This window comes from Cedecea sp. VD22, from assembly GCF_037150195.1.
Classification (GTDB): Bacteria; Pseudomonadota; Gammaproteobacteria; order Enterobacterales; family Enterobacteriaceae; genus Cedecea.
In genome coordinates, this window is sequence record NZ_JBBCPX010000008.1 from 111,519 (window position 1) to 168,360 (window position 56,842).

Annotated in this window: 52 protein-coding genes (2 of these 52 only partly in view); 19 read left to right on the forward strand and 33 right to left on the reverse strand. The window is 56.0% G+C overall.

Translation table 11 applies throughout. From position 1 onward, the window contains the following. Positions 1–394, forward strand: partial view of a 50S ribosomal protein L9 gene (gene rplI / locus WFK85_RS15480; RefSeq protein WP_008460412.1) — the 3' portion only. The gene continues 56 nt to the left of window position 1, outside the view; 394 of the gene's 450 nt are visible here — the last part of the coding sequence; its start codon lies beyond the left edge, outside the window; its stop codon occupies positions 392–394. A gap of 68 nt (positions 395–462) precedes the next feature. Here the strand turns inward: rplI and WFK85_RS15485 are convergent, their stop codons facing one another. Next, positions 463–1,056 (reverse strand): OapA family protein, encoded by a 594-nt coding sequence (locus tag WFK85_RS15485; RefSeq protein WP_166993332.1) that lies wholly within the window; start codon positions 1,054–1,056, stop codon positions 463–465. A 271-nt stretch (positions 1,057–1,327) separates the two neighbouring features. Here WFK85_RS15485 and fklB point away from each other — a divergent pair, with 271 nt between their 5' ends. After that, positions 1,328–1,948 carry an FKBP-type peptidyl-prolyl cis-trans isomerase gene (gene fklB, locus WFK85_RS15490; RefSeq protein WP_008460415.1) on the forward strand — a complete coding sequence of 207 codons (621 nt, stop codon included), beginning with the start codon at positions 1,328–1,330 and terminating at the stop codon, positions 1,946–1,948. A gap of 278 nt (positions 1,949–2,226) precedes the next feature. Continuing rightward, positions 2,227–3,639: a D-serine/D-alanine/glycine transporter gene (cycA, locus tag WFK85_RS15495; RefSeq protein WP_039289735.1), complete on the forward strand. Its 1,413-nt coding sequence runs from the start codon at positions 2,227–2,229 to the stop codon at positions 3,637–3,639. A gap of 65 nt (positions 3,640–3,704) precedes the next feature. Here the strand turns inward: cycA and ytfE are convergent, their stop codons facing one another. Next, entirely contained in the window at positions 3,705–4,370 is a 666-nt protein-coding gene (gene ytfE / locus WFK85_RS15500; RefSeq protein ID WP_008460417.1) for an iron-sulfur cluster repair protein YtfE, read from the reverse strand. Positions 4,371–4,615: 245 nt separating this feature from the next. On the opposite strand from ytfE, the gene WFK85_RS15505 reads away from it, so the two are divergent. Continuing rightward, positions 4,616–6,271: a methyl-accepting chemotaxis protein gene (locus WFK85_RS15505; RefSeq protein WP_166993335.1), complete on the forward strand. Its 1,656-nt coding sequence runs from the start codon at positions 4,616–4,618 to the stop codon at positions 6,269–6,271. Between the two features lie 62 nt (positions 6,272–6,333). Here the strand turns inward: WFK85_RS15505 and WFK85_RS15510 are convergent, their stop codons facing one another. The 3 genes from WFK85_RS15510 to WFK85_RS15520 all read right to left on the reverse strand — a co-directional run bounded on the left by WFK85_RS15510 (position 6,334) and on the right by WFK85_RS15520 (position 9,128). Then, positions 6,334–7,299, reverse strand: a complete 966-nt coding sequence (locus tag WFK85_RS15510) for a DMT family transporter (RefSeq protein WP_008460419.1) — start codon at positions 7,297–7,299, stop codon at positions 6,334–6,336. Positions 7,300–7,379: 80 nt separating this feature from the next. Beyond that, the gene (locus WFK85_RS15515; RefSeq protein ID WP_166993338.1) at positions 7,380–8,201 is read right to left on the reverse strand and encodes an AraC family ligand binding domain-containing protein; all 822 of its coding nucleotides are present in this window, start codon (positions 8,199–8,201) and stop codon (positions 7,380–7,382) included. A gap of 78 nt (positions 8,202–8,279) precedes the next feature. Beyond that, positions 8,280–9,128, reverse strand: a complete 849-nt coding sequence (locus tag WFK85_RS15520; protein ID WP_336708835.1) for an SDR family oxidoreductase — start codon at positions 9,126–9,128, stop codon at positions 8,280–8,282. Between the two features lie 92 nt (positions 9,129–9,220). Between WFK85_RS15520 and WFK85_RS15525 the strand changes: the two genes are divergently transcribed. Continuing rightward, positions 9,221–9,616, forward strand: a complete 396-nt coding sequence (locus WFK85_RS15525) for a winged helix-turn-helix transcriptional regulator (RefSeq protein WP_008460422.1) — start codon at positions 9,221–9,223, stop codon at positions 9,614–9,616. Positions 9,617–9,621: 5 nt separating this feature from the next. Here the strand turns inward: WFK85_RS15525 and WFK85_RS15530 are convergent, their stop codons facing one another. Next, positions 9,622–11,553, reverse strand: a complete 1,932-nt coding sequence (locus tag WFK85_RS15530; protein WP_336708836.1) for a bifunctional 2',3'-cyclic-nucleotide 2'-phosphodiesterase/3'-nucleotidase — start codon at positions 11,551–11,553, stop codon at positions 9,622–9,624. 201 nt (positions 11,554–11,754) lie between these two features. Between WFK85_RS15530 and cysQ the strand changes: the two genes are divergently transcribed. Continuing rightward, positions 11,755–12,501: a 3'(2'),5'-bisphosphate nucleotidase CysQ gene (gene cysQ, locus WFK85_RS15535; RefSeq protein ID WP_008460426.1), complete on the forward strand. Its 747-nt coding sequence runs from the start codon at positions 11,755–11,757 to the stop codon at positions 12,499–12,501. On the opposite strand, the gene WFK85_RS15540 is transcribed toward cysQ, so the two are convergent. Continuing rightward, entirely contained in the window at positions 12,491–13,048 is a 558-nt protein-coding gene (locus WFK85_RS15540) for a YtfJ family protein (RefSeq protein WP_008460428.1), read from the reverse strand. The genes cysQ and WFK85_RS15540 overlap by 11 nt on opposite strands. 325 nt (positions 13,049–13,373) lie before the next feature. Between WFK85_RS15540 and WFK85_RS15545 the strand changes: the two genes are divergently transcribed. After that, a complete protein-coding gene (locus WFK85_RS15545; RefSeq protein WP_008460430.1) occupies positions 13,374–13,580 on the forward strand; it encodes a DUF1107 domain-containing protein in 207 nt (68 codons plus the stop codon). A gap of 221 nt (positions 13,581–13,801) precedes the next feature. On the opposite strand, the gene WFK85_RS15550 is transcribed toward WFK85_RS15545, so the two are convergent. Beyond that, the gene (locus WFK85_RS15550) at positions 13,802–15,139 is read right to left on the reverse strand and encodes a hemolysin family protein (RefSeq protein ID WP_039299843.1); all 1,338 of its coding nucleotides are present in this window, start codon (positions 15,137–15,139) and stop codon (positions 13,802–13,804) included. A gap of 317 nt (positions 15,140–15,456) precedes the next feature. On the opposite strand from WFK85_RS15550, the gene WFK85_RS15555 reads away from it, so the two are divergent. Together WFK85_RS15555 and WFK85_RS15560 are read left to right on the forward strand one after the other, a co-directional pair. Continuing rightward, positions 15,457–16,791, forward strand: a complete 1,335-nt coding sequence (locus tag WFK85_RS15555; RefSeq protein WP_336708839.1) for a hypothetical protein — start codon at positions 15,457–15,459, stop codon at positions 16,789–16,791. A 249-nt stretch (positions 16,792–17,040) separates the two neighbouring features. Beyond that, the gene (locus WFK85_RS15560; protein WP_336708841.1) at positions 17,041–17,697 is read left to right on the forward strand and encodes a leucine-rich repeat domain-containing protein; all 657 of its coding nucleotides are present in this window, start codon (positions 17,041–17,043) and stop codon (positions 17,695–17,697) included. 47 nt (positions 17,698–17,744) lie between these two features. On the opposite strand, the gene msrA is transcribed toward WFK85_RS15560, so the two are convergent. Continuing rightward, entirely contained in the window at positions 17,745–18,380 is a 636-nt protein-coding gene (gene msrA / locus WFK85_RS15565; protein WP_008460438.1) for a peptide-methionine (S)-S-oxide reductase MsrA, read from the reverse strand. 214 nt (positions 18,381–18,594) lie between these two features. Between msrA and tamA the strand changes: the two genes are divergently transcribed. From tamA to WFK85_RS15580, 3 genes are read left to right on the forward strand one after another with little or no spacing between them, the layout of a single operon-like run. Next, the gene (gene tamA, locus WFK85_RS15570; protein WP_336708843.1) at positions 18,595–20,331 is read left to right on the forward strand and encodes an autotransporter assembly complex protein TamA; all 1,737 of its coding nucleotides are present in this window, start codon (positions 18,595–18,597) and stop codon (positions 20,329–20,331) included. Further along, positions 20,328–24,104 carry an autotransporter assembly complex protein TamB gene (gene tamB / locus WFK85_RS15575; RefSeq protein WP_336708845.1) on the forward strand — a complete coding sequence of 1,259 codons (3,777 nt, stop codon included), beginning with the start codon at positions 20,328–20,330 and terminating at the stop codon, positions 24,102–24,104. Before tamA ends, tamB begins: the two co-directional genes overlap by 4 nt. A 2-nt stretch (positions 24,105–24,106) precedes the next feature. Further along, positions 24,107–24,451: a gamma-glutamylcyclotransferase family protein gene (locus WFK85_RS15580; RefSeq protein ID WP_008460443.1), complete on the forward strand. Its 345-nt coding sequence runs from the start codon at positions 24,107–24,109 to the stop codon at positions 24,449–24,451. A gap of 118 nt (positions 24,452–24,569) precedes the next feature. Here the strand turns inward: WFK85_RS15580 and ppa are convergent, their stop codons facing one another. Continuing rightward, on the reverse strand, positions 24,570–25,100 hold the full coding sequence (gene ppa, locus WFK85_RS15585) for an inorganic diphosphatase (protein WP_008460444.1): 531 nt from the start codon (positions 25,098–25,100) through the stop codon (positions 24,570–24,572). A gap of 283 nt (positions 25,101–25,383) precedes the next feature. Here ppa and WFK85_RS15590 point away from each other — a divergent pair, with 283 nt between their 5' ends. Continuing rightward, on the forward strand, positions 25,384–26,937 hold the full coding sequence (locus WFK85_RS15590) for a methyl-accepting chemotaxis protein (RefSeq protein ID WP_336708847.1): 1,554 nt from the start codon (positions 25,384–25,386) through the stop codon (positions 26,935–26,937). Positions 26,938–26,984: 47 nt separating this feature from the next. Here the strand turns inward: WFK85_RS15590 and fbp are convergent, their stop codons facing one another. Further along, positions 26,985–27,983 (reverse strand): class 1 fructose-bisphosphatase, encoded by a 999-nt coding sequence (fbp, locus tag WFK85_RS15595; RefSeq protein WP_008460446.1) that lies wholly within the window; start codon positions 27,981–27,983, stop codon positions 26,985–26,987. A 175-nt stretch (positions 27,984–28,158) separates the two neighbouring features. On the opposite strand from fbp, the gene mpl reads away from it, so the two are divergent. Next, the gene (mpl, locus tag WFK85_RS15600) at positions 28,159–29,544 is read left to right on the forward strand and encodes a UDP-N-acetylmuramate:L-alanyl-gamma-D-glutamyl-meso-diaminopimelate ligase (protein ID WP_008460447.1); all 1,386 of its coding nucleotides are present in this window, start codon (positions 28,159–28,161) and stop codon (positions 29,542–29,544) included. A 51-nt stretch (positions 29,545–29,595) separates the two neighbouring features. On the opposite strand, the gene WFK85_RS15605 is transcribed toward mpl, so the two are convergent. From WFK85_RS15605 to WFK85_RS15655, 11 genes are all read right to left on the reverse strand, one after another. After that, the gene (locus WFK85_RS15605) at positions 29,596–29,967 is read right to left on the reverse strand and encodes a DUF805 domain-containing protein (protein ID WP_008460449.1); all 372 of its coding nucleotides are present in this window, start codon (positions 29,965–29,967) and stop codon (positions 29,596–29,598) included. Positions 29,968–30,071: 104 nt separating this feature from the next. Beyond that, on the reverse strand, positions 30,072–31,064 hold the full coding sequence (locus WFK85_RS15610) for a glutathione S-transferase family protein (protein WP_336708849.1): 993 nt from the start codon (positions 31,062–31,064) through the stop codon (positions 30,072–30,074). Between the two features lie 73 nt (positions 31,065–31,137). Further along, the gene (locus tag WFK85_RS15615) at positions 31,138–31,530 is read right to left on the reverse strand and encodes a DoxX family protein (RefSeq protein ID WP_038476076.1); all 393 of its coding nucleotides are present in this window, start codon (positions 31,528–31,530) and stop codon (positions 31,138–31,140) included. Between the two features lie 247 nt (positions 31,531–31,777). Further along, positions 31,778–32,068, reverse strand: coding sequence for a YqjK-like family protein (locus tag WFK85_RS15620; protein ID WP_008460455.1), 291 nt, complete (start codon positions 32,066–32,068; stop codon positions 31,778–31,780). Continuing rightward, positions 32,065–32,463 carry a phage holin family protein gene (locus WFK85_RS15625; protein WP_008460458.1) on the reverse strand — a complete coding sequence of 133 codons (399 nt, stop codon included), beginning with the start codon at positions 32,461–32,463 and terminating at the stop codon, positions 32,065–32,067. Before WFK85_RS15625 ends, WFK85_RS15620 begins: the two co-directional genes overlap by 4 nt. A gap of 1 nt (position 32,464) precedes the next feature. Then, a complete protein-coding gene (locus WFK85_RS15630; protein WP_008460461.1) occupies positions 32,465–32,770 on the reverse strand; it encodes a DUF883 family protein in 306 nt (101 codons plus the stop codon). A 50-nt stretch (positions 32,771–32,820) separates the two neighbouring features. Beyond that, positions 32,821–33,189 (reverse strand): DUF1090 domain-containing protein, encoded by a 369-nt coding sequence (locus WFK85_RS15635; protein ID WP_008460462.1) that lies wholly within the window; start codon positions 33,187–33,189, stop codon positions 32,821–32,823. A gap of 173 nt (positions 33,190–33,362) precedes the next feature. Then, on the reverse strand, positions 33,363–33,740 hold the full coding sequence (mzrA, locus tag WFK85_RS15640) for an EnvZ/OmpR regulon moderator MzrA (RefSeq protein ID WP_166867124.1): 378 nt from the start codon (positions 33,738–33,740) through the stop codon (positions 33,363–33,365). Between the two features lie 9 nt (positions 33,741–33,749). Continuing rightward, positions 33,750–34,412 (reverse strand): DedA family general envelope maintenance protein YqjA, encoded by a 663-nt coding sequence (yqjA, locus tag WFK85_RS15645; RefSeq protein ID WP_008460467.1) that lies wholly within the window; start codon positions 34,410–34,412, stop codon positions 33,750–33,752. Positions 34,413–34,731: 319 nt separating this feature from the next. Next, entirely contained in the window at positions 34,732–35,508 is a 777-nt protein-coding gene (gene exuR / locus WFK85_RS15650; protein WP_039299895.1) for a transcriptional regulator ExuR, read from the reverse strand. 110 nt (positions 35,509–35,618) lie between these two features. After that, positions 35,619–36,920: an MFS transporter gene (locus tag WFK85_RS15655; protein WP_336708853.1), complete on the reverse strand. Its 1,302-nt coding sequence runs from the start codon at positions 36,918–36,920 to the stop codon at positions 35,619–35,621. 375 nt (positions 36,921–37,295) lie between these two features. On the opposite strand from WFK85_RS15655, the gene uxaC reads away from it, so the two are divergent. Next, the gene (gene uxaC / locus WFK85_RS15660) at positions 37,296–38,708 is read left to right on the forward strand and encodes a glucuronate isomerase (RefSeq protein WP_166993363.1); all 1,413 of its coding nucleotides are present in this window, start codon (positions 37,296–37,298) and stop codon (positions 38,706–38,708) included. A gap of 7 nt (positions 38,709–38,715) precedes the next feature. After that, positions 38,716–40,203, forward strand: coding sequence for a UxaA family hydrolase (locus WFK85_RS15665; RefSeq protein WP_336708855.1), 1,488 nt, complete (start codon positions 38,716–38,718; stop codon positions 40,201–40,203). A gap of 194 nt (positions 40,204–40,397) precedes the next feature. On the opposite strand, the gene sstT is transcribed toward WFK85_RS15665, so the two are convergent. The 4 genes from sstT to WFK85_RS15685 all read right to left on the reverse strand — a co-directional run bounded on the left by sstT (position 40,398) and on the right by WFK85_RS15685 (position 44,667). After that, the gene (sstT, locus tag WFK85_RS15670) at positions 40,398–41,642 is read right to left on the reverse strand and encodes a serine/threonine transporter SstT (RefSeq protein ID WP_166993365.1); all 1,245 of its coding nucleotides are present in this window, start codon (positions 41,640–41,642) and stop codon (positions 40,398–40,400) included. A gap of 266 nt (positions 41,643–41,908) precedes the next feature. Next, complete coding sequence (locus WFK85_RS15675; protein WP_166993367.1) at positions 41,909–42,877, reverse strand: TerC/Alx family metal homeostasis membrane protein; 969 nt, start codon at positions 42,875–42,877, stop codon at positions 41,909–41,911. 242 nt (positions 42,878–43,119) lie between these two features. Further along, positions 43,120–44,118, reverse strand: a complete 999-nt coding sequence (locus WFK85_RS15680; RefSeq protein WP_336708858.1) for a Gfo/Idh/MocA family protein — start codon at positions 44,116–44,118, stop codon at positions 43,120–43,122. 48 nt (positions 44,119–44,166) lie between these two features. Next, entirely contained in the window at positions 44,167–44,667 is a 501-nt protein-coding gene (locus tag WFK85_RS15685; RefSeq protein ID WP_008460485.1) for a M48 metallopeptidase family protein, read from the reverse strand. 84 nt (positions 44,668–44,751) lie between these two features. Here WFK85_RS15685 and rlmG point away from each other — a divergent pair, with 84 nt between their 5' ends. Further along, positions 44,752–45,888, forward strand: coding sequence for a 23S rRNA (guanine(1835)-N(2))-methyltransferase RlmG (gene rlmG, locus WFK85_RS15690; protein WP_008460487.1), 1,137 nt, complete (start codon positions 44,752–44,754; stop codon positions 45,886–45,888). On the opposite strand, the gene WFK85_RS15695 is transcribed toward rlmG, so the two are convergent. From WFK85_RS15695 to lsrK, 6 genes are all read right to left on the reverse strand, one after another. Further along, the gene (locus tag WFK85_RS15695; protein WP_336708861.1) at positions 45,885–47,903 is read right to left on the reverse strand and encodes an NADPH-dependent 2,4-dienoyl-CoA reductase; all 2,019 of its coding nucleotides are present in this window, start codon (positions 47,901–47,903) and stop codon (positions 45,885–45,887) included. The genes rlmG and WFK85_RS15695 overlap by 4 nt on opposite strands. A 132-nt stretch (positions 47,904–48,035) precedes the next feature. Then, entirely contained in the window at positions 48,036–49,226 is a 1,191-nt protein-coding gene (locus tag WFK85_RS15700) for a cytochrome c biogenesis protein DipZ (protein WP_336708863.1), read from the reverse strand. Between the two features lie 128 nt (positions 49,227–49,354). Beyond that, positions 49,355–50,656, reverse strand: a complete 1,302-nt coding sequence (locus tag WFK85_RS15705; RefSeq protein ID WP_336708865.1) for a sensor histidine kinase — start codon at positions 50,654–50,656, stop codon at positions 49,355–49,357. Beyond that, complete coding sequence (locus WFK85_RS15710) at positions 50,653–51,393, reverse strand: response regulator (protein ID WP_008460492.1); 741 nt, start codon at positions 51,391–51,393, stop codon at positions 50,653–50,655. The genes WFK85_RS15705 and WFK85_RS15710 overlap by 4 nt, the downstream gene beginning before the upstream one ends. Positions 51,394–51,473: 80 nt before the next feature. Further along, on the reverse strand, positions 51,474–52,457 hold the full coding sequence (locus WFK85_RS15715; RefSeq protein ID WP_336708867.1) for an alpha/beta fold hydrolase: 984 nt from the start codon (positions 52,455–52,457) through the stop codon (positions 51,474–51,476). Between the two features lie 243 nt (positions 52,458–52,700). After that, positions 52,701–54,281, reverse strand: a complete 1,581-nt coding sequence (lsrK, locus tag WFK85_RS15720) for an autoinducer-2 kinase (protein WP_336708869.1) — start codon at positions 54,279–54,281, stop codon at positions 52,701–52,703. A gap of 169 nt (positions 54,282–54,450) precedes the next feature. Between lsrK and lsrF the strand changes: the two genes are divergently transcribed. Then, positions 54,451–55,341, forward strand: coding sequence for a 3-hydroxy-5-phosphonooxypentane-2,4-dione thiolase (gene lsrF / locus WFK85_RS15725; RefSeq protein WP_336708870.1), 891 nt, complete (start codon positions 54,451–54,453; stop codon positions 55,339–55,341). Beyond that, entirely contained in the window at positions 55,338–55,628 is a 291-nt protein-coding gene (gene lsrG / locus WFK85_RS15730; protein WP_008460496.1) for a (4S)-4-hydroxy-5-phosphonooxypentane-2,3-dione isomerase, read from the forward strand. The genes lsrF and lsrG overlap by 4 nt, the downstream gene beginning before the upstream one ends. Before the next feature lie 106 nt (positions 55,629–55,734). Here the strand turns inward: lsrG and ygjG are convergent, their stop codons facing one another. Then, positions 55,735–56,842 carry the 3' portion of a putrescine aminotransferase gene (gene ygjG, locus WFK85_RS15735; RefSeq protein ID WP_336708872.1) on the reverse strand. The gene runs 290 nt beyond the window's last position, so only the last 1,108 of its 1,398 coding nucleotides appear in the window; its start codon lies beyond the right edge, outside the window; its stop codon occupies positions 55,735–55,737.

Here is a 56,842-nt window from a genome sequence, read left to right on the forward strand (position 1 = left end):
TAACGTTAAAGCGGGCTATGCTCGTAACTTCCTGGTACCACAGGGTAAAGCTGTTCCTGCTACCAAGAAAAACGTTGAGTTCTTCGAAGCACGCCGTGCAGAACTGGAAGCTAAACTGGCTGACGTTCTGGCTGCTGCTGCAGCTCGCGCTGAGAAAATCAACGCACTGGAAACCGTAACCATCGCGTCCAAAGCTGGCGACGAAGGTAAACTGTTCGGTTCCATCGGTACTCGCGACATCGCTGACGCTGTAACTGCAGCTGGCGTTGCTGTTGCTAAGAGCGAAGTTCGCCTGCCGAACGGCGTTCTGCGCACCACCGGTGAGCACGAAGTGGACTTCCAGGTTCACAGCGAAGTATTCGCTAAACTGACTGTAAACGTTGTAGCTGAATAAGTTTTTATTCACTGCTCGTAAAAACGCCAGCCTCGTGCTGGCGTTTTGCTTTTCTGCGGCCGCAACATTTACTGCGCGCGAATAAAGCTGCCGTTCGGCTGGCGGGTAAACAGCACCTGCTGATCGTTGCCGATATCGATGGTTAAGCCCGTCACCACACCGTTGGCATTCTGCCTGATCTGCACCATTTGCCCGGTCTGTAGGTTGCTCAGCGGCTTGCTGTCACCTTCTACCTGCGCCATCGCGTAAACGTCCGCTGGCGGTAAATTATGATCGCGGAACAGCTGGGCCATCGTCTGGCCGGCCGCTACGCGATAGGAGCGCCACTGCTGCTCAATATCATTGTTGTCATGGGGAACGGGAGCCTGGGGTTGCTCCTCCACGCGTGGAGGCTCAACCGGTGTCGCTGGAACATTGCTATTGGTTGAAGGCGTCAGTTCAGCCTGCATCGGTGACTGAGATTGTACGGAGAGCTGTGCATCGCGTGAGACCGGGCGACTATCATTATCTGCCCCTGGCAGGAGAAAGCCGAGAATGACGCACGCGAAGCCAAGGATAATGCCTCGGCGGTGCAGGGGAGGTAACGGATCCAACAAGCGGATATGCTCAGGTGCATGCCAAATCCGCGTAAGCCATGGTTTAACAGCGAATTGCATGGGCAACCCTCCTCAAAAGAATACTTTCCAGTATAGACTCGTCCTGCTTCAAGCTGCCGGTATTGGCTGCAACTCGAATTATTTAGAGTGTAAACGCTAACTGTTTGATGCCTGTGGCAATCCCGGTTTCCGTGACGGTGAACCGCAGTTTTGCGCCCGCTTAAGCTATTGTTCCCGTTTCGTTTGCATTTGTCACCTTTCCTCCAATGTCATTTACCCTGCGGATTGACGCTGTTATGCTTCGGGCTTGCTTTTAAACATCATGAAAGGAAAATCCATGACAACCCCTTCTTTTGACAGCGTCGAAGCGCAAGCAAGTTACGGTATTGGTCTGCAGGTAGGCCAGCAGCTGAGCGAGTCCGGCCTGCAAGGTTTACTGCCAGAAGCGCTGGTCGCTGGCCTCCGTGACGCGCTGGAAGGGAATGCCCCTGCCGTGCCTGTTGACGTTGTACACCGCGCTCTGCGTGAAGTTCACGAACGTGCGGACGAAGTGCGTCGCGAACGTCAGAAAGAGCTGGCGGTAGAAGGCCAGAAATACCTGGCTGAGAACGCAGAGAAAGAAGGCGTGAGCAGCACCGAATCTGGCCTGCAGTTCCGCGTTATCACTCAGGGTACTGGCCCAATTCCTGCCCGGAAAGATCACGTGCGCGTGCATTACACCGGTAAGCTGATCGACGGCACCGTTTTCGATAGCTCCGTCCAGCGTGGCGAACCGGCAGAGTTCCCGGTAAGCGGCGTTATTGCTGGCTGGATCGAAGCGCTGACCCTGATGCCGGTTGGCTCCAAATGGGAACTGACCATTCCGCACAACCTCGCTTACGGTGAGCGCGGTGCCGGTGCTTCTATCCCACCATTCAGCACCCTGGTGTTTGAAGTCGAGCTGCTGGAAATTCTGTAAAGCGCTCAGAACCCCGCCAGGTGCGGGGTTTTGCATTGCCTAATAATAAACTAGCGTGATTTTATCTTGCATTAACCTGTTTTACGGGTATTTTTGTGAGCCATATCGCGCAGTGAATGCGATTTCACACTCAAATTAAACAAAAAATTAACATTACCCTTGTGCTTATTATTTATCCCACCGATTCTTACCTCGTATCACACAAAACAACATCACGTAAAAACAGTTCACGGGCCAGTAGAGCCTGAAAAAACAGACAGGTACAGGAAAATACAAACATGGTAGATCAGGTCAAAGTCGCGGATGACGCTCAGGCGCCGACCGAGCAGTCGCTGCGGCGTAATTTAACAAACCGCCATATTCAGCTTATTGCCATTGGGGGTGCCATCGGCACCGGCTTGTTCATGGGGTCAGGGAAAACCATCAGCCTTGCGGGGCCGTCCATCATCTTCGTCTACATGATCATCGGCTTTATGCTGTTCTTCGTGATGCGTGCGATGGGCGAGCTGCTGCTATCGAATCTGGAATATAAATCGTTCAGCGATTTTGCCGCAGATTTGCTGGGGCCGTGGGCGGGATATTTCACCGGTTGGACGTATTGGTTCTGCTGGGTGGTGACCGGTATGGCGGACGTCGTGGCGATAACCGCCTACGCCCAGTTCTGGTTCCCCGGGCTTTCCGACTGGGTCGCCTCGCTGGCCGTTGTGCTGGTGCTGCTGAGCCTGAACCTGGCCACCGTGAAAATGTTCGGTGAGATGGAGTTCTGGTTCGCGATGATCAAAATCGTCGCTATTGTGGCGCTGATCGTCATCGGCCTGGTGATGGTGTTGACTAGCTTCCATTCCCCGTCCGGCGTTGAGGCCTCCTTCAACAACCTCTGGAACGATGGCGGCTGGTTCCCGAAAGGCATCAGCGGCTTCTTTGCCGGGTTCCAGATAGCGGTCTTTGCCTTCGTGGGCATTGAGCTGGTGGGCACCACGGCCGCGGAAACCAAAGATCCTGAAAAATCACTGCCGCGGGCGATTAACTCGATCCCGGTGCGTATCATTATGTTCTACGTCTTCTCGCTGATCATCATCATGTCGGTGACGCCGTGGAGCTCCGTGGTGCCGAACAAGAGCCCGTTCGTTGAGCTCTTCATGCTGGTCGGCCTGCCGGCTGCGGCAAGTATCATCAACTTTGTGGTGCTGACTTCTGCGGCTTCCTCCGCGAACAGCGGCGTGTTCTCCACCAGCCGTATGCTGTTCGGCCTGGCGCAGGACGGCGTGGCGCCTAAAGCGTTCGCTAAGCTTTCCAAACGTGCGGTACCGGCGAAAGGGTTAACCTTCTCCTGTATCTGTCTGCTGGGCGGCGTGGTAATGCTTTACGTGAACCCGAACGTGATTGCGGCTTTTACTATGATCACCACGGTTTCCGCGATTCTGTTCATGTTCGTCTGGACCATCATTCTTTGCTCGTATCTGGTGTACCGCAAACAGCGTCCTCATCTGCACGAGAAGTCCATCTATAAGATGCCGCTGGGCAAGCTGATGTGCTGGGTGTGCATGGCGTTCTTCGTCTTTGTGATTGTCCTGCTGACGCTGGAAGATGATACCCGTCAGGCGCTGATCGTGACGCCGCTGTGGTTCATTGTGCTGGGGGCTGGTTGGCTGTTCATCGGTAAGAAACGTCTGGCAAATATCGGTAAGTAAGCGCGCAGTATAAATGTTAAAAAACCTCTCCTTTTCTGGAGAGGTTTTTTTGTAAGGCGAACTACTTATTTTTCCCCGCTCAACGCGCGTGGAAACAGGACGTTATTCTCCAGACTGATGTGGTTCATCAGGTCTTCAATCAGTTCATTAATCCCGTTATACATCGCTTTCCACGTCGTGCAGGCTTCCGGCGGAGGCGTGACGTTATTGGTGGTGTGCTTAATCACCTCCAGCAGTTCGCCCGCATCATCATGCTCGCTTTCCATCACGCTAATCGGGCCGCCGGCCTGAGTGCCCATGCCCTGCTTAATCATTGGGAACAGGATTTGTTCCTCTTTCATCATGTGGCTGCTCAGTTCCTGATGCAGCATGGTGAGGTATTTCGCCAGCCCTTTCGGCACGTTGGGCTTATCGGCATGGACACGCTCGACTTTGGTTGCCTGCAGAATCAGCTCCGGCAACTGCTCACGGTGGCGGTCGTGGAAGCGCACAATAATGTGGTCGATGATTTCTGCCAGCGGCGCAGCGCGCCAGTCTTTTTCTACCGGCTCTTCGGATAATGCGGTCAGCTGAGCTTCGATAGCGTCCAGATCCAATTCCTTACGCGTTGCCGCGCGCAGCAGCGTCTGTTTCCCGCCGCAGCAAAAATCCAAATCCAGTTTACGAAACAGCGCGGAAGCGCGTGGAATAGTCAGCGCCAGTTCACCTAAAGGTTGATCGCGGTAGGCCATAGCTTGATTCCTCATCATGAAATATAAGATGCATTTTAAATGCATCTTTATGTGGGCACTATAACCCTTTCGGGGCAGCGATCATAGCGAGATGTGGATCACAAAAAATGTTTTCTGCTTAACATACTGAATGATTACAAAAAATCCCCAAAAATGGTGGTTTGTTGATGGACGAAGCATAAATAACCATGAGGTACTGCCGATAGTTAGACGTCGGACAATATCTGCATAAGAAAAGGCTATACATGTTTAAAAGAATGAAAGTTATCACCTTACTGGTTACCGTGTTAATTGTGCTGGGGCTCATGCAGCTGCTGTCAGCCACGGTTTTCATCAATGCCCTCAATAACGATAAGAACAACTTCACTGTCTCCCAACTCTCCAGCCAGAACGTGGCTGAATTTACCGATGCCTGGATCGGCCTCAACCAGGCTCGCGTCACGCTGAACCGCGGCATGCTGCGTATTCAGGGCAGCATGGCGAATCAGATCAACGGCGGGCAGCTCCAGGAGTTAGTCGCCACGGCTAATTCACTGCTGGCGGAAGCGCAAAGCCATTTCGAAAAGTATCAGGCGTTACCCGATACCCCAGGTTTACGTCCACACCTGAGCGATGAGCTGGAAGCGCAATACCATAACTACGCTTCAACGCTTGCCAAAATGAACACCTTCCTGGCCGAGGGCAACCTCGAGCAAATGTTCAAGCAGAATGCGGAACAAAAGCAGGTGGTGATGCAGAAGGTCTACCGCGAATGGCGCGATGAGCAGGCCGAGCTGTCCAGCCAGGGCGTGCGCGATAATCAGGCCGACTACCAGCGGATTCTGTGGATCCTCAGCGTCGTCATGCTTGGCGTCATCGGCGTGATTGTGGTGAGCTGGGTCGCGATGCGTCGCGTCCTGCTGATGCCGCTGCGTGAAGTGATGGATCATATTCGTGCCATTGCCGCAGGTGACCTGACCCGGCCTATTGAGGCCGAAGGCAAAAACGAAATGGCCCTGCTGGCTAATAGCGTGAAAGAGATGCAAACCGCCCTGGCAAATACCGTCAGCGTAGTGCGCGACGGGGCCGACACCATTTATACCGGCGCCGGTGAAATCTCTGCCGGCAGCAACGATCTCTCTTCCCGTACCGAACAGCAGGCGGCTTCGCTGGAAGAAACGGCGGCCAGCATGGAACAGCTGACGGCGACGGTGAAGCAAAACGCCGACAACGCACGGCAGGCTTCTCGTCTTGCGCTGGACGCTTCCACGACCGCGAAAAAAGGCGGCAATGTGGTCGAAGGCGTGGTGCGGACGATGGATGAAATTGCCACCAGCTCAAGCAAAATCGCCCAAATCACCAGCGTGATTGACGGTATTGCTTTCCAGACTAACATCCTGGCGCTTAACGCTGCGGTAGAAGCGGCCAGAGCGGGTGAGCAGGGGCGTGGGTTCGCCGTGGTCGCGGGTGAAGTGCGGACGCTTGCCCAGCGCAGTGCCCAGGCGGCAAAAGAGATTAAAGCGCTGATCGATGATTCCGGCGAGCGCGTTAACGCAGGCTCAGATCTGGTGAATGAAGCCGGTAAAACGATGGCGGAAATCGTCAGCGCCGTAACCCGGGTTACCGATATTATGGGTGAAATTGCGTCCGCGTCGGACGAGCAAAGCCGGGGTATCGACCAGGTTGGGCAGGCCGTGGCGGAGATGGACCGCGTGACCCAGCAGAATGCCTCGCTGGTCGAAGAGTCCGCGGCCGCAGCGGCTGCGCTTGAAGAGCAGGCTTCGCGCCTTAATGAAGCGGTAGCGGTGTTTAAAATCAGCCGTCGTGCGCCGAGTCTCGTAAAAGCAGCTCACGTAAAAACGCCGCAATTAAAAGCCAAACAGGTGATGCCGGTTTCGGATGCGAACTGGGAAACCTTCTAAAAAAACCCCGGCGATATTTAGCCGGGACCTTCTTCTTAAGGCCGGGGTAAATCCCGGCTTTTTTATGCCTCGGAAACCTGAACCACCGTTGCTTTCTCCGGTTTGGATCGCACCGCGAGCACCACGCCAATCGTCAGGCACAGCACCCCGCCGAGCGTCAGCAGCGGCGGCCAGCTCTGGCGAATCATAAAGGTGTAAGCCAGGCCGGCTAAGGTCTCAAAGACGATCAGCGGGCCGACAATGACCGTCGGCAGGCGCTGGCAGGCGATGTTCCAGCACAGATTACCCAGCCACGAACAAAGAACGGCAATCGCCAGCATCAGGGTGATAAAGACTTCCGGGCGCGGGCCGAAAGGCAGGGTAAAGCCTGAATCATGACTGCCCATCCAAATGCACACGGCGACATAACCGATAAGCGAGAAGGGCAGCGTGGAAAGCCCCTGAACCGTGGCCCACATCATTGGGTTTTTATCCGGATTTTCCCGAAGCCAGCGGGCATTGCGCAGGGCATACCAGGCCCAACAGGCCACCGAAACAAAGGCCAGCAGAATACCGCTGGCGTAGCGCCACCAGCTGAAATCGGCCTGCTCTCCGCGAAGCTCGGCGGTATTTACCATAATTAACCCGGCGGCAATCACCACCAGCGCCGGGGCAAGGCGTCGCCACGGCAGCTTGCCGTCTCTTTTGCTGTATAGCAGGTTAGCAAAAATGGGGATCACCACCGGCAGCGTGCCGATGATCATCGTCGCGATAGGCGCCCCGGTACGCTGAATGGCGCTTGCCAGGCAGACGTAATAAATCAGGTTCCCGACGCTCGAGAGCTTCAGGGCGGTAAACCAGTCCTGGCGGCTCAGCTCGCGCAGGCGCTTACGCCCAAGCCAGGCAATGGGAATCGCAATCAGCCCAAGGGCCAGATAGCGCCCGGTCGACTGCAGGGCAGCCGGATAGTCCGGGACGATAATTGGCCCTACAAAAATTAATCCCCACATCAGCCCCGCCAGCAGGGCGTACAGCACACCACTTAACATCTTTATTTCCTGCAACAACACAATTTAGCGGCAGTGTAGGGGGATCGTACTGTGGCGTATTGTACCAGGTTGCTGTCTTGTTAGCGGGTGACCTGCTTTTGGTAACGCCCGGGAGTAATGCCATAGCGCTGGGCAAAGGCGCGGGTCAGGTGCGCCTGGTCCGTCAGGCCGCTGGCGGCGGCAACCTGGGCCGCGGGCATGCCGTTAGTGAGGAATTGTTTGGCGTGCCACAGGCGAATCGCCATCAGCATCTGATGCGGAGTGACGTGATAACAGGCTTTGAACTGCCTTTGAAAATGGTAAGGACTAAGGGACACCAGCCCCGATAAATCTTCAAGGGTGATGGTGTGCATATAGTTGTCGTAAAGGTATTCGCGGACGAGGGCGAAGCGGTTCGCCGCCTCGTGAGGCCCTGGAAGATGGCGGGCATAGGGGCGAAATGCCTCAACAAGATTCAGCAACAGCCCCTGCTGAGTGAGCGTATCCTCGGCCTGCCAAAGGCCCGCAATAAATTGCGAAACCTGGCGGGCGCGGGCGGGATCGTGATTCACGGCGGCGTTAAACCACCAGCTTCTCTCCCCGGTCAGCGACTCCAGCAGGTTAGGATCCAGGTAAATCATGCGGTACTGCCAGCCGTCTTCGCTGGCGGCTTCGCCAGTATGCAGCTCATCCGGGTTCATGAGCACCAGCGAGTCCGTGGGGGCAACCAGTTGCTCGCCCCGGTAGCGGAAACGCTCTGCACCCCAGGTGATGGCCCCGATGCCGAAGGCTTCGTGGGTGTGTGGCTCAAAGGCGTACTTCGCAATATGGGCATGATAAAGCTCAACGCCCGGCAACTGCGGCAAATGCCGAAACTGGGCGCTGTCTCTCTCATCGCTAAACTGCTCGGGAACTCCCTGCACGCTTTCTCTCCACGCGGATTCTCCCGTTATTATAGAGATGTCCGCGTACAGGGCTAGTTATTAACCACTTTTTAACAATTAAAGGGCGCTTTTCACGCTGTCGCGAAGCGATGTGGTTGGGCGACCGAGCAGTTTGCTGAGCTGGTGGCTGTCGTCAAAAAGACCACCTTTTTCCGCTCCAGCATCGGAGTTGGCCAGCAGCGCGGCAAAGCCTTCCGGCAGGCCAGCGCCCTGCAGCGCAGCTTTAAAATCGGCCTCATTCAGGTTCTGATAAACCACGGGCTTGCCGCTTTGCTGGCTGACTTCCGCCGCCAGTTCGGTCAGCGTCCAGCCGCGATCTCCCGCCAGCTCATAAACTTTGCCTGCCTGGTTATCCAGCGTCATCACTTTAGCAGCCGCTGCCGCGTAATCAGCCCGCGTTGCAGAGGCGATTTTGCCTTCCCCGGCGCTGCCGATAAACACGCCGTGCTGAATCGCAGGCGGTACGCTGGCCAGGTAGTTTTCGGTATACCAGCCGTTACGCAGCAGCACGAATGGAACGCCGGAGGCTTTGAGCTGCTGCTCCGTGACAATGTGTTCTTCGGCGAGGGCCAGTGGCGATTTGTCGGCATGCAGCAGGCTGGTATAGGCGATGAGTTTCACGCCTGCCTGTTTAGCTGCGGCAATAATATTGTTGTGCTGAGCGGCGCGCTGGCCAACCTCGCTGGAGGAGATCAGCAGCACTTTTTCCACACCTGAGAACGCTTTTGCCAGGGCTGACACATCCCCGTAATCTGCCTCGCGAACCTGTACGCCACGGCTGGCAAAATCGTCAACTTTGGCCGGGTTACGCACAACGGCCACGATCTCTTCGGCTTTCACGGTTTTCAACAAATCTTCAATAACAAGGCGGCCCAACTGGCCGGATGCGCCGGTAATCGCAATCATGATCAATCTCCTGAGTGATGTTTCGAACAAGTTGTGCCACACTAGCACCCTAACTAACTTTTAGTAAGTACGTACAAAAAGGTAAGTGTTAAATGAGTGAAATCATCGAAGCGCCCATGACGCTGAGCGAGCAGCTGCGCAACGGCAATCTGTTTAGCGACAAATGCCCCTCGCGGGATGTGCTGAAACACGTGACCAGCCGCTGGGGTGTCTTAATTTTAGTGGCATTACAGGACGGCACTCATCGTTTTAGCGATTTAAGGCGCAAGATGGGCGGCGTGAGCGAGAAAATGCTGGCGCAGACGCTGCAGTGGCTGGAGGCGGACGGTTTTGTGGATCGCAAATCTTACCCGGTTGTACCGCCGCACGTAGAGTACACGCTGACGCCGATGGGCCACGAAATTGCCGAGAAAGTGGCCGCGCTGGCCGACTGGATCGAGGGGAATTTGCCGCAGGTAATGGCGTCCCGGGAGAAACGGGACGCCTGAGGCACTTACTTGCTTAAATCAAGCTGATAGACAGCAAAACCAATGTCGTCGTTAGCGACTTTTTTCATTGGGTATTGGCCTTTTTCTTTGATAAAGGCGGCGGCTTTGTCGGTCGGCGAGGTTTCAAAGCGGATGTCCAGCGGCTGCTTGCTGGCTATAGGCGCCAGACGCCAGTTGTTGTCCGCCGCAGGATGAATTTCGCCCTGAGCACCGATCCAGTTAGCCAGCACCGAGCGGTTCTCATCCGGGGAAGCAAACGCGATGTGGCTGTCGCCGGTTCCGGCAAACTTGCCGCCGTAAGCGCGGTAGTTATTGGTTGCCACCAGGAAGACGGCATTCGGGTCGATAGGTTTACCCTTGAAGGTGAGGTCTTTGATGCGCTCGGCCTTCGGGTTCACCATCTGGCATTCACCGTCGTAGCGAGCCGGCTGGCTGACGTCTATCTGGTAGTTCACGCCGTCGATGACGTCGAAGTTGTAGGTACGGAAGCCGTCCCAGTTGATCAGTTCCTGAGGCTTAGTGCTGTTCACGTCGATCTGGTTGAACTGCCCGGCGGAACACTCCAGCCACTCTTTAACTTCTTTCCCGGTCGCTTTCACCACCACCAGCGTGTTCGGGTAAAGGTAGAGATCGGCGGCGTTGCGGAAGGTCAGCTGGCCTTTTTCAACTTCAACAAAGCTCGCCGGATCGTTTTTACGCCCGCCCACTTTGAACGGCGCGGCGGCGGAAAGCACCGGCAGATTCGCAAGATCCGGGTCGCCCTGAATGTATTTCTCGACGTAGGCCTTCTGCGCGTTATTCACCACCTGAACGGTGGGATCGTCCTGCACCAGCGCCAGATAGCTGTACATGTTGTCAGCCGATTTACCCACCGGCTTGCTGACAAACTCGCGGGTTGCAGTGTGATCGTGCTCAAGCACTTTCTTCAGGTTCTGATCTTCTGCCGCCAGCGATTTTTTGGCTACGCTGTCATAAATTGGCCGCGCTTCCGCCTTGCTGCTGGTGACCTTCCAACTGCCAGAATCGTTGTTCAGCACCAGATCTACCACGCCGAGGTGGTCGCCCCACATGCCCGGCATCACGGCAGGCACGCCGTTCAGGGTGCCTTTTTCGATATCGGCCCCTTTAATATTGGCAAAGTCTTTTCCAGGGAATACGGCATGGGCATGGCCGAACATAATGGCGTCCACGCCTGGTACCTGGCTGAGGTAATAAACGGAGTTTTCTGCCATCGCCTGATAAGGCTCGCTGGACAGCCCCGAGTGGGCAATCACGACGACTACATCAGCGCCCTGTTGGCGCATTTCCGGCACGTATTTTTTGGCGGTTTCGGTAATGTCGTTCACCGTCACTTTGCCGCTCAGGTTGGCTTTATCCCAGGTCATGATTTGCGGCGGCACGAAGCCGATGTAGCCGATGCGCAGCGTCTGGGTTTTACCGTCTTTGTCTTTGACTTCTGTTTCTTTAATCAGGTACGGCGTGAACATTGGCTTCTGGGTTTTCACGTCGATGATATTGGCGTTCACATACGGGAATTTCGCGCCAGCGAGGGCTTTGTGCAGGAAGTCGAGGCCGTAGTTGAATTCGTGGTTGCCCAGGTTGCCGACCGTATAGTCGAGCGTATTCAGCGCTTTATAAACCGGATGAATTTCCCCGGCTTTAAGCCCTTTTGCGGCCGCGTAATCACCGAGCGGGCTGCCCTGAATAATATCGCCGTTATCCACCAGCACGCTGTTAGTGACTTCACCGCGCGCGGCATTGATCAAACTTGCTGTGCGTACCAGACCGAACTTCTCTGTCGGCGTATCTTTGTAGTAATCGAAGTCCATCATGTTGCTGTGCAGATCGGTCGTTTCCATGATCCGCAGGTCAACGGTGGCCGCATTGACGCTGGCGGCTATCAGCGTCGCCAGAAGCGTTGCGCTAAACTTAATCATGTTTAAATGTCCTTTTTAGAGGTACGCCACAGAGGGCAATGTATATACAGACTGTTGCTTACAATTTTGTGAAGTCTGCCAGAATTTAAGCCCGGTAAACCAGAAATGCTTCACAGATAGCGCATCGTGGTGCAATGAGATATAAGTAAAACAATAAGTTATTCGCTCGATGTAGCGCAGAGACACAACGCGAGGTGGAGAATGTTAGAACAAATTTGCCAGCTGGCCCGCGAGGCCGGGGCCGCTATCATGCAAGTTTATGAGGGAGAGAAACCGCTTCAGGCGACACATAAGCTTGATGACTCTCCGGTAACGGCGGCGGATCTTGCTGCCCACGACATTATTCTGAAAGGGCTGAAAGCGTTGACGCCGGACATCCCTGTGCTGTCAGAAGAAGATCCCCAGTCGTGGGATACCCGCCAAAGCTGGCAGCGCTACTGGCTGGTTGATCCGCTGGACGGTACAAAAGAGTTTCTTAAGCGTAACGGCGAGTTCACCGTGAATATCGCGCTTATTGAAGGTGGAAAAGCGGTGATGGGCGTTGTCTACGCGCCGGTGCTGAAGATTATGTACAGCGCCGCAGAGGGGAAGGCCTGGAAAGAAGAGTGCGGCGTACGCAATCAGATTCATGTGCGGGATGCCCGCCCACCGCGCGTGGTGGTCAGCCGGTCTCATGCCGCCAACGATAGCGAGCTAAAAGAGTATCTCCAGCAGATGGGTGAGCACCAAACCACGGCCATTGGCTCGTCGCTGAAGTTCTGCCTGGTGGCAGACGGTCAGGCCCAGCTCTATCCTCGCTTTGGGCCAACCAATATCTGGGACACCGCAGCAGGGCACGCCGTGGCGGTCGCTGCCGGGGCGCACGTTCATGACTGGCAGGGTAAGCCGCTGGACTATACCCCGCGCGAGTCGTTCCTGAACCCCGGTTTCCGTGTTTCTATTTACTGAGTAACCCTTGCAGCAGGCTAATCACCTGCTGCACTTCCTGCTGGGTTAACGGGCCATCTTTGGCGAACTGAATTCTGCCTTCTTTATCCAGTACCACGATAGCTGAGCCGCCCTGTTGCAGCTGCCACGCTTTCGCCGCTACGCCGTTGCTGTCGACGATAAACTGCGACCACGGAAACTCTTTCTTATTACTTTCGATGCTGCTGCGCACAAACATGCTGGTGCCAACAATTGCGTCGTCGGTGTTCACAATGGTGGTGGTCTGGTACTTATCATGCGGGAATTTTGCCGCTTTGATGGCTTCGACCATGGCCGCATTTTCTTCTTTGGCGCTCGAACGGCCGGCAATATGCTGCAGGACTCTCACTTTCCCAGGCAGCTGCGCGCTATTCCAGTTTTTATAACTAAACTTATTGTTATCCAGCACCAGTTCGCCCTTATCGGTAATGCCAATAGGGGAAACTCGCTGATTATTTTCAAAGTTGTGGGCTGAGGCCATGAGCGGCAGCAGCAGAAGAGACAGCGCCAGCGTTTTGCGCAGGGTCATCGGTGACTCCTTATTGTTGTTAGCAGGTGATCCGACCACTTGGGCCGATGTTTTAAGCATATGTGCTGAATAAGCATCTGTCCCGCAAGCAAAGTGCCAGTTTGCGGGCTGACGCACATAACCCTGAAATTTGAAGGCTTACGCTGCCGTTTTTTACATTTAAAAATATTGTTCTGCAACTTTGTAATCTTTTAGTAAAAAAACTTCTACACACTAGGTGACCTTCGATATCTGGACTATAGTTTTCGAGCACCAAACTTTTTCGCCTCATTTTGTCGGGCCAAATGTAGCTCGCAGAGGCGTTAACATGCAGGAGTAAAGAACAATGAAAATTTTCCAACGTTACAACCCCCTTCAGGTGGCGAAGTACGTGAAGATCCTGTTCCGTGGACGGTTGTATATCAAGGACGTTGGCGCTTTCGAATTTGATAAGGGCAAAATCCTTGTCCCGAAAGTTAAGGATAAGCAGCACTACTCGGTCATGTCCGAGGTCAACCGCCAGGTGATGCGCTTACAGGCGGATATGGGTTAGGCCCAAAAGTTGTAAAAAAAACGGCCCCGAAGGGGCCGTTAGTGTTTATAGACAAAGAGGGAAAAAGCGTGGTTTTTCCCTCTTTGTGGCTATCAGCCGAAAACCAATGCAATGGTTTTCCTGGTTTATGTAGAAACTGCGGCTGACAATGCTTCTTTCTGGTTCTGCTGCTCGTTGCCTGAAGCGGCCCCGAAGGGGCCGTTAGTGTTTGTAGAGCTTGCTTACTGCTCCTGAGGCGCTTCGCCATCAGGCAGCTTTGGCGACAGCGCGACAGGCTTATTGTCGATACGCGTTACCAGCAGCTGGTCGATGCGGTAGTTATCAATATCCACCACCTCAAACTTGTAGCCGGAGAACTTCACCGAGTCGGTGCGTTTCGGGATCTTACGCAGCATAAACATCATGAACCCGCCGATGGTTTCGTAGTTACCGGACTGCGGGAACTCATCGATATCCAGCACGCGCATCACGTCGTCAATTGGCGTGCCGCCTTCCACCAGCCATGAGTTTTCATCGCGGGCAACGATTTGCTCTTCCATCCCCTGGCCGACCAGGTCGCCCATCAGCGTCGTCATCACGTCGTTCAGGGTAATGATACCCACCACCAGCGCGTATTCGTTCATGATAACCGCGAAGTCTTCCCCGGCGGTTTTAAAGCTTTCCAGCGCTTCGGAGAGCGTCAGGGTGTCCGGCACAATCAGGGCGTTACGCAGATGCACGCCGCTGTTCAGCGCCATGCTTTGGTTGCCCAGCACGCGGTTCAGCAGCTCTTTGGAATCAACATAGCCAACGACGTGGTCGATATCGCCGTTACACACCAGGAACTTGGAATGCGGATGTTCAGCGATGGTGGACTTCAGGCTTTGCTCGTCGGCGTGCAGGTCGAACCAAATCACGTTTTCGCGCGAGGTCATGGAAGACGGCACGGTACGCGATTCCAGCTCAAAGACGTTTTCAATCAGTTCGTGTTCCTGCTTTCGCAGCACGCCTGCCAGCGCACCGGCTTCAAACACCGCGTAAACGTCGTCAGAAGTAATGTCGTCTTTACGCACCATTGGCAGCTTGAAGATGCGGAAAATAACGTTAGCCAGGCCGTTGAAGAACCACACTAAAGGTCTGAAAACAAACAGACAGAAGCGCATCGGGTTGATAATACGTAAAGCAACCGTTTCGGGAGAAATCATACCGATGCGTTTCGGGGTGAGGTCTGCGAACAGAATGAACAGGCTGGTGACGAGGGTGAATGAGATAATAAAGCTGAGCTGGTCGGCGAGTTCTGGAGCCAGAAAACGCTCCAACAGAATTTTAAACGCCGGTGAGAAAGCCGCATCGCCGACGATACCGCCGAGAATTGCCACGGCGTTAAGGCCAATTTGTACGACGGTAAAGAACATGCCCGGCGTTTCTTGCATCTTTAGCACGCGCTGGGCATTGACGTTGCCTTCATCGGCCAGCAGCTTAAGTTTGATTTTACGAGAGGCGGCAAGCGAGATCTCAGAGATTGAGAAAAAGGCACTAATAGCAATAAGGATAAGTATTATCAAAATACTGTTTAACATAATTTATCTGGCTGTTGTGGCCAGGTCCTCGGAAGGGAAAAGTGGATAAATCTCAGGGGTCAAACACAAGAAATGCTGGCCGCTTTTGTGAACGAGCCAGCAAATTCAAGGGGTAGTATAGCGTAAGGATGGGATGTGCTACCAGAGGCTGTAATTTAACCGGCGGAAAGCCGCGTTTTTATTGAACTGTTTTTTGATTAATGGGATTAACGTTTGGCGCATTGTATAAGCTGCTGTTCTTCTTTTTATCCCCGGAACTTTTCTTCTATTTTTGCCACTCACCTGACCGGTTAGCCCACTATCAGGAGAGCGTTCACATGGTCAATTCCGTTACTTCCGTGCACAGACAGGCGGCGGAGCTTCCTCCCTTACCGGAACACAGCGGCCAGCGACCGGCGTCGATCGCTTCGGGTTCATCTGTGGCCACTTCTGCTGCCGTAAGCGCGCATGAAAGCCTGCATTTCGTGGGTAACAGCGTTTATGGCTCGGCCAATGAAGCCGCGATCCATCACCAGCTTGGCACGCTGTTTGGCAAACATATTAACGGCGATAACCATGCTGAAATGCATGCTCTGATTGAGTCGAGAACCCGTGAATTACACAAAATGGGGGAAACGCCCGCCTCTGTTGAAGCCGTGCTGACTAAAGGGCACCAACTGGACAGGCTAGGGCAAGTTGCGCGAGGTGCTGTGCGAGCTATCCCGTTTGCCGCCGCGTCTGTTGCCTACGATAAAGTTCCGCTGCTGAGCGCTTTTGCCCACACTGCGGCGGAAATTGGCCTCCATGCTGGCCTGCAGTCCAGCATCGCCGACACCATTGGCACCACGCTGCTTAACCGCGCCACGGCAACAAATCCGTGGCTGTCTGCCAAAGACAGCGACCTGCATCCGGTCATGCGTGAAGCGGTAAAAGAGGCAAAAGCGAGCTTGCTGACGACGGTGGCAGAAACCGGGTTAGCCATTCAGACCTATTCGGCACGTAACCTGGCGCGCCTGGCGACGGCGGCCACCTTGACGCATTTTGCCGGGGCGAAAGTGGCCGGTGAAGCCGATACGTGGCTGTCCGCAGCGGGCGGCGTGGTGGCGGGTGGTGCGATGAGCGCCATTCTGCATGCGGTGGACGAAAACAAAGGCCGAACCGGGCCCGAGTATTTGCTGGGGCGCAACGACTGGCAGCAGCGGTTCACTGACTTGAAAAATACGCATGTGGTGAGCGATACGCTTAAAAACGCCGCTCAGCGCGTGGCGAAGCTGCCCCTGGACATTGCCACGGATAGCCTGAAAGCGACGGCAAGCGTTCTTTCTGCACCGAGCCTTGGGAAAACGGCGATGCTGGCCGGGGGCTTTGCCGGTGTGATTAGCCTGCGTAGCGCGATTGGCGCAGCTGTCGCCCACGCCTTCCCCAGAGTGAATGCCGCTTCGCTGAGCGCCATCAGCCATTCGACCAACGTCGTGGCCTCTGCCCCGGTGTTCTTCGCCGTACCTGCGGCTGAGATCCTCGCTGACGCCGTGGCGGACAAAATGACACAAACGCTGCAGGAAAAGGTCCCGGCTGCCGTGAACTCGGCGGCAGGCTGGATCGGGCATCAGCTGCAGACGGCCTTAAATCGCCAGCCAGCAACTTCCCTTAATGCCGCAGAGCAGCAGGTGTAAAGGAACCGATGGGGGAGTTACGTCCACACACAGGCAGTCTATTTTCGGAGCCTGATTATGCATATTAATTCTACGGCAGCGCGACCTTCAGGTCTGCCACCATTCTCCACCACATCCTCAACGGCAGCGGTGAAGGCCGCTTCCTCTGGCCTGCACGCGAGTGATTTACACGGCGATCTCAAGAATTGGACCGCTGCGGCTCCTACAGCGGAAGAAGGCAAAGCCAGAGCGGCGGCGTGTAGCGAAATAATGAATAACTTTCAGTGCCGTGGGGAAACATTAGATCTGAGCGAGCGAGGTCTGACGGCGCTACCTGACTCCCTGGGCGCGCTGACGCACCTTAAACATTTGAATTTGTCCGGCAACCCGCTGCAGACCTTTCCGGCCAAAGCGCTTTTACAGTTGGGCTCCCTGCAAACGCTGCAACTGGCGATGAATCAGCACAACCAGGGCGTACCGTTTCGTCGCTCGCATGAACGTTTTGCGGATGAAGGTTACAAACTGCAGTTTTTTGCCCAGGGCAATAACCGCGCGCAGGTAATTCATCAGCCTCCCCGGCAGAAAACGGCCTTATTCACCACCGACCTGGCACCTTGTCTGGCGGCGATGATTGTTCAGGATGGGAAAAGCCTGGCGCTGCATATGGATAATCCGCAGCGCAGTGGCTCAGGTGGGATCCCTCTGGATGATATGCTGTCCCGGCATTTGCATCCGTCGGCGCGCAAAACCGAGGTGTTCCTGGTCGGGGCTAACGATCAGGGATCGGCGGGTAACGTGCGGGCGATGCTGGCGGCGCTGAATAAGCATGGCGTGGCAAATAACATCAGCATGGCCAGCCTCGGGAATGGGCATACTTCCGCTACGCTGGATGTGAATAATCAAAAGGCCTGGGTTGGCTTTGGCTAACGACGTTAAAGAAAAAGCCAGTCGGTTGACTGGCTTTATCGCGAAGCTTACTGAGGCGGCAGACAAACGCCGATGCCGCCAATGCCGCAGTAGCCGTGCGGATTCTTGTACAGATATTGCTGGTGGTCGTCTTCCGCGTAGTAGAACGGACCTGCGTTGGCGATTTCAGTGGTGACCTGGCGTTTATCGCCGGCGGCATTCATCGCGGCCTGGAAACGTTCAAGGCTGGCGTGGGCGGCTTTGTCCTGTTCCGGCGTGAGCGGGTATATGGCCGAACGGTACTGGGTGCCGACGTCCCCGCCCTGGCGCATCCCCTGAGCCGGATCGTGATTTTCCCAAAACACCTGTAAAAGCTGCTCGTAGCTCACGACTTTCGGATCATAAACCACTCGCACCGCTTCAGCATGGCCGGTCTGGCCGCTGCAAACTTCGCGATAGGTTGGGTTGGGCGTGTAGCCGCCGCTGTAGCCGGCCGCCGTACTGTAGACGCCAGGAATCTCCCAATACAGGCGCTCTACGCCCCAAAAACATCCCATCGCAAACAGCGCGATTTCCATCCCGTCTGGTACATTTGTCATCGAGTGTTCGTTAACCGCGTGAAGCGTGGCGACCGGCATCGGCGTGTTGCGGCCCGGCAGGGCATCGGCCTGCGTCACATTGTGAGTTTTGTCGAAGAATGACATGGTGTTGGATCTCCCGAAAATCGGCAAAAAAGCGAGCGGTTGTCATCAGACCTGCAATTGCAGACAATACATCCGAGTTACAGACTACATTACATATAAGAAAGATTTAGGCTAGTGAGTTATTTTCAACCCTCGATGTTAGGGTTTTGTTAATCCGCGGAGCGGGAATGACGTTTCCTTCCAGGGGTGGGAACAAGGATATTCAGGAGAAAACGTGCCAGTAATCCGTACTTTATGTATTACAAGCCTGTGTGTGGCGAGCGCATGGGCAAACGCCGCGAGCGTGCGTTTGCAGGTTGAGGGACTCAGCGGTGAACTGCAAAAAAACGTCCGCGCTCAGCTTTCAACCATCCAAAGCGATGAAGTGACGCCGGATCGTCGCTTCCAGGCACGCGTCGACGACGCCATTCGCGCAGGGCTAAAGGCGTTGGGCTACTACGAGCCCACCATCAATTTCACGCTTAAACCACCGCCGCAGAACGGGGGGCGTCAGGTTTTGCTGGCACAGGTTGACGCCGGGCAGCCCGTGTTAATCGGCGGCACTGATGTGATTTTGCGCGGCGGTGCGCGGACAGATAAAGACTATCTGGCATTGCTGCCCAAGCGGCCAAAAATAGGTACCGTGCTCGATCACGCTGACTACGATAACTTCAAAAAAAGCCTCTCCAGTATCGCGCTGCGTAAGGGCTACTTCGACAGCGATTTCCGTAAGAGCCAGCTAGGTGTATCTCTCGAAAGGCATCAGGCATTCTGGGATATCGACTACGACAGCGGCGAGCGCTATCGCTTTGGGGCGGTGGCCTTTCAGGGCTCCCAGATTCGCGAAGAGTATTTGCAAAATCTTGTGCCCTTCAAGCAAGGGGACTATTACCAGTCGAGCGATCTGGCCGAGCTTAACCGCCGCCTGTCCGCCACCGGCTGGTTTAACTCCGTAGTGGTGGCGCCCGAATTTGACAAATCACGCCAGACTAAAGTGCTGCCATTGCAGGGCGTGGTGACGCCGCGCACTGAAAACACAATTGAAACCGGGGTAGGTTACTCCACGGACGTAGGGCCGCGCGTGAAGGCCAGCTGGAAAAAACCGTGGATGAACTCCTACGGCCACAGCCTGACAACCAGCACCAGCCTTTCCGGGCCGGAGCAAACGCTCGATTTCAGCTACAAAGTTCCGCTGTTAAAAAGCCCGCTGGAGCAGTACTACCTGGTCCAGGGCGGTTTTAAGCGAACCGATCTCAACGACACAAAATCGGACTCCACCACCGTAGCGCTGTCCCGCTACTGGGATATGTCCAGCGGCTGGCAACGCGCCGTTAACCTGCGCTGGAGCCTCGACCACTTTACGCAGGCAGATGTCACCAACACGACCATGCTGCTTTACCCCGGCGTCAGCCTGAACCGTACCCGCTCACGTGGGGGCCTGATGCCTACGTGGGGTGACTCACAGCGTTACTCGATCGATGTCTCTAATACGGCCTGGGGTTCTGGCGTCGATTTCGGCGTGTTCCAGGCACAAAACGTTTGGATACGTTCGCTGTATGAAAAACATCGTTTTGTCGTGCGCGGCAACGTGGGGTGGATCGAAACCAACGACTTCAAAAAAGTGCCGCCTGATCTGCGTTTCTTCGCCGGGGGCGACCGCAGTATTCGTGGCTATAAATACAAATCGATATCGCCAGAAGATAGCAACGGCAAGTTAACGGGGGCCTCCAAGCTGGCAACCGGCTCGCTGGAGTACCAGTACAACGTGACCGGCAAATGGTGGGGCGCGGCGTTCGTTGACTCCGGTGAAGCGGTGAATGACATCAAACGCAGCAACTTCAAAACCGGCGCGGGCGTTGGCGTGCGCTGGCAGTCCCCGGTTGGGCCTATCAAGCTCGACTTCGCCGTACCGGTGGGTGACAAGGAAGAGCACGGTTTACAGTTTTACATCGGTTTGGGGCCTGAACTATGAGTCGCTGGAAGAAAATAAGCCTCGCGGTGCTGGCTGTGATTGTGCTGCTGATCGCAGCAGTCGGTTTCCTGGTGGGGACTACGCCAGGCCTGCATTTGCTGTTTAAAGGCGCTAATCGCTGGGTGCCGGGGCTGAATATCGCTCAGGTTGACGGCGGCTGGCGTAATCTGACGTTAAAGAACCTGCGCTATGAGCAGCCCGGGGTCGCGGTGCGTGCGGGCGAGGTTCACCTTGCGGTGAAGCTAAACTGCCTGTGGCACAGCAGCCTGTGCGTAAATGATTTCTCGCTGAAAGATGTGGATGTTGCGGTCGACACGAAAAAAATGCCGCCGTCTGCCCCGGTGCAGGAAGAGGACAGCGGCCCGCTGAACCTCTCCACGCCGTACCCGATTACCCTGAGCCGCGTGGCGTTGAATAACGTTAACGTGAAAATCGACGACACCACCGTCTCGGTGATGGACTTCACCAGCGGCCTGACCTGGGAGCAGCGCAACCTGACGCTGACCCCGACATCGCTTGAAGGCTTGCTGATTGCGTTGCCGAAGGCCGCGCAGGTGGCAAAAGAAGAGATTGTTGAGCCGAAAATTCAACACCCTCAGCCGGAAGAAGCGCCGCTCGGGGAAACGCTGAAGCAACTGTTTGAGAAGCCGCTGCTGCCGGAAATGACGGATGTGAATTTGCCGGTAAATCTGAATATTCAGGAGTTTCGCGGCGCACGCCTGCGACTGACCGGCGATACGGATTTGCTGGTCAACTCGCTGCTGCTGAAAGTGAGCAGCATCGACGGCAATCTCAAGCTGGATGCGTTGGATGTGGACTCCTCTCAGGGGCTGGTGAATGCCACCGGCAGCGCGCAGCTACGCGACAACTGGCCGGTTGACTTAACGCTCAACAGCACGCTGAACATCGACCCGCTGAAAGGCGAAAAGGTGAAGATGACCGTGGGCGGCGCCCTGCGCGACGAGCTCAAAGTGGGCGTCAACCTTTCAGGGCCGGTGGGGATGCAGTTGAATGCCAAAACCCGACTTGCCGAAGCCGGGCTGCCGCTCAACGTTGAACTGGACAGCAAGCAGCTTGCCTGGCCGCTGACCGGCGAGAAGCAGTACCAGGCCGACGACCTTAAACTGCGTCTGACCGGTAAAATGACCGACTACAAGCTGGCCTTTAGTACCGCCGTGAAGGGCGATCAGGTTCCACCTGCCACCATCACGCTGGACGGCAAAGGCAACGAACAGCAGTTTAGCCTCGATAAGCTGCGCGTGGCTGCGCTACAGGGGAGTACGGATCTGAAAGCGCTGGTGGACTGGAGCAAAGCCATCAGCTGGCAGGGGGAGTTAACGCTGGCCGGCATCAACACGGCGAAGCAGTTCCCGGACTGGCCCGCGAAGCTGGACGGTAAGATCAAAACCCGGGGCAGCCTGTATGGCGGCAGCTGGCAGCTGGATATTCCCGAGCTGAAGCTTGCCGGCAATGTGAAGCAGAATAAGGTCAACGTGGAAGGCACTCTGCAGGGTAACAGCTACATGCAGTGGAAGGTGCCGGGCCTGCATGTGGCGCTGGGCCGCAATACGGTGGATGTGAAAGGCGAACTGGGCGAAAAAGATCTCAACCTGGACGCAAATATCAATGCCCCAAATCTGGATAACGCCTTGCCTGGTTTAGGCGGAACGGCGAAAGGGATCGTGAAAGTTCGCGGCGACGTGAAAGCGCCACAATTGCTGGCTGACCTGACCGCTAACGGCCTGCGCTGGCAGGAGTTGACGATTGCCCGTGTTCTGCTGAAAGGCGATGTAAAATCGAGCGACCAAATTGCCGGGAACCTCAACCTGCGCGTAGAACGTGTTGCTCAGCCGGGCGTGAAGGTTGATCTGGTCACGCTGGACGCGAAGGGTGATGAGAAGCAGCACCAGCTTCAACTGCGCGTTCAGGGAGAGCCTGTTTCCGGGCGCCTCAACCTGAGCGGCAGCTTCGACCGTAACGAAGAGCGCTGGCGCGGCAAGTTAACGGATACGCGTTTTGATACGCCGGTAGGACCGTGGGCGCTCAACCGCGAGCTGACGCTGGACTTCCGCAATAAAGAACAGAAAATCGCCATTGGCCCGCACTGCTGGGTTAACCCGAATGCCGAACTGTGTGTGCCGCAAACTATCGACGCCGGGGCGAAGGGGCGGGCGCTGGTAAACCTCAACCGCTTCGATCTTGCCATGCTTAAACCAGTGATGCCGGCGGATACTCAGGCCAGCGGCATGTTTACCGGTAAGGCAGACGTGAGCTGGGACAGCGAAGCTGGTGGCCTGCCGCAGGGCCAGGTGACGCTCAGCGGGCGCGGCGTGAAAGTGGCGCAGGTCGTGAACGGCAATACTTTGCCGGTTGCCTTCGACACGCTAAACCTCAACGCCGAACTGAAGAATAACCGCGCCCAGCTTGGCTGGCTGGTGAAGGTGGCGAATAACGGGCAGTTCGACGGCCAGGTTCAAATCACCGACCCACAGGGGCGGCGTAACCTTGGCGGCAACGTCAATATTCGCAACTTCTCCCTGGCGATTGCTAACGCCATCTTCTCGAAAGGCGAAAAGGCGGACGGTACGCTGAACGCGAACTTACGCCTCGGCGGCAACCTTGAGCGGCCGCAGATGTTCGGACAAATGCAGCTTAATGGCGTCGATGTCGAAGGCAACTTTATGCCGTTCGAGATGCAGCCTAGCCAGATTGCCATGAACTTTAACGGGATGAACTCCACGCTGCAGGGCGTGGTGCGCACGAAGCAGGGGCAGATTGTGTTAAGCGGTGACGCCGACTGGACGCAAATCGACAACTGGCGGGCGCGCATAGCCGCGAAGGGCAGCAAAGTGCGCATTACCGTGCCGCCGATGGTGCGCCTGGACGTTTCCCCGGATATTGAATTTGTGGCCACGCCAAGCCTGTTTACCCTCAACGGTAACGTTGATGTGCCGTGGGCGCGAATCGTGGTGCATGATGTGCCGGACAGCGCCGTGGGCGTCTCCAGCGATGAAGTGATGCTGGATAAAGATCTGAAGCCGATTAACCCTAAATCTGCCGGGATCCCGATCAACAGCAACCTGACGATTCACGTCGGCAACAACGTGCGGCTGGACGCTTTCGGCCTGAAAGCACGTCTGACCGGCGACCTGAAAATGGTGCAGGACAAGCAGGGACTCGGCCTCAACGGCCAGATCAACATTCCTCAGGGCCGATTCCATGCTTACGGGCAGGATCTTATCGTCCGCAAAGGCGAGCTGTTGTTCTCCGGCCCGCCGGACAACCCGTACCTGAATATTGAAGCCATCCGTAACCCGGACTCGACCGAAAACAGCGTGACGGCTGGCGTGCGTGTGACCGGCCCGGCAGATGAACCAAAAGCTGAAATATTCTCGGATCCGGCGATGTCCCAGCAGGAAGCCTTGTCCTACCTGCTTCGCGGCCAGGGCTTAGACACTTCCGGCAACGACGGCGACGCGATGACATCGATGCTTGTGGGTCTGGGGGTTGCACAAAGTGGTCAGGTTGTGGGTAAAATCGGCGAGACGTTTGGCGTAAGCAATCTGGCGCTCGACACCGCGGGGGTGGGTGATTCCTCTCAGGTGGTGGTTAGCGGCTATGTACTGCCGGGTCTACAGGTTAAATATGGCGTAGGTATTTTTGACTCTCTGGCGACGTTAACGTTACGTTATCGTCTGATGCCTAAGCTGTATCTGGAAGCGGTGTCTGGCGTAGATCAGGCACTAGATCTGCTCTATCAGTTTGAGTTTTAGCAATGCGAATATTTGTTTACGGCAGTTTACGACGCAAACAAGGCAACAGCCACTGGATGACCAACGCCCAGTGGCTGGGCGACCACACGCAGGAAAACTACGTGTTGTATAGCCTTGGGCATTATCCAGGCGCCGTGCCGGGTGATGGCGTGGTCTCCGGCGAAGTTTACCGGATAGACGCCTCTACGCTTTCTGAGCTGGACGCGCTGCGCACCAAAGGGGGAGAGTACAGCCGTCAGCTGATTCAGACCCCTTACGGCGGCGCGTGGATGTATGTCTATCAGCGTCCTGTCGAGGGGTTAACCCGTATCGACAGCGGGAACTGGCTGGATCGAGAAAAGTATTAATCACACCTAAGCGGCCACGCCAACACGTTGCCGTTTTTTTGCCTGTCTGCCTGATGAGGTGGAGGCAGAAACAAAAACACCGCCCTTGGGCGGTGTTTTTTCTTTCTGGCGGGCTAACTTACTTCTTAGCTGCGCGTTCGAAAGAAGCGATGATTTCAGCTTTAGCAGCTTCGGCGTTATCCCAGCCGTCAACTTTCACCCATTTGCCTTTCTCGAGATCTTTGTAGTGCTCGAAGAAGTGAGTGATCTGCGCTTTCAGCAGTTCTGGCAGGTCGTTCACATCTTTGATGTGATCGTACTCTTTGCTCAGTTTGGTGTGCGGAACCGCAACCAGTTTTGCATCTTCGCCAGACTCGTCGGTCATTTTCAGAACGCCAACTGGACGGCAACGGATCACGCTACCTGGCTCCAGCGGGTATGGAGTTGGGACCAGCACGTCAACCGGGTCACCGTCCAGAGACAGGGTGTGGTTGATGTAACCGTAGTTGCACGGGTAGAACATCGCGGTAGACATGAAACGGTCAACAAACAGCGCGCCGCTCTCTTTGTCTACTTCGTATTTGATTGGATCGGCGTTAGCAGGGATTTCGATAACAACGTAGATGTCTTCCGGCAGATCTTTACCCGCAGGGACGTTGAGTAAGCTCATGTCTGTTTCCTTTAACCTGGTGTATTTCAAGTGCCCGATATTATAGCCAACTGCGGTTAAATGTCTTTTGCTGTTTTTTGACCGCTACCCTCCGGATGCACCAAATGCCCCGCTTCAGGCTACTCAAATCTTGAGTCATTTCATTGTCATAATTGAGTTAAACATCATGGCAACAAGCACTTAACGAACGTAAATCACGCAAATTGATTAAACAATTTCCGAAAATTGCCGATAACACGCTCACTACTTTATTCATGAGCCATCGTTAAACCGGGAATTAAGCATGTTGAGAAATTTGTCGATTCGCACGGGGCTGCTGACGCTGTTAGCGGTTATGACGTTCTTGCTGTTGGTTGTAAGCGGCATCGGCATTTATGCCCTGCAGCAAAGTTCCACTTCTCTTGAGCGCATCAACCGCCTGCAGGGTGAGCAAATGGTGCGCATTAGCGATGGCTATATTCTGCTGCTTCGCGCCAGAAACGAGGCAAGCCAGGCGGTGCGCCAGATGGAAATTGGCATGCTGGACGACGCGACAAAAGCCACGCAGAATATCGTGGGTGAAGTTGGGCTGGCGCAGAAAAACCTGAAGTCCGTCATCGACAGCGGCGTGAATGACGACCAGGGTAACGCCCTGCTTACCGGCCTGGCGCAAAGCTTTGGCGCCTATCAGGCACAAGGTATTACGCCGATGCTGGCCGCGCTGCAAAAGCAAAGCCCGGACGACTATTACGACCTGCTGGAAAAAAGACTGATCCCGCTGGGACAGAAGTTTGATAATGACGTGCAGGCTTTCCAGAGCTGGGGCGAAACGCGCGGAAACAGTGAAGTGGCTGCCGTTCAGCTGCACAAGACCCTTGTTCTGGGCTTTATTATTTTTGCCGCACTGCTGACCGCCGCGATTATTGTGCTGGTCTGGCTGGCGCTGCGTCACCTGCTGTTGAAGCCGCTGGATGAGGCGATTCACCAACTGGAGTTTGTGGCCGATGGCGACCTGACCCAACCGCTTCCGCAAACGGGCAACAATGAATTTGGCCGTCTTGCCAGCGCGATTGTGGCGATGAGAACCTCGCTGGTGGAGTCGGTCAGCCGCGTGCGGGATGCCTCTTCCCAGATTGATACCGGCAGCCGTGAACTGGCGGCCGGCAACCTCAATCTTTCTCAGCGTACGGAGTCCACGGCGACCTCGTTGGAAGAAACAGCGGCCAGCATGGAGCAAATTACCGCGACGGTGAAGCAAAACGCCGATAACGCCGAGCAGGCGCACAAGCTGGCGAAAGTCGTCTCCGATACCGCCGACCGCGGCAGCGAAATGGTGTGCTACGTCATTGAGAAAATGCGCGATATTTCCGGTAGCGCGGGGCGTATCGCCGACATCCTGAGCGTTATCGACGGCATCGCTTTCCAGACCAATATTCTGGCCCTTAACGCTTCGGTGGAAGCTGCCCGCGCGGGTGAACAAGGCCGTGGTTTTGCCGTGGTCGCCGGTGAAGTTCGTACCCTGGCAAGCCGCAGCGCCGAGGCAGCAAAAGAGATCCGCGCATTGATTTCCGATTCGCAAACGCACGTGGGTGAGGGCAGCGAGCTGGCGCAGCAGGCCGGGGAAACCATGGACGAAATCGCCGAAGAAATTATGCGCATGACCAAACTGGTTCGCGAAATTGCCAACGCGTCAAACGAGCAAAGCCACGGTATTGAGCAGGTGAATATTGCGGTCAGCCAGATGGATGAAGCGGCACAGCAGAACGCGGCTTTAGTTGAGCAGTCCACTGCGGCAACGCATTCGCTTGAAGAGCAGTCGCAGCAGCTGGTCGCCGCGATGGCTTCGTTCCGCTATTAATCTCGTCACGCCTCTCCCATAAAGGAGAGGCGTATCACGTTGGGAAATCAGGCGTCCGGGTATTCGCGAATAAAACGCTCTACGTCATCGACCATGTGTTTTGTGCCGACGAAGAACGGGCGGCGCTGGTGCAGCGTGGTTGGGATGATATCCAGAATTCTCTCTTTCCCGTCGCTGGCTTTCCCGCCGGCCTGTTCCGCGAGGAACGCCATTGGGTTGCCCTCATACAGCAAACGCAGCTTGCCTTCCGGGTGGCTGGCGGTGCTTGGGTAAAGATAAATCCCGCCTTTCAGCAGGTTGCGGTGGAAGTCCGCCACCAGTGAACCAATGTAGCGCGAGGTGTACGGGCGCTTGCTGGCGGCATCTTCTTCCTGGCAGAACTTGATGTACTTCTTCACGCCGGTCGGGAATTTAATGTAGTTGCCTTCGTTAATGGAGTAGGTGTTGCCTCTCTCCGGGAAGCGCATACGTTCCTGACTCAGGCAGAAAACGCCGAGAGAAGGATCGTAGGTGAAGGCGTGTACGCCGCAGCCGGTGGTGTAAACCAGCATCGTTGATGAGCCGTAAACCACGTAGCCGGCGGCAACCTGTTGGTTACCCGGCTGGAGGAAATCCTCCTCGGTGACCGGCGTGCCGACTGGCGTAATGCGGCGGTAAATAGAGAAAATGGTGCCAACGGACACGTTGACATCGATGTTAGAAGATCCGTCAAGCGGGTCCATCAGCACGACATATTTTGCCTGCTCGGCGCCTTCAAAGACCACGATCTCGTCTTCTTCTTCGGAGGCGATACCGGCCACAATACCGCGCGCTTTTAACGCTGCCTTCAGTTTTTCATTCGCGAACAGGTCGAGTTTTTGCTGCTCTTCGCCCTGCACGTTTTCGGCACCGCTCGCCCCCAGGATATCGACCAGACCGGCCTTATTGATATCGCGGTGGATGATTTTAGCGCCCAGCTTTATTGCCGACAGTAAAGCCGTGAGCTCACCGGTAGCATGGGAAAACTCATGCTGCTTTTCGACAATAAATTCACCTAACGTTTTCATAACACTTTCCCTGCATCATTATGTTGGATAAAGCGATCGCAACAATCTTAACAAATTTTCAAATTGTCGCGCACAGGTGAATCGCGCCAGCAAGATAAGGAATATCCTGAAATGCGTTTCGCCTCCGCAGCCATGCGGTTAGAATGTGCGCCAAACAAAGAAAGGATAGTTTCGTATGCGCATTCATATTCTAGGGATCTGTGGCACCTTTATGGGCGGCCTGGCGATGCTGGCACGCTCTTTAGGGCATGAAGTGACGGGCTCGGACGCCAATGTTTACCCACCGATGAGTACGCTGCTCGAAGAGCAGGGGATCTCGTTAATCGAAGGTTATGACGCAAGCCAGCTCGACCCGCACCCGGACCTGGTGATCATCGGCAACGCGATGACGCGCGGTAATCCGTGCGTGGAGGCCGTTCTTGAGCAGGGCATTCCGTATATGTCCGGCCCGCAGTGGCTGCATGATTTTGTGCTGCGTGACCGCTGGGTGATTGCGGTGGCGGGGACGCACGGGAAAACCACCACCGCCGGTATGGCGACCTGGATCCTTGAAGCCTGCGGCTACAAGCCTGGCTTTGTTATCGGCGGCGTACCGGGCAACTTTGACGTCTCTGCGCGTCTGGGCGATAGCCCCTTCTTCGTTATTGAAGCCGATGAATATGACTGCGCGTTCTTCGACAAACGCTCCAAATTTGTCCATTACTGCCCGCGGACGCTGATCCTCAATAACCTTGAGTTCGATCACGCGGATATCTTTGACGATCTGAAAGCGATCCAGAAGCAGTTCCATCACCTGGTGCGCATCGTCCCGGGGCAGGGCAAAATTATCTGGCCGGAAAACGACGCCAATCTGAAGCAAACCCTGGCGATGGGCTGCTGGAGTGAGCAGGAGCTGGTGGGCGATCAGGGCCACTGGCAGGCGAAGAAGCTGACGACCGATGCTTCTCAGTGGGAAGTTTACCTGGATGGCGAATGCGTTGGCACCGTGAACTGGCAGCTGGTCGGCGAGCACAACATGCACAACGGCCTGATGGCTATTGCCGCTGCCCGGCATGTTGGCGTTACCCCAGCTGACGCGGCCCAGGCGCTGGGTAGTTTTGTGAACGCTCGTCGCCGCCTTGAACTGCGCGGCGAAGCGCATGGCGTCACCGTTTATGACGATTTTGCACATCACCCGACGGCGATTCTGGCTACGCTTGCTGCCCTGCGCGGGAAAGTGGGCGGCACCGCTCGCATTCTGGCCGTGCTGGAACCTCGTTCTAACACCATGAAAATGGGCGTCTGCAAAGACGATCTGGCTCCTTCGCTGGGGCGCGCGGACGAAGTGTTCCTGCTTCAGCCGCAGCACATTCCGTGGCAGGTTGCTGAAGTGGCGGAAGCGTGCGTGCAGCCAGCGCACTGGAGCGCAGACGTGGACACGCTCGCGGAGATGGTAGTGAAAACGGCCCAGCCTGGCGACCATATTCTGGTCATGAGCAACGGCGGCTTCGGCGGTATTCATCAGAAACTGCTGGATGGTCTGGCGAAGAAAGCTGAACAGCAGAGTGAGCAGGCGTTTTAAGCGCAGAGCATGATGAGAAAAAGGGCGTGCCTTACGGGACGCCCTTTTTGTTTAGTAGAGTTCAGGGGCCTTAGAATCTGGCCCAAAGCGGTTAGTTCCCGGCGTGCCATCCTGGCAGTTGAATGCCAGAATAATCAGCCAGCCGACAATCGGGATTAACAGCAGCAGCAGCCACCAGGCTGAGCGGTCGGTGTCGTGCAGGCGGCGAAACTGGACTGCCCAAAGCGGCAGCAAAACCAGAACGGTATAAATCGTGGTGAGTGCCCCTTCATCCTTGGCGATGTGCAGCCCAAGCATTTTATCCAGCACGCTCAGCACGCCCGCCAGGATGAAGTTCACCAGATGAAACATCCAATACTCTTTGCGGCGAGCCCGCCCGCCAAACCCAATGTAATTTCTTAATGCTTTGAAATACCAATCCATCTAAGGCCTGCCTTGATTATCCGACAATCACCTGAACGGGAAGCGATCGATTCAAGAATAGTCGTGAATGCACAGGCCGTAAATCGTTGTTGTGCTGAATATTCTTAACTCTTCCTAAACCGCTCATCTCGCCCGTGCGGCTCGTCTAAATCTTGTGCAGGGCCGATGGAAATGATGCCGGTTGGGTTGATAGTTTTATGGCTGCAATAATAGTGGGTACGGATATGCGGGAAACTTACCGTTTCACGGACGCCGGGTAACTGATAGATATCGCGCAGGAAGCCGTAAAGATTTGGGTAGTCGCTGATGCGGTATTTATCGCACTTGAAGTGGGTGACATACACCGGGTCAAAACGCACAAGGGTCGTCCACAGGCGAATGTCTGCCTCGGTTAGCTGCGGGCCGGTTAAGTAGCGATGCTGACCAAGAATTTGCTCCAGACGCGCCAGGGAGATAAAGACTTTTTCAACGGCTTCATTGTAGGCTTCCTGAGAAGTGGCAAAACCCGCTTTGTATACGCCGTTATTCACCGTGTCATAAATCCAGCCGTTCAGCTCATCAATCTCGCCTTTTAGCTCGTCGGGGTAATAGTTGCCGGGACGCGCACCCAGGGCATCAAAAGCCGTATTAAACATCCGAATGATTTCTGCGGACTCGTTGCTGACGATCGTCTGGTTTTTCTTATCCCAAAGTACGGGCACCGTCACGCGGCCCGTGTAATGAGGATCGGCCTGTAGATAAAGCTGGTAGAGGAACTCATGGTGGTAAAGCGTGTCGCCGGTTGCTTCCGGGAAATTTTCCGCGAACGTCCAGCCGTTTTGCAGCATCAACGGGTTAACGACGGAAACGGAAATAAAGGGCTCGAGGCCTTTTAGCTTACGCACGATAAGCGTCCGGTGCGCCCAGGGGCAGGCAAGAGACACATAGAGATGATAGCGATCTTTCTCTGCGGCGAATCCCGCTTTGCCTGAGGGGCCTGCTGCACCGTCGGCAGTCAGCCAGTTGCGGAAGGCGGATTCAGAGCGTTTAAAGCGGCCGCCGGTCGATTTGGTGTCGTACCAGACGTCATGCCAGACGCCGTCGATGAGTTGTCCCATTTTTTCTCCTCCTCAATAGCAAAAAAGCGAAGACGGTGTCTTCGCTTTCTCGGTGTTCATCAGTATAGAACGCTTACCATTTTTTATTCAGGACGCGGTCAAGGCTGATTGCGCCTGGGCCGAAGACCGCCAGCAACAGGTAGCCACCTGCGATGGTGAAGTTTTTCATGAACATAATAGAGTTCACGCCTTCAGCAAAGTTGCTGTGGAACAGGAACGCGGTCAGCACGGTAAACAGCGCAGTGATCAGCGCGGTTGTACGGGTCAGGAAGCCGAACAGAATAGCCAGACCGCCGCCGAACTCAAGCAGAATGGTCAGCGGCAGCAGCGCGCCCGGCACGCCCATGGCTTCCATGTACTGCTGTGTGCCTGCATAACCGGTGATTTTGCCCCAGCCAGCGGTAATAAACAGGATTGGCATCAGAATACGAGCAACCAGTACGCCAACATCTTCTAATTTTTTCATTTTTCTCTCCAGCGGTTCTTTTTTTCCGGCGTTCTCGGCCAGGGCTTAAAAGGTGTGCAAACTCCAGTGATTACCGATGTTTGCTGTCGATGGGGAGGATAATAGACGGGGTGAAAAAAGATTGTTAGCAAGGAAAACTGTCTAAGTTCTTCAAATATCCTGAGGAAACTAAGTCAGGAAAGTAAAAATACGAGGTATGGAAGAGAAGGGGCAGAAATAAAAACACCGCCAGAGGCGGTGTTTAAGTTTAGCGCGAAGGCGTGTTAAGCGTGTTACGAATCAGCCGCCAGGTGCTCCAGGCGCCAAATCCTCGTTTGGCCCAGCGCATGAACTTACCTGGGTGCTTCACCGTCCAGATTGCCAACACGCTGCTGGCGATCATCGCGTAGCTACGCAGGCTGACTAAGGTGTTCCAGCCGCGATCGTAGGGGCTGGTGACCTGCAGCCAGTCGCGTTTTGCGGCGCTGAGATCGAGCCGCTGCTGCTGAACCTGACTGAGCAGATAGGCTTTACGTTTATCACGTTCGGCATCGCTCATCGCTTATCCTCTTCCAGCAGGGCCCTGTCGTTTTCCAGCTCGCGCCGGGTGTGGCGCAGCAGGGTTGATTGACGGGACTTCCGCAGCGTCCAGATGCCGCCGATCAATGCCAGCGACAGCAGGACGACGGTGGTAGCAATCATGGCGTTAAGACGATACTGCGGATCAACGGCCCAGATAATCAGCACCATCAGGCTCATTAAGCCAAAGGCAGCGAACAGCATGGTCAGCCCCAGCATCAGCAGCAGCTGAACGATGTGCGCTTTTTCCTCTTCCAGTTCGACGACGGCAAGACGCACGCGCGTTTCGACCATGCCGACCAGAATCGTCACCAGTCGCTGGCCAACGCCGAGTACGCTTTTGCCCGGCCCCTGGCTTTGGTGAGAATCCGCCATCTTAGCGACGTGCCAGCAGCACACCCAGCACGACGCCTACCGCCGCACCAATGCCTACACCGGTCCAAGGGTTCTCGCGAACATAATCATCCGCTTTGGCAGCCGCTTCACGGGTCTGTTTGGCGATGGCTTCGCTGGTTTCACCCAGGCGATCCCGGCTCTCTTTTAGCGTTTTTTCCGCTTTGGCACGCAGTTTGTCCAGTTCAGTTTTTGACTTGTCCGTGGACGCACTCAGGACTTCTTCAAGCGTATCTGCCAGGGATTTCAACTCAGCGCGTAAATGTTCTGACGTAGTATCTTTTGACATAGTTCTCTCCGAGTGTTTGAGATGGATCCTTAAAGTCTGCGACTACACAATCAGTAATCACGCTTCTCTAAAGCTTTGAGGCTATCTTCTGCTTCCGCAAGTTTCTTCTCGCGTTTGGTGATTTTGTCCGGGTCACCCTTCTGACGGGCTTCGATGAGATCGGCTTTACGCTCTTCGATTTCCGCTTTTTGTTTGGCTATCTTCTTTTGGTGCTCCGCACGCAGGCTAGTGTCGCTGCAGTTGGTGCGTACTTCACTCAGGGCCTTTTTCAGGCCATCAATACGGTGCTGATTATTATGTTTTTCCGCATAGCCAATCTCGCGTTGAATATCCTGCTCTTTCTCGTTGCACAAGGTATTTGCCTGTGCGGCAGAGGTTAGCGTGAGTAAAGCAAGAGCCAGTACGGTGCGGTAATTCATGGTTAAACCTTCCATTGTAAGACGAATCATAAAAGTATCAGACGATCATACTCCATGCGTCGTTCCAGAGTGTCGAAAAAGCGCAGATAAAGCGTAGTAAAAACAGCTAAAGCATAGTCATGAATCTGCTAAAAACCTAGAAGATGATAGCAAATTCAGACTGAAAGAAGGGGTCAGCCGAGGTGGTTGTGGTCAGGGCGCAGAATAGAGAGCCAGGCTAGCGCGTCTTTATCGCCGTCCTGCTGGGCAATGACATACCCCTGAGGCAGCGTGCGGTTGAGGACTTCTTTCGCCGCCTCACTCTGCGCGCTGGAATCAAACGTAACCAATAGCGTGTTATTGAGCGGCGTAATGCTTTTAAAGCGGATACCGTTGGCATCCAGGTGGTGCCAGACATAAAAGCCATCGGGAATACTCCCGCCCTGCCGCGAGGCACGAATTTCGAGGGTGGAATCCTTATTCTGCATGCCGGACCACACCATCAGCGATGCAATCGCCAGGGCCCCAACAAGCAGCGCCGCCTTCAGGCGGCGTGTGAACGCTAATTTCATCGAATCCCTCTAACTGCTCTGGCCGCGTTTTTTACGCCAAAGCACGATTAACGAACCGACCAGACCGATGACCAGAAGCACCACCGGGATCAGCATCAGGCATGACATCAGGGCGTCTTCGTACTTCAGGAAGACAGGCGTTTTGCCCAGCAGATAACCCAGGGTGGTCAGAATCAATATCCACAGCAGGCCGCTCATCCAGTTGAAGAACTGAAAACGTGCGCTACTAAGACCTGATAATCCGGCAATAGTTGGCAGCAGGGTACGAACAAAAGCAATAAAGCGGCCAATGAGCAGCGCAGACAGCCCGTGCTTATGGAAAAGCTGATGTGAGCGCTGGTGATAATGGGCCGGCAGGTGCGACAGCCAGTTTTGTACAATACGGGTATTTCCCAACCAGCGCCCCTGGATATAGCCCAGCCAGCTGCCGAGGCTCGCGGCTATGGTCAACAGCGCCAGCGTTTCCGGGAAACCCATCGCCCCTTTGGCGATCAGTACCCCGACCAGTACCAGCAGGCTGTCGCCGGGTAAGAACGCAGCCGGAAGTATGCCGTTCTCAAGAAATATAATCATGAACAGCACAAAATAGAGCATGCCAATCATCGATGGATTGGCAAGCGTTTCAAAATCCTGGCTCCAGAGAGCGGAAAGCAGTTGAGTCAGTAGTTCCATTCAGGGTTCCTGGCACTTCGTTTAGGCCGCCGGTGAAACGGATGAGCAGAATGCAGCATGGTTTTTATTCTTATTTGCTGACAACAACCCACTGCCTGTGCTGCGGTGTCGGACTAATACCACGCGAAACGACAGCGGGATGGCGCTGAGCCCACACAGGCTGTGAAATTGCATCTAATTGTAACAAAACTACGCGTTATACGTCACAGTATTTGCAGTTTGTTGAGGAATGATTTTGCTTACTGGGGGAGAGGCTGGCGAGGGTATTTACAAACGCTGACACTATTTATGGTTTGCTTACCCTCGACCGGAAAAATGACTATTTTTGACCGTTTGCGGCTGTATCAAGGTGAATGACCGGGTTTTCTGCAAAGAAATAGCGATCGGCATTGAATTCAAAATCATCGCTGGTGGCGTTAAACAGCATTTGACGGGTGTTTTCCAGATGCTGCCACATCGCCAGTTTTGCCGCATGTGGATCTTTACGAATCAGAGCTTTAAGAATCTGATCGTGATCATCACACCAGTTGTCTACCGGGCGCATATCGATGTGTTCGTGCAGTTTCTTCCAGTACGGGTTGTGGATGCGGTGACTCCACATTTTTTCGACGATGGTCGCCAGCGCGCCGTTTTGCGTAGCCAGTGCAACCTGGACGTGAAACTGCAGATCCCACTCAGAATCACGGTAAGTTTGCTCTTTTCGCGCTTTTTCCTGGATCTCCATCAGTTTCACAATATCTTGCTTGGTGACCTGGGTGGCGGCGAACTCCGCGATATTACTTTCAATAAGCTGCCTCGCCTGCAGCAGCTCGAAAGGGCCATAATTGGCGAACTCAAAACGCTCATCCGGCACGGTCATGTATTTTGCCTGGTTAGACATGACGTGAATGCCCGAGCCCTTGCGAACCTCAACGTAGCCTTCCACTTCCAGCATGATGATTGCTTCGCGGACGACGGTGCGGCTGACGTTTTTCTCTTCGGCGATAAACCGCTCCGCAGGCAGTTTTTCCCCGACCTGATAAACACCGGTTTCAATGCGTTGTTTTAATTCGGCGGCAAGCTGCTGATAAAGGCGGCGGGGTTCTACGGCATCCATAAGTTGCTCCGGAAGAGGGCTGTACGTGAATAAATTTGTTATACCACTTTTCCCGGTGACGCTCTAGCAACCAACGTGAGAATTGCCGCCCGAAGGCGGCGGTTTTTACATCAAGACTGTGTCACGGCCTCCGGGGCGGGAGCAGTGGCTGCGAGTTCGCTGGCAGACTGGTTTTTCAGCACCGTCCAGATAACAATCGCGCCGAGGAGATCGAACACGGCAAGCGCCGCGAAAAGCGGACTGAATCCCATTGTGTCGGCCAGCGCGCCGACGACCAGGGCAAACAAGGTGCTGGCGGTCCAGGCTGCCATGCCCGTCAGGCCGTTCGCCGTGGCGACTTCGTTCCGGCCAAAAACGTCGGACGACAGGGTGATTAACGCCCCGGACAGCGCCTGATGAGCAAATCCACCCACGCAGAGCAAGGCAATCGCCACGTAAGGGCTGGTAAACAGGCCTATCGTGCCAGGCCCAATCATCAGGATGGCCCCCATAGTGACCACCAGCTTGCGAGAAACAATCAGGTTAACGCCAAACCAACGCTGGAACAGCGGCGGTAAATAGCCCCCAAGAATGCAGCCAAAGTCGGCAAACAGCATGGGCATCCACGCGAACATCGCGATTTCTTTCAGGTTGAAGCCGTAGGCCTTAAACATGAACAGCGGGATCCAGGCATTGAATGTGCCCCACGCGGGTTCGGCCAGGAAGCGTGGCAGGGAGATGCCCCAGAACTGGCGGTTACGCAGGATTTTCCACGCCGACATCTTTTTCGTGTTATCGGTCTGGTGCTGGGCTTCCTGGCCGCTAATGATGTACTCACGCTCTTCGCTGGTGAGTTTTTTCTGGTCGCGGGGGTTTTTGTAGAACCACAGCCAGATCATGGCCCAGATAAAGCTCAGTGCGCCGGTTATCATGAACGCCATCTGCCAGCTGTGCATCACAATGGCCCAGACCACCAGCGGCGGGGCAATCATTGCCCCAATGGAAGAGCCGACGTTGAAGTAGCCCACCGCAATAGAGCGTTCTTTGGCGGGGAACCACTCGCTGCTGGCCTTTAATCCTGCGGGGATCATCGCCGCTTCGGCGGCACCGACTGCGCCACGGGCAAGTGCGAGACCGCCCCAACTCCCCGCCAGCGCGGTTGCTCCACAGAAAATAGCCCAGGCGACGGCGAACACCGCGTAGCCCACTTTGGTGCCCAGCACGTCGAGCAGATAGCCCGCGACGGGCTGCATAACGGTATAACAAGCCGAATAGGCGGCGATGATCCACGAGTATTGCTGCGTGGTGATATTCAGTTCGCTCATCAGCGTGGGCGCCGCGACGGCCACCGTGTTGCGGGTCAGATAGCCCAGCACGGTGCCCAGCGTCACCAGCGCTATCATGTACCAGCGTAAACCTTTTATTTTTCGCATTTCTAACCCCATCCCGTCTTTATTGTGAACGTTGTTCCCGATAAATCGGCTCCGTTCCTGCTCTTGTCACCCATGGGCCGGGGCAAGCGTTGCCCGGCAAGAGGTACTGCGACGGTTTGAACGATAACTTGTCATACATCTTTATAAGTTGAGTGATATCACAAAAGCTTTTTCGCGTAATGTTGGGTTATACCTTGCTCTCAGGTCAGTATCGGCGCGGGATTTAGTCCGTTTTATGCACATAAAGACGGAAATTATGTGTTTGTTTTGTGACCATTAACGCAAAATTGAGGTCGTTGCAGGGAAATTGGTGTGATAACTTCGTGCCATCATGATGCGAATGCATAGCACCGTTATCTGCAGAGGATATCTCTTATGACCCCCTTTATGACTGAAGACTTTCTTCTTGATACTGAATTCGCCCGCCGCTTGTACCATGACTACGCGAAATCGCAGCCCATTTTTGATTACCACTGCCACCTGCCGCCGCAGCAAATAGCGGACAACTATCGCTTTAAAAACCTGTATGACATCTGGCTGAAAGGGGATCACTACAAGTGGCGAGCAATGCGAACTAACGGCGTGGCTGAGCGGCTGTGTACCGGCGATGCCAGCGACCGCGAAAAGTTTGATGCCTGGGCTGCCACCGTGCCGCATACCCTCGGCAATCCGCTCTATCACTGGACGCATCTGGAGCTGCGCCGCCCGTTTGGTATTACCGGCAAACTGCTCTCGCCGGCAACGGCGGAAGACATCTGGCAGCAGTGTAACGCTTTGCTGGAGCAGGATTCGTTCACCGCCAGAGGCATCATGCAGCAGATGAACGTGAAAATGGTCGGCACCACTGACGATCCGGTGGATTCTCTGGCGCACCACGCCGCCGTGGCCAAAGATGGCAGCTTCGACATCAAAGTGCTGCCGAGCTGGCGGCCGGACAAAGCCTTTAATATCGAACAGGCGACGTTTACCGGCTACATTTCGACGCTGGCCGCCGTGTCCGACACCGATATTCGTCGCTTTAGCGACCTCCAGGCGGCGCTGAGCAAAAGACTCGATCATTTTGCTGCCCACGGCTGTAAGGTCGCCGATCACGCGCTGGACGTGGTGGTCTTTGCCGAAGCGGATGAAGCTACGCTGGATGCTATTCTTGCCCGTCGTCTGGCTGGCGGCGCGGTTAACGACACCGAAGTCGCGCAATTTAAAACGGCGGTGCTGGCCTGGCTTGGCACGGAATACGCCCGTCGCGGCTGGGTGCAGCAGTACCATATCGGCGCGCTGCGCAACAATAACCAGCGGCAGTTCCGCCTGCTGGGGCCGGATGTAGGCTTTGATTCGATAAACGATCGCCCGCTGGCCGAGCCGCTGTCGAAACTGTTAAGTAAGCAAAATGAAGAAAACCTGCTGCCGAAAACTATTCTCTACTGCCTCAATCCTCGGGATAACGAGGTGATTGGCACGATGGTCGGTAACTTCCAGGGAGAAGGGATGCCAGGCAAAATGCAGTTCGGCTCCGGCTGGTGGTTTAACGATCAGAAAGACGGCATGGAGCGGCAGATGACCCAGCTTGCCCAGCTTGGGCTGCTGAGCCGCTTCGTTGGTATGCTAACCGACAGCCGCAGTTTCCTCTCCTACACGCGCCACGAATACTTCCGCCGTATTCTGTGCCGCATGCTTGGCCACTGGGTCCAGGCAGGGGAAGTGCCTGAAGATATGCCGCTGCTGGGGGAGATGGTGAAAAACATCTGTTTCAACAACGCCCGCGACTACTTTGCCATTGAGCTGAACTGAGGCCGCGATGCGATATATCAGGATCCATGCGCTGGATAACGTTGCTGTTGCGTTGGTGGACCTGCCGGAAGGCGAAGAGATAGGTACTCCGCCGGAAGCTTTCAGGCTGCGCCAGCCGATCGCGCGCGGCCATAAGTTTGCGCTCCAGCCAATTGCCGAAGGGGCAAACGTCGTGAAGTACGGCTTGCCTATTGGTCACGCACTTTGCCATGTCGCGGCAGGTGAGCATCTGCATTCCCATAACCTGCGCACCAACCTTAATGACGTCGATGAATACCGCTATCAGCCGGAAGCCGTGCCAGCGGCGGAGCCTTTTGGCGACCGGAACGTCAACATCTATCGCCGCAGCAACGGCGCGGTCGGCGTTCGTAACGAGCTATGGATCCTGCCGACTGTTGGCTGCGTGAACGGCATGGCTCGCCAGATGCTGAGCCGTTTCCTGCAGGAAACCAATAACGCCCCGGATATCGACGGTGCCTGGCTGTTCAGCCATCAGTTTGGCTGCTCCCAACTGGGGGACGACCATCTCAACACCCGCACCATGCTGCAAAACATGGTGCATCACCCAAACGCGGGCGCGGTGCTGGTGGTGGGGCTGGGCTGCGAGAACAATCAGATCGCTGCTTTCCGCGAAACCTTAGGTGAATACGACCCAGAACGCGTTCATTTCATGGCGCTTCAGCAGCAGGACGATGAGGTTGAAGCGGGGCTGGAGCATCTCCACGCTTTGTATGAGGTCATGCGCCACGACAGGCGCGAACCGGGTAAACTGAGCGAGCTGAAATTCGGGCTGGAATGCGGCGGTTCGGACGGCCTCTCCGGTATTACCGCCAACCCGATGCTGGGCCGGTTCTCGGACTATATGGTGGCGAACGGTGGCACCACGGTACTGACGGAAGTGCCGGAAATGTTCGGCGCGGAACGGCTGTTGATGAGCCATTGCCGGGACGAAGCCACGTTTGAGAAAACCGTGGCGATGGTCAACGACTTCAAACGCTACTTCATTGCACACCAGCAGCCCATCTACGAGAATCCGTCGCCGGGGAATAAAGCGGGCGGGATCACCACGCTTGAGGAGAAATCCCTCGGCTGTACGCAAAAAGCCGGTGAAAGCCAGGTGGTCGATGTTCTTCGCTATGGAGAAAGGCTAAAACAGGCTGGCTTAAACTTGCTGAGTGCGCCGGGTAACGACGCGGTCGCCACCAGCGCGCTGGCGGGAGCTGGCTGCCATATGGTGTTGTTCAGTACCGGGCGAGGGACGCCCTACGGCGGCTTTGTGCCGACGCTAAAAATCGCCACTAACAGCGAACTGGCCGCGAAAAAACCGCACTGGATAGACTTTGACGCAGGCAGGCTGCTGCATGGCAGCACGATGCCCGAGCTGCTGGCGCAGTTTATTGAGACGATAGTTGAGAAAGTGAACGGCGCGCCAACCTGCAACGAGAAAAATGATTTTCGCGAGCTGGCGCTGTTTAAAAGCGGCGTCACGCTATGAGTGCCTTCTCCCCAGCGGTGAGGAGAAAAACACTTAATAGGGTAGAGCAGTCCGCAATCTATCCCCTCTAATAGGGTAGAGCAGTCCACAATCTATCCCCTCTCCCTTGTAGGGAGAGGGTTAGGGTGAGGGGTAAACCAGAAGCGATGCTGCGGTTTAAGTCAGTGCCGAACACCCAGCATGGCTCGTTGATATTAGCCGCGTAACAAATCGGCCTTCGCCAGACGAGCATCTTCTGCCTGGCAAACGGCGGCAGTAAAGATAACGTCGGTAGAAGAGTTCAACGCGGTTTCGCAGGAATCCTGCAATACGCCGATGATAAAGCCGACCGCCACCACCTGCATGGCAATCTCGTTCGGTATGCCAAACATGCCGCAGGCCAGTGGGATCAGCAGCAGCGAACCGCCCGCCACGCCGGAAGCCCCGCAGGCGCAAAGTGAAGCCACCACGCTCAGCAGCAGCGCGGTCGGTAGATCCACAGGCACGCCCAGCGTATGCACTGCCGCCAGCGTCAGTACCGTAATCGTGATGGCCGCCCCGGCCATATTGATCGTTGCCCCCAGAGGAATCGACACCGAATAAGTATCGCGATCCAGGTTCATCTTCTGGCACATGTTCATGTTAACCGGAATATTCGCCGCCGAGCTGCGGGTAAAGAACGCGGTCACCCCGCTTTCGCGCAGGCAAGCCAGCACCAGCGGATACGGGTTACGGCGAGTGGTCATAAACACCAGCAGCGGGTTGATGATCAGCGCCACGCCAAACATACAGCCCATCAGCACCAGCAGTAGCTGGGCATAGCTCCAGAGCGTGGAGAAACCGGTGGTGGCAAGCGTGGAGGCGACCAGGCCAAAGATCCCAATAGGGGCGAAGCGGATCACCACCTTCACGATAAACGTCACCGCGTCAGACAGGTCGTTCACCAGGTTTTTGGTCGTTTCGTTTCCGTGGCGCAGCGCAAAGCCCAGGCCGACCGCCCACACCAGAATACCGATGTAGTTAGCGTTCAGCAGGGCGTGTATCGGGTTGGCAATCACGCTCATCAGTAAACCGTGAACCACCTCGACAATCCCGGATGGCGGCGTAATGTCCGTGGCGCTGCTGGTCAGATGGAGCGTGGAGGGGAACATAAAGCTAACGACAACGGCGGTCAGCGCGGCGGAGAAGGTGCCCAGTAAATAGAGCACCAGGATAGGGCGAATATTGGTTTTTTGGCCCTGCTGATGATTCGCGATGGAAGCCATCACCAGCGTGAGCACCAGCACCGGCGCCACGGCTTTCAATGCGCCGACGAACAGCGTGCCGAGCAGGCCGGTTGCGATAGCGGCAGGTTTTGAGACCAGCGCGAGCAGAATACCCAGCACCAGGCCAACGAGAATTTGTTTTACGAGGCTGCCGCGGGCAAAGCGCTGCAGTAGTCCAGAAGCTTGCGAACTCATGAATACCTTCCTGTGTTTCAGTGATGTCGTGCTGTGCCGCGTGCGTAGTGCGCTACGTCTGTGCGGTTGTAAGAAAATGTGTTTGCCCGGTGAGTATAAGGAAAAGCGGTGAGGGAAAAAGCATTTCAAGCTGGAATTGCGCTCAGCGTTAGATTTTGCAACTAATTATTAACATGTGCGTCACATATTCAGCAGTTTGATGCGATAGCGGATTGCCAGAATGAAAAAGGGGCATTACGCCCCTTAATTTGTGATGAGAAGCTGGTCTATTTGACCGGCGTCTTTTGGTCGTTACGGTGGTTGACCCACGCATTGATAATCAGCGTTCCCGCCAGAATCCCACCCACTACGCCGAGCGAAACGGCGACAGGAATATGGTAGAAATCAACGATCAGCATCTTGATACCGATAAACACCAGGATCACCGACAGGCCATATTTCAGCATCGAGAAACGCTCTGCCACGCCTGCCAGCAGGAAGTACATGGCGCGCAGGCCGAGGATCGCGAACAGGTTAGATGTCAGCACGATAAACGGGTCGGTGGTGACCGCGAAAATCGCCGGAATGCTATCTACCGCGAAAATCACGTCGCTCAGCTCGACCAGAATCAGCACCAGCAGCAGAGGGGTGGCGTACAGGAGGCCGTTCTGGCGCACGAAGAAGCGCTCGTTCTCAATTTTGTCCGTCATGCGCAGATGACTGCGCAGCCAGCGAACCAGCGGTTTATCGCCGATGCCGCTATCGTCCTCTTTTGCCAGCGCCATTTTCACACCGGTGAAGAGCAGGAAAGCGCCGAACACATACAGCAGCCATTCGAACTGGGTAATCAGCCAGCTGCCGCCGAAGATCATGATGGTCCTGAGGATTATTGCGCCCAGCACGCCGTATACCAGCACACGCCGCTGCAGCGCAGCAGGCACGGCAAAGTAGCTGAACAGCATCAGCCAGACGAAGACGTTATCGACCGCCAGCGCTTTTTCAATCAGATAACCGGTGAGGAAGGCCAGCGCCTGAGTATCGGCGACTTCACGGCCAGCGGTGCCGCTGAGATACCACCAGAAAGCGAGGTTAAACAGCAGGGAAAGTGAAACCCAGACCAGCGACCAGACGGCCGCCTGTTTCATCGACATGGTGTGCGAGCCACGACGGCCCTGAACCAGCAGATCGATCGCCAGCATGATGGCGACCACGACGGCGAAGCTGCCCCAGAGCAGCGGAGTACCGACAGTATGCATAATAAGATTCCTTGAAAACAAAAACGGCCAACATCAGAAGACGCCAGCCGCTTTCGCTTGCAACAGGGATCTCGCCTTCCGGCAAGGTCTCACTTACGACGTTTTCACGTCGCCCGGCAACCGGATGCTTGCGCATCGTAATGACGATTAACCGGCAATGAAGTTACTCCCCTTTGCAGGTAACAAAATATGACAAGCCATGGCTTTGGTCAATATTTGATACCCACTTTATATGAAATACTTTACGCCGTGGCCTGCTGGTTCACGTCGTCCGCCGGGAACTTCACCCCGGTCTGGCGGCGAATCTCGGTCGCCAGTGCCGACGTAATGCGCGATGTTACCAGTCCGGCGTGATTAACCTCATTCTCTTCCACCAGGCGCGCGAACGTCTCCGCTTCGTAAAGCATGGTGTTGATATGCTGCGGGAGGCTCAGATCCTGCGGTTTGCCGCCGCGTGGGATAAACGTCACCCGCTGGCATTCAGCGATTTTTTCGATCACCAGCGATCCGGCTTCGCCCTGAATTTCGCTTGGGATCGTCGAGTCGCTCACTTTGGAATGCAGCAGGGTAACGTCAAAATCACCGTAGTTCAGCTGCACGGTGCCGTGTGCGTCTACGCCGCTGTCCAGCAGGGAAGCCGTGGCGTGAACGGCTTGCGGCTCGCCCCACAATGCCGCCGCTGAGGCCAGCACGTAGAAACCGATGTCCATGATCGAGCCGTTAGAAAATGCCGGATTAAAGGTGTTCGGGTTTTCACCGTCCAGGTAGCGCTGGTAGCGGGAAGAGTACTGGCAGTAGTTGAGCAGCACCTTGCGAATTTTCCCCACCTTCGGCATCGCCTGCTGCAGGGCAATAAAGTTCGGCAGGCTGGCGGTTTTAAACGCCTCGAACAGCACCACCTGATTTTCGCGGGCGCAGGCGATGGCCGCTTCAACTTCGGCCAGATTAGACGCCAGCGGCTTCTCGCAAATAACGTGTTTTTTGTGGCTCAGGAACAGCAGGCTCTGCGGGCCGTGCAGCGAGTTAGGGCTGGCGATATACACCGCGTCGATCGCATCGCTCTGCGCCAGCTCATCCAGCGAAGTAAACAGATGCTCCACCGGGTAATCGTTGGCGAAGCTTTGCGCCTGTTCGAGGCTGCGGGAGTACACCGCAGTCAGCTTATATTTGCCGCTCTCATGGGCGGCATCTACGAACTGGCGGGTGATCCAGTTGGTTCCAATCACAGCGAAACGTATCATAAACGGGGGCGTTCTCCGGAAGTCGATAGTCAATAAATCGGGGCTTTATCAAGCCGCGCCGCTCAGCGCCAGCTGGGTAAGCCAAAGTCGTGTATCGAATTCTAACTGGTGATACTGCGGTTCCATATGACAGCACAAGGAGTAAAAAGCTTTGTTGTGATCCTTCTCCTTAAGATGCGCCAGTTCGTGAACCACAATCATGCGTAAAAAAGCTTCAGGGGCGGAGCGAAATACGGTCGCCACGCGAATTTCCGCCTTAGCTTTTAATTTGTTGCCCTGCACGCGGGAAATCGCGGTATGCAGCCCCAGCGCGTTGTTCAGCACGTGGATCTTGTTGTCATAGGCGACTTTATTTATCGGGGGCGCATTGCGCAGAAACTGGCTTTTCAACTCCTGAGTGTAAGCATAAAGCGCTTTATCGGTCGCGATGTTGTGCCCCTGCGGGTAGCGTTTTTCCAGCACCGCGCCGAGGCGCTGCTCGCTAATCAGGGTGCGCACCTGCGAGAGCAAATGCTCCGGATAGCCGCTTAAATAAATCAGTTCACTCATGCTTGTCTCAGGTTGAAGGAAAAAAAGGTATACTCTCGCCCCCGCTATGGGGATATCACCAAACTTTACCATCCAGGAGGGCCGATGAGCCAATTAGACAACGGTTTTCGTTCACTGACGCTGAAGCGTTTTCCGGAAACGGACGACGTAAACCCGCTGCAGGCGTGGGAAGCGGCAGATGACTACCTGTTGCAGCAGGTAGACGAACTTGAGCCAGTCGGCCCCGTTCTTGTTTTTAACGACACGTTCGGCGCGCTGGCCTGCGTGCTGGCTGAACACAAGCCTTACAGCATTGGCGACTCATACTTAAGCGAGCTGGCCACGCGTGAAAACCTGCGCGAGAACGACATCCCGGAAAACAGCGTCACCTTCCTCGACAGCACCGCGGCTTACCCGCAGGCGCCGGGGCTGGTGCTGATTAAAATTCCTAAGACGCTGGCCCTGCTTGAGCAGCAGCTGCGTGCGCTGCGCAAAGTCGTAACGCCGGAAACCCGCATTATTGCGGGTGCGAAAGCGCGGGACATTCACAACTCCACGCTGGAGCTGTTTGAAAAAATTTTAGGGCCAACCACGACCACGCTGGCGTGGAAAAAAGCGCGTCTGATTAACCCGACCTTCACCCAACCAGAGCTGGCAGATGTGCCGGAAACGCTGAGCTGGAAGCTGGAGGGCACCGAGTGGACGATTCACAACCACGCCAACGTCTTCTCCCGCACCGGGCTGGATATCGGCGCGCGTTTCTTCCTCGAAAGTTTGCCGTCGGACCTGGAAGGCGAGATTGTCGATCTGGGCTGCGGTAACGGCGTGATTGGCCTGACGCTGCTGGAGAAAAACCCGCTGGCGCAGGTGGTGTTTGTGGATGAATCGCCGATGGCGGTGGCTTCCGCGCGCCTGAACGTTGAAACCAACCTGCCGGGCGATATCGACCGCTGTGAGTTTATGATCAACAACGCGCTGTCCGGCGTGGAGCCTTTCCGCTTTAACGCCGTACTGTGCAACCCGCCGTTCCACCAGCAGCATGCCCTGACGGATCAGATCGCGTGGGAAATGTTCCACCATGCTCGCCGCTGTCTGAAAATCAACGGCGAGCTGTACATTGTGGCCAACCGCCACCTCGACTACTTCCGCAAGCTGAAGAAGATCTTCGGCAACTGCACCACGGTGGCAACGAACAACAAGTTCGTGGTGCTGAAAGCGGTGAAGTTAGGTCGTCGCCGCTAAATCTCCAGCGCTAAACGGGTGCCCTGCGCAATTGCGCGCCGGGCATCCAGCTCCATTGCCACATCGGCCCCGCCAATTAAATGCACGGCTTTACCCATCGCCTGTAAAGGCTCAGCCAGCTCGCGGCGCGGATTCTGCCCGGCACAAATAATCACGTTATCCACTTCCAACAGCTGTGGCTCCCCGCCGACGGTGATATGCAGCCCGGCATCGTCAATACGCTCGTAGCTCACGCCAGCCATCATTTTCACGCCTCGCGCGGCAAGCGTAGTGCGGTGGATCCAGCCCGTCGTTTTGCCCAGGCCTTCGCCCGGTTTGCTGGTTTTACGCTGCAGCAGGAAGATACTGCGCGGGCTTTTGTGCAGATGAGGCCCTTCCGGGCGCAGGCCGCCTGACGTTTGCAGGCTGGTATCAATCCCCCATTCCACGCAGAACTCAGCGATGCTCTGGCTGGTGGATGCCCCTTCCTGGCTAAGGTACATCGAAGTATCAAACCCGATGCCGCCCGCACCAATCACCGCCACGCGTTTGCCCACAGGGGCTTTGTCGCGCAGCACATCGACATAGCTCAGCACCTTCGAATGCCCGATGCCGTCAATTTCCGGCAGGCGCGGCTCAATCCCGCAGGCCAGAATAACTTCGTCATAGTCGGACAGCATCTCCGGGGTAACGTACTGATTCAGGCGAACGTCCACGCCGGTGAGGGCCAGCTTTCGGCGGTAGTAGCGTAGCGTTTCGAAGAACTCCTCTTTGCCGGGGATCTGTTTGGCGATGTTAAACTGCCCGCCAATCTCCGCCGCAGCGTCAAACAGCGTGACGCTATGGCCGCGCCCGGCGGCGTTGACCGCAAAGGCCAGTCCGGCGGGGCCAGCACCTACCACCGCAAGACGCTTCGGTTGTGAAACAGGCACAACCGGCATTTTGGTTTCATGGCAGGCGCGCGGGTTGACGAGGCAAGAGGTGACTTTACCCACGAAAATCTGATCCAGGCAGGCCTGATTGCAGCCGATGCAGGTATTGATTTCATCGGCGCGATTCGCAGCGGCCTTAGAAACAAACTCGGCGTCAGCCAGGAAAGGGCGCGCCATCGACACCATATCTGCATCGCCGTCGGCCAGGATCTGCTCGGCGGTTTCCGGGGTGTTGATTCGGTTGGTGGTCACCAGCGGCAGCGCGACATGGCCTCTCAGTTTTTTGGTTACCCAGCTAAAAGCGCCGCGTGGCACGGAGGTCGCGATGGTAGGAATACGGGCTTCGTGCCAGCCGATGCCTGTATTAATCAGCGTCGCACCCGCTTTTTCTATCGCTTTGGCAAGGGTGACGGCCTGCTCAAAGTTGCCGCCGCCTTCGACGAGGTCGAGCAGCGACAGGCGGTAAATAATAATAAATTCTTTGCCAACGCGTTCTCTCACAGTACGCACGACTTCAACGGCAAAACGCATTCTGCGTTCGTAGTCTCCGCCCCATTCATCGTCGCGCTGGTTGGTGCGGGCGGCCAAAAACTGGTTAATCAGGTAGCCTTCCGAGCCCATGATCTCCACGCCGTCATACCCGGCTTCACGCGCCAGGCTGGCGCAGTGGGCAAAGTCCTCAATCAGCGCTAAAACTTCTTCGTGGCTCAGCTCATGGGGTTTAAACGGGTTGATCGGCGCCTGAATGGCCGACGGAGCGACCAGCTTAGACTGGTAGCTGTAGCGCCCGGTGTGCAGGATCTGCAGGGCAATCTTGCCGCCTTCGCGGTGCACCGCCCCGGTCACAATCTGGTGATGCGCCAGCTGGCTTTTGTCGTTCAGCACCGCGCCGTGGGCAACGGTCACCCCGGAGGCCGACGGGGCGATCCCGCCGGTGACAATCAGCGCCACGCCGTGCCGGGCGCGCTCGGCATAGAAGGCGGCAAGGCGCTCAGCGCCGTCCGGCAGCTCTTCCAGCCCGGTGTGCATCGAGCCCATCAGCACGCGGTTTTTCAAAGTGGTGAAGCCAAGATCCAGCGGGGCAAGCAGCGACGAGTAGCTCATAATAAATCCCAATTTGTAACATTATTGTTATGTGGTCGGATGAGTTCTAATTTAGCCGTCGCAGGGCAAAAGGGAAAAGGGGAGTGCGGCGAATGTGATGAGAGTCATATTCCCGCCTCCCCGAAAGCAAAATCAGGCGCGAGCCTCCTTCAGCAGATTCTGAATAACCTGCTCCTGCTGCTCGTAATTCCCCTCGCCGAAAGAGACATTGCGCAGCTGTCCGCGAGCGTCGAAGTAATAATGCGCTGGCCAGTACTGGTTTCCGAAGGCATTCCAGATCTGGTAGTTATTGTCGGTGACGACCGGGTACGGCAGCTGCCACTTGGCTACTGCCTTTTTCACCGAATCCAGATCTTTCTCCCACGGGTACTCCGGCGTATGCACGCCAATCACCACCAGGCCCTGATCTTTATACTTGTTGGCCCATTCCCGGACGTGCGGCAGCGCGTGCTGGCAGTTAATGCAATCGAAGGTCCAAAAATCGATCAGCACGACTTTGCCTTTCAGCGCCTCTGGCGTCAGCGGCGGGCTATTGATCCATGCGGTTCCCCCGGAAAGCGGCGGCATTGCGTTGGTGGGCGCGGGATCCACAATAGGCTGCAGCTTAGGCGCTGGCGTGGCGGCGGGGGAGAAGGCCAGCAGGCGCTGCTCCAGCTTCGCGCCGAAACCGTTAGCGTTTTGCAGCACCGCCGTGGTGCCGGAGGCGATAAACGCCACCGTGGCAAGCATAGCTACGCCAGCCGCGCGACGAAGCTGGGCCATCAGTGCCATTTTTTCACGCAGGCGAGCCAGCAGCCGGTGACCGCAGAACCACAGCAGCGCCAGCATCAGCGCGCAACCGCTGCCGTAGGCCGCCAGCAGCAGGCCGGTGGTGACAGCCGAAGAGCCGGACAAGCCGAGGCCGAGAATGGCCCCCAAAATCGGCCCCGCGCAGGGCGACCAAAGCAGCCCCACCGCCAGTCCGGCCAGAAAAGCCGACAGCGTGCCGCGAGCGCGGTAGCTTTGGTTGTTGATGGCATTCCCCATCTGCACCGCCGGGCGCATCAGCCGTTCGGCAAGCGCGGGGAAGATGAGCGTGAGCGCGGCAAGCGCCAGCATCCCCAGCGCTACCCAGCGGCCAGCCAGCGTGGCGCGCACGATCCACTCCCCGGCAGCGCCGACCAGCAAAGCCACGGCGGTGAACATGGCCACCATGCCGGCAAGCAGGGCGATGATTTGGCTTTTTTTGCCGCGAAATGCAGCGAAAAGCAAAGGAATAACGGGCAGCGTACAGGGGCTTAATAAACTGAGCATACCGCCAAGAAAGGCAATCAGAACGGGCATAACACACCTCACGGTTACAGGATGATTTCGGGGTATTTAACCCGCCTGATGTGTTCGTGATGTGTGGGAAAACCGTCCTGATTGTCAGTTTGTTTGTCGGCGACTCGGCGGCATACAGAGCGATACAATCAGGCTACAGGCAGCGTGATGCAGGCCTGCAAACCGCCCTGTGGCCGGTTAGTCAGCGTTAATTTCCCCCCTAACTGGCCGACAAGCTGGGCGGCTATCGCCAGCCCAAGCCCGGTGCCGCCGGTGTCGCGATTTCTGGAACTTTCCACGCGGTAAAAAGGCTGCAACACGGCGTCCAGCTCCTCCTCGGGGATCCCCGGCCCGTTATCGCACACTGCCAGCGCGACCTGGCTGGCTCCCGCCGTCAGGCTGACTTCAGCGGCGGTGCCGAACTTCAGCGCATTATCCAGCAGGTTGGTCAGAATACGGCGCAGCGCCTGGGGGCGGGTCGAAAGCGGGAGTGACACTTCCGGCGCGGCAAACGTCACGGCTTTGCCGACGTCCTGATAATCGCAGGCAATGCTGTCCACAAATGCCCTCAACTCAATCCGCTGGGGAGCCTCTTCCAGACTTTCCGACGACCTTGCATAAGCGATGCCCTCGCGGACGAGATGCGTCATGTTGTCCAGGTCCTGCATTAGTTTGTCGCGCAGTTCCGGCTCGTCGCTCATTTCCAGGCGCAGCTTCATGCGGGTAATCGGCGTCTGTAAGTCATGCGAGATGGAGGCCAGAATTTGCGTGCGTTCTTTCAGGTGCCCCTGGATTCTGGCCTGCATCGCGTTAAACGCTTTGGCCGCGTGTTCCACTTCCAGCGGGCCGCTTTCCTGCATGTCCACGGGGCTTGAGCTGGCGGGTTCCAGCGCTTCAACGGCGCGGGTAAAACGGGTAAACGGCAACACCACCTGGCGCACGGCAAACCATGCGCAAAGCGCCAGCAGGACAAGCTGGATGGCAATCACCACCGGCAGCCAGGTTTCAATCGGCGGCATACGCGGCGTAAGGTCGATGGTCAGCGGCGAGCCGTCGGCCAGCGTCAAATGCGCCTGAATATGGGAGCGCATACCGGGAATGGAGGTGAAATCGAGCTGATAATGCTCGCCCAGCGCCTCTTTCAGAGATGCAATAGCGTCTTTAGAACGTTCGTCGGTGGGTGGTTTGCCCGGTGTCCCTGGCCCAAGAATGTAGTGGTAATTTTCCCGGGCGAGCCGGTCCAGCCAGGCCGGTCGCTCAGCCGCCGGTAGCTTGTCGAGGATCGCGACGCTGGTGGCAACGTTGTTTTGCAGGTTATCCAGCATCACGCTGCGGGCGCTGTTCATTCTCTCGAGCGTGGTTAGCGCCAGGGTCAGGCCGTTAGCCAGAAACAGGCCGACGAGAATGATGAGAAACAGCCGGGAAAGCAGAGTTCGGGGCCAAAGCCTCATTCTCGCGCCTCGACGATCGTCACGGGAACGGAAAGCACATAGCCTTCGCTACGCACGGTTTTGATGTAGGCCGGGGTTCGGGCATCCTCATTTAAGCGCTGGCGGACGCGGCTGACCAGTAAATCGATCGATCGCTCGAATAGCTCTGCATCGCGGCCTTGAGTCAGGTTCAGCAGCTGATCGCGCGTCAAAACGCGCTGCGGGTGATCCAAAAACACGCGCAGCAGGCGATATTCCGCCCCGCTCAGGGCAACGATCGTGCCTTGTAAATCAATCAGATGCCGGGCCGAAGTATCAAGCTGCCACTCGCCAAAAGCGATGATCCTGCCCGCTTCGGTCACCTGCAAATTGGGGGGTAACGCGCGGAAGCGACGAAGGATCGCCTTGATCCGCGCCAGCAGTTCTCGGGCGACAAAAGGTTTTACCACGTAGTCGTCCGCGCCCATTTCGAGGCCGAGGATCCGGTCGCTGTCTTCGTTTCTGGCGGTCAGCATTAAAATAGGCAGATCTTTGTGCTTATCGCTGCGCAGCTGGCGGCAGAGCGTCAGCCCGTCGTCGCCGGGCATCATCACGTCCAGCACCACTAAATCGACGTGCTGCTTATCCAGAACGGAACGCATCTCCTTGCCGTTGGCCGCGCCGCTGGCCCGGTAGCCGGATTTTTCCAGATAGCTAACGATTAGCTCGCGAATATCGCGGTCGTCGTCCACCACGAGAATATGATCGATATGTTCCACCTGGGGCTCCCGGCGCTAAAAGTGAAGGCTAAAACTAGCATAGCCGCCCGGCAGTGAACGGCTATGTTTTTCTTTTTTTACTACAACTTACCGGCATCTACCACTGCCTTCACAAACGCCTCTGGCGCTTCTTGCGGTGGGTTATGGCCGATGTTTCCACTGAAGGTTCGGTGTTCATATTTGCCGGTAAATTTCGCCGCATAGGCCGCCGGTGCAGGATGTGGTGCGCCGTTGTTGTCGCCTTCAATGGTGATGGTTGGCACGGTGATATTCGGCAGCGCAGCCAGTTTTTTCTCATCAGCCGTGTACTTCTGCTCGCCGTTTTCCAGCCCCTGGCGCCAGCGATAGTTGCTCAGGGTAATCGCAACGTGGTCCGGGTTATCCAGTGATTTGGCGCTGGTGTTAAAGGTCTCATCGCTGAACTTCCAGCCCGGCGAAGCCTGCTGCCAGATCAGTCTGGCGAAGTCATGGGTGTTTTTCTCATATCCTGCCGCGCCGCGTGGAGTCGCGAAATAGAACTGATACCACCATTGCAGCTCGGCCTGCGGCGGCAGCGGTTTTTTCCCTGCTTCCTGGCTACTAATCAGATAGCCGCTGACCGACACCAGCGCTTTCACCCGTTCAGGGTGCAGCGCCGCTACGATATCCGCCGTGCGTGCGCCCCAGTCGTAGCCAGCGAAAATGGCCTGTTTGATATGCAACGCATCCATTAGCGCAACGGTATCCTGAGCCAGCGCCGCCGGTTCACCATTACGAGGAGTGGAAGGGGAAAGGAACCGGGTGCTGCCGAAGCCGCGCAGATTTGGCACGATAACCCGGTAGCCCTGCTTTGCCAGCTCAGGCGCTACCGTATCAAAGCTGTTGATGTCGTAGGGCCAGCCGTGCAGCAGAATTACCGGTTGCCCGTCTTTCGGGCCGAGATCGACATAGCCGACGTTCAGCACGCCCGCGTTAATCTGTTTTATTTGTCCGGCATCAAAGCCCGCGGCTTCCGCCTGGCAGGCGAAGACGACCGAGAGAGAAAGAGGGGCAATCAGCGCAGACAGGGTCAGTTTGTTGAACATGATGTTTTCTCCAAAGCCATTAGAAAATGTTCGGTTATCACATCACGAGATTGTAGGCGGTGTGTTTTTCAAACCGCCCTTTTTGCATGGCGGCGTATCTGGCGGGGTCGTGGATACAGTGTGATACAAAGTGTTTTTACCCTCACCCTAGCCCTCTCCCTGGAAGGGAGAGGGGATAAAAAATCACTCACTTAACTAATTCCCCCTCTCCCCTCTGGGGAGAGGGCCGGGGTGAGGGGAAAATTATCCTGCCACTCTCGGTACAAGCCCCGGCGCCTGCCACATCGACGTCGTCAGGCCGCTGTCCACCAACGTTAACTGGTCGGCATACACTTTTTGCCATTTGCGCTTCATCTCGTCGTAAAGCTTGCGGTGCGCCGGATTTGGCGTGAACTCTCGCTGCCACTGCACCAGACGCTCACCTGTGCTGGCTAGCGAATCAAAAAGCCCGGCGCCTACGCCAGCGGCAATCGCGCAGCCCAGCGCCGTGGCCTCTTTGACCACCGGCACGCGCACCGGCAGGCCGGTGACATCGCTCAGGATCTGGCTCCACAGCGCGCCTTTTGAACCCCCTCCGGCGAAGACGAGCGAGTCGAACCTCACGCCAGAAAAGCCGGAAATCTGCTCCAGATTACAGGCGGAGACAATCGCCGCGTTCTCCTCTAGGGCACGGAATAGCGTCGCTTTGTTGCACTTCTCAGGGTCGATGGAAAGGTTAATGAACGACGGTGCGGCGTGGTACCACTGCTTGAAATGCATGGCATCAGAGAAAATGGGCATCACCCCGTGGGAGCCCGCAGGTACCCGGCCCGCCATCTCTTCCATTAGCGCATAGGTATTCACGCCGAGGCGCTCGGCCAGCAGCTTTTCTTCCGCGCAGAAGGCGTCCCGGAACCAGCGCATCGTCAGGCCCGTGAAGAAGCTAATGGACTCCGCCTGCACCATGTTGTGGATGACGTGTGGGTTAATGCGGATGTTCATGTCGGGGTCGGTTTTGATGGCCGGCAGGTTCACCACCTGCTGCCAAAATGTGCCGCCCAGCACCGCCGTCTGCCCAGGCCGGACAATGCCCAGCCCCAGGCAGCCAAGCTGGACGTCGCCGCCGCCCATCACCACCGGCGTGCCTTTTAGCAAGCCGCTTTCTTCAGCCGCCTGTGGGGTTATGCCGCCCAGCACGGTGCCGGTTTCTTTGACCGGGGAAAGTATGTCGGCGCGCAGCCCGGCCATATCCAGCAGGGCAGGCCGCCAGTCGCGGGTCGATAGATCCAACATCCCGGTCGTACCGGCGTTAGAGGGGTCAACCGCCAGCTCACCGGAGAGTTTGGCTGCCAGCCAGTCGCTGATCATCGTGATGGTGGCGGCTTTGCGGTAGATATCCGGGCGATGGTGTGCCAGCCAAAGCAGGCGGGGCATGGCGCTCAGCGCCAGCGTCTGGCCTGAAACCTGGTACACCTCGGATTCAAACTGGAAGTCGTGGATCTCTTTCAGCTCGCTGACTTCGCGGCTGGCGCGAGCATCCACGTTTGCGCAGGCCCAGATTGGCTCGCCGTGGCGATCGTACAGCACAATCCCTTCCCGCATAGAGCAACAGGCAACGGCACTTATCGCCGAAGAGGAGAGGTTAGCGTTGTGCAGGGCCTCGCGGATGCAGCGGCAGGCCAGCTGCCAGTTAACGGCGAGATCGAACTCCATCGATCCCGGCACATCTGTCACGCTCAAGTGCTTCCATTCGGCCTGGCCAACGGCTATTTGCTGGCCAGAAGTATCGAAGATCACGGCGCGGATACTGCCCGTTCCGGCGTCCAGTGCAAGTAGATAACTCATTCACAGACCTCTTCCGTCGCTCGTTCAATAAATAAACTCTTATCTATCGCGGGCGATTTGACCGATCTATTTGGATATTTTGTGATCGCTGCACGGTTGCGATGGGCGATCCCTGACTAAGTTTTTGAACACTATCTCTTATTCACTGATGGATCCGGGAGAGAACTTGATGGCAGATCTGGATGATATTAAAGATGGAAAAGACTTCGGTATTGGCCAGCCGCAGGAGAACCGGGCGTTTTACCTGAAGGGAAGCGGGGCGCTGGACTGGGGCATGCAGTCGCGGCTGGCGAGGATTTTTAACCCCAGCACCGGGCGCACCGTGATGTTGGCTTTCGATCACGGCTATTTTCAGGGGCCGACAACCGGCCTGGAGCGTATTGACCTCTCTATTGCGCCGCTGTTCCCTGAAACCGACGTGCTGATGTGTACCCGCGGCATTCTGCGCAGCGTGGTCCCGCCTGCCACCAACAAACCTGTTGTGCTGCGCGCCTCCGGCGGCAATTCGATCCTCAGCGAACTCTCGCGCGAAAGCGTCGCCGTGACGATGGAGGATGCATTACGCCTCAACGCCTGTGCGGTGGCCGCGCAAATTTATATCGGCAGCGAGTATGAGCATCAGTCGATCAACAACATCATCAAGCTGGTGGACGAGGGAACGCGCTACGGCATTCCTACGCTGGCGGTTACCGGCGTGGGCAAAGAAATGGCCCGTGACGCGCGTTACTTCTCGCTGTCTAGCCGCATTGCCGCCGAGCTTGGGGCGCAGTTTGTAAAAACCTACTTCGTTGAGGACGGTTTTGAGAAAGTCGCCGCCAGCTGCCCAGTGCCGATCGTTATCGCCGGAGGTAAAAAACTGCCCGAGCAGGAGGCGCTGGAGATGTGCTTTAAGGCGATAGACCAGGGCGCATCCGGTGTGGATATGGGGCGCAACATCTTCCAGTCTGAAGCACCCCTGGCGATGCTGCAGGCGGTGAAGAAGGTGGTGCACGAGAAAGCATCTGCCCGCGAGGCCTATCAGTTCTGGCTTGAAGCGAAGCATCAGGGAGGTAAGGCATGAACGTCACGCTAGTGGAGATCAACATTAAGCCAGAGCGGGTCGACGAGTTTCTGGACGTGTTTCGGGCGAATCATGAAGGCGCCATCAAAGAGCCCGGTAATTTACGCTTTGATGTGCTGCAGGACCCGGAGGTTTCAACGCGATTTTATATCTACGAGGCCTATCAGGATGAGGCCGCGGTGCTGGCGCACAAGAAGACCCCGCACTATCTCGCCTGCGTTGAGAAGCTGGATGAGATGATGTCTGAGCCGCGTAAGAAGCAGAGTTTTATTGGGCTGCTGCCGTAGGGAATGCCCCCTCACCCTGGCCCTCTCCCCATGGGGGAGAGGGAATAAAACAAAGGAAGTGGGTTGAATAGGAAAAACCCCCTCACCCTGTCAGGGAGAGGGGCACTCAGCTTTCCTGCGCCTCTGCCGTCTCATCCTGCGTCATTCTCAGCCTGTAAAGCGCGCGCTTCGCGCACTCAAGCACATGCTCGCACTGCTCAATGGTCAGCGTTAGCGGCGGTTCGACCCGAATGGTTTTGGCATTATTCAGCGTCCCGGCCACCAGCACCTGCTGGCGGAACATCTGGCTGGCAAACTCGTAGCCGATGTCGTTGTCGCGGAACTCAATCGCCATTAACAGCCCCTGGCCTCGTGCCTCAACAACCAGATCGGGGAACTCACGGGCCAGCGCCCGGAAGCCATCCAGCAGCAGTTGCCCTTTCTGAGCCGCCTGAGCAGGCAGATTCTCTTCCAGCAGGTAGTGAATAGTCGCCAGCGCCGCAGCGCAGGCCAGCGGGTTGCCGCCAAACGTGGTGGTGTGCAGGAACGGGTTATCAAACAGTACGGAAAACACCTCTTCTGTCGCAACCGTGGCACCAATCGGCATCACGCCGCCGCCCAACGCTTTGGCAAGGCAGAGAATGTCCGGCTGCACGTTTTCGTGTTCGCAGGCAAACATCCTGCCGGTGCGGCCCATCCCGGTTTGCACTTCATCCAGAATCAGCAGCACGCCGTACTCGTCGCAAAGTTGACGCACCGCAGGCAAATAGCCTGGCGGCGGCAGAATCACCCCGCCTTCGCCCTGGATGGGTTCCAGGATCAGCGCGGCTACATCATCACCGGTTTTACGACATTCGCTGAACTGCGTGCGTAATGCCTCGATATTGCCAAAGGGCACGTGGCGGAATCCCGGCAGCAGCGGCATAAATGGTTTGCGGAAAGTGGATTTCGCCGTGGCCGAAAGTGCGCCCAGAGACTTGCCGTGGAACGCGCCGCTGGTAGCAATAAAGGTAAATTTCCCTCGTGGCGACTGGTACGCTTTGGCCAGTTTTATTGCGGCTTCCACGGACTCAGTACCGCTGTTGCTAAAGAAGCTGTATTTGAGTTTACCCGGAGTCAGTGTGGCAAGCGTTTTAGCGAGCATCGCCCTCAGAGGGTCGAGCAGTTCCTGGCTGTGCAGGGGCTGCTTTTCAAGTTGATGCTGGACGGCGGAAACAACGACTGGATTACGGTGC

Excerpts from the sequence above, each read along its gene's own strand:
- WFK85_RS15530 (WP_336708836.1), bottom strand. The coding sequence starts at position 11,553 with ATGATTAAGTTTAGCGCAACGCTTCTGGCGACGCTGATAGCCGCCAGC.
- WFK85_RS15580 (WP_008460443.1), top strand. The coding sequence starts at position 24,107 with ATGCGAATATTTGTTTACGGCAGTTTACGACGCAAACAAGGCAACAGC.
- WFK85_RS15655 (WP_336708853.1), bottom strand. The coding sequence starts at position 36,920 with ATGCGAAAAATAAAAGGTTTACGCTGGTACATGATAGCGCTGGTGACG.
- yqjA (WP_008460467.1), bottom strand. The coding sequence starts at position 34,412 with ATGGAACTACTGACTCAACTGCTTTCCGCTCTCTGGAGCCAGGATTTT.
- fklB (WP_008460415.1), top strand. The coding sequence starts at position 1,328 with ATGACAACCCCTTCTTTTGACAGCGTCGAAGCGCAAGCAAGTTACGGT.
- msrA (WP_008460438.1), bottom strand. The coding sequence starts at position 18,380 with ATGTCATTCTTCGACAAAACTCACAATGTGACGCAGGCCGATGCCCTG.
- mpl (WP_008460447.1), top strand. The coding sequence starts at position 28,159 with ATGCGCATTCATATTCTAGGGATCTGTGGCACCTTTATGGGCGGCCTG.
- WFK85_RS15680 (WP_336708858.1), bottom strand. The coding sequence starts at position 44,118 with ATGATACGTTTCGCTGTGATTGGAACCAACTGGATCACCCGCCAGTTC.
- WFK85_RS15545 (WP_008460430.1), top strand. The coding sequence starts at position 13,374 with ATGAAAATTTTCCAACGTTACAACCCCCTTCAGGTGGCGAAGTACGTG.
- fbp (WP_008460446.1), bottom strand. The coding sequence starts at position 27,983 with ATGAAAACGTTAGGTGAATTTATTGTCGAAAAGCAGCATGAGTTTTCC.
- WFK85_RS15715 (WP_336708867.1), bottom strand. The coding sequence starts at position 52,457 with ATGTTCAACAAACTGACCCTGTCTGCGCTGATTGCCCCTCTTTCTCTC.
- WFK85_RS15520 (WP_336708835.1), bottom strand. The coding sequence starts at position 9,128 with ATGATTGCGATTACCGGCGCATCCGGCCAGTTGGGCCGCCTTGTTATT.
- WFK85_RS15665 (WP_336708855.1), top strand. The coding sequence starts at position 38,716 with ATGCGATATATCAGGATCCATGCGCTGGATAACGTTGCTGTTGCGTTG.
- WFK85_RS15635 (WP_008460462.1), bottom strand. The coding sequence starts at position 33,189 with ATGAATTACCGCACCGTACTGGCTCTTGCTTTACTCACGCTAACCTCT.
- sstT (WP_166993365.1), bottom strand. The coding sequence starts at position 41,642 with ATGAGTTCGCAAGCTTCTGGACTACTGCAGCGCTTTGCCCGCGGCAGC.
- WFK85_RS15705 (WP_336708865.1), bottom strand. The coding sequence starts at position 50,656 with ATGAGGCTTTGGCCCCGAACTCTGCTTTCCCGGCTGTTTCTCATCATT.
- exuR (WP_039299895.1), bottom strand. The coding sequence starts at position 35,508 with ATGGATGCCGTAGAACCCCGCCGCCTTTATCAGCAGCTTGCCGCCGAA.
- WFK85_RS15615 (WP_038476076.1), bottom strand. The coding sequence starts at position 31,530 with ATGAAAAAATTAGAAGATGTTGGCGTACTGGTTGCTCGTATTCTGATG.
- WFK85_RS15550 (WP_039299843.1), bottom strand. The coding sequence starts at position 15,139 with ATGTTAAACAGTATTTTGATAATACTTATCCTTATTGCTATTAGTGCC.
- WFK85_RS15505 (WP_166993335.1), top strand. The coding sequence starts at position 4,616 with ATGTTTAAAAGAATGAAAGTTATCACCTTACTGGTTACCGTGTTAATT.
- WFK85_RS15685 (WP_008460485.1), bottom strand. The coding sequence starts at position 44,667 with ATGAGTGAACTGATTTATTTAAGCGGCTATCCGGAGCATTTGCTCTCG.
- cysQ (WP_008460426.1), top strand. The coding sequence starts at position 11,755 with ATGTTAGAACAAATTTGCCAGCTGGCCCGCGAGGCCGGGGCCGCTATC.
- lsrK (WP_336708869.1), bottom strand. The coding sequence starts at position 54,281 with ATGAGTTATCTACTTGCACTGGACGCCGGAACGGGCAGTATCCGCGCC.
- WFK85_RS15510 (WP_008460419.1), bottom strand. The coding sequence starts at position 7,299 with ATGTTAAGTGGTGTGCTGTACGCCCTGCTGGCGGGGCTGATGTGGGGA.
- lsrG (WP_008460496.1), top strand. The coding sequence starts at position 55,338 with ATGAACGTCACGCTAGTGGAGATCAACATTAAGCCAGAGCGGGTCGAC.
- WFK85_RS15630 (WP_008460461.1), bottom strand. The coding sequence starts at position 32,770 with ATGTCAAAAGATACTACGTCAGAACATTTACGCGCTGAGTTGAAATCC.
- tamB (WP_336708845.1), top strand. The coding sequence starts at position 20,328 with ATGAGTCGCTGGAAGAAAATAAGCCTCGCGGTGCTGGCTGTGATTGTG.
- WFK85_RS15620 (WP_008460455.1), bottom strand. The coding sequence starts at position 32,068 with ATGAGCGATGCCGAACGTGATAAACGTAAAGCCTATCTGCTCAGTCAG.
- mzrA (WP_166867124.1), bottom strand. The coding sequence starts at position 33,740 with ATGAAATTAGCGTTCACACGCCGCCTGAAGGCGGCGCTGCTTGTTGGG.
- WFK85_RS15700 (WP_336708863.1), bottom strand. The coding sequence starts at position 49,226 with ATGCCCGTTCTGATTGCCTTTCTTGGCGGTATGCTCAGTTTATTAAGC.
- uxaC (WP_166993363.1), top strand. The coding sequence starts at position 37,296 with ATGACCCCCTTTATGACTGAAGACTTTCTTCTTGATACTGAATTCGCC.
- WFK85_RS15605 (WP_008460449.1), bottom strand. The coding sequence starts at position 29,967 with ATGGATTGGTATTTCAAAGCATTAAGAAATTACATTGGGTTTGGCGGG.
- WFK85_RS15525 (WP_008460422.1), top strand. The coding sequence starts at position 9,221 with ATGAGTGAAATCATCGAAGCGCCCATGACGCTGAGCGAGCAGCTGCGC.
- ytfE (WP_008460417.1), bottom strand. The coding sequence starts at position 4,370 with ATGGCCTACCGCGATCAACCTTTAGGTGAACTGGCGCTGACTATTCCA.
- WFK85_RS15695 (WP_336708861.1), bottom strand. The coding sequence starts at position 47,903 with ATGAGCTACTCGTCGCTGCTTGCCCCGCTGGATCTTGGCTTCACCACT.
- WFK85_RS15555 (WP_336708839.1), top strand. The coding sequence starts at position 15,457 with ATGGTCAATTCCGTTACTTCCGTGCACAGACAGGCGGCGGAGCTTCCT.
- WFK85_RS15610 (WP_336708849.1), bottom strand. The coding sequence starts at position 31,064 with ATGGGACAACTCATCGACGGCGTCTGGCATGACGTCTGGTACGACACC.
- lsrF (WP_336708870.1), top strand. The coding sequence starts at position 54,451 with ATGGCAGATCTGGATGATATTAAAGATGGAAAAGACTTCGGTATTGGC.
- WFK85_RS15590 (WP_336708847.1), top strand. The coding sequence starts at position 25,384 with ATGTTGAGAAATTTGTCGATTCGCACGGGGCTGCTGACGCTGTTAGCG.
- WFK85_RS15540 (WP_008460428.1), bottom strand. The coding sequence starts at position 13,048 with ATGACCCTGCGCAAAACGCTGGCGCTGTCTCTTCTGCTGCTGCCGCTC.
- WFK85_RS15675 (WP_166993367.1), bottom strand. The coding sequence starts at position 42,877 with ATGCATACTGTCGGTACTCCGCTGCTCTGGGGCAGCTTCGCCGTCGTG.
- rlmG (WP_008460487.1), top strand. The coding sequence starts at position 44,752 with ATGAGCCAATTAGACAACGGTTTTCGTTCACTGACGCTGAAGCGTTTT.
- ppa (WP_008460444.1), bottom strand. The coding sequence starts at position 25,100 with ATGAGCTTACTCAACGTCCCTGCGGGTAAAGATCTGCCGGAAGACATC.
- WFK85_RS15560 (WP_336708841.1), top strand. The coding sequence starts at position 17,041 with ATGAATAACTTTCAGTGCCGTGGGGAAACATTAGATCTGAGCGAGCGA.
- cycA (WP_039289735.1), top strand. The coding sequence starts at position 2,227 with ATGGTAGATCAGGTCAAAGTCGCGGATGACGCTCAGGCGCCGACCGAG.
- WFK85_RS15625 (WP_008460458.1), bottom strand. The coding sequence starts at position 32,463 with ATGGCGGATTCTCACCAAAGCCAGGGGCCGGGCAAAAGCGTACTCGGC.